This window comes from Clostridioides sp. ZZV14-6154 (genome assembly GCF_020657785.1).
In the GTDB taxonomy this organism is placed as follows: domain Bacteria; phylum Bacillota; class Clostridia; order Peptostreptococcales; family Peptostreptococcaceae; genus Clostridioides.
Genome location: NZ_JAGWCY010000005.1, coordinates 57672 through 115342, shown reverse-complemented (window position 1 = coordinate 115342; position 57671 = coordinate 57672). Strand labels below are relative to the sequence as shown.

Sequence of the window (57671 nt, the reverse complement as noted above, 5' to 3'; positions counted from 1 at the left end):
AAAAGATAATGAGAATAATCTTCATTTAAAGATTTTATCAAAACTGGCACGTTTATTGATGCATGAGAGTTTTAGAAATCAAATTAGAGAGTCAGATGAACAGACAGTTTATAATCTTATAAAAGAAAAGATAGGGGAGGAAGATTAAAGTGAGGATTTTAAAGTTTTTACAAAAACATCTTATGACAGCAACATCATATATGATTCCATTTGTAGTTGCTGGGGGAATATTATTTGCTTTGTCAGTAACATTAAGTGGGCAAGCTGCTGTTCCTGAAACTGGATGGTTAGCTAAACTAAATCAAATTGGTGCTGCAGGTCTAGCTTTGTTTATCCCAATATTAGGTGGATATATAGCATTTAGTATGGCAGATAAACCAGGGCTAGCACCAGGTATGATAGGTGCATATTTAGCAAAAGAAGTAAATGCTGGTTTTATAGGTGGTATTATAGCAGGATTTATAGCAGGATTTGTTGTCTTACAACTAAAGAAAATAAAATTAGCTCCTACAATGAGAACTCTAGGTTCCATATTTATTTATCCTTTGCTTGGTACATTGATTACAGGTGGCATAATTGTATTTTTAATTGGAGAACCTATAGCTTCTTTTATGGCATGGATGACGAACTGGCTAAATGGAATGTCTGGTGTTTCAAAGATTCCTTTAGGGGGTATTTTGGGAGGAATGATAGCTTCTGATATGGGTGGCCCTATAAATAAAGTTGCTGCGACTTTTGCTCAAACACAAGTTGATACACTTCCATACTTAATGGGAGGGGTTGGCGTTGCGATTTGTATACCTCCAATTGGATTAGGGTTAGCAACATTATTATTCCCAAAAAAATTTAGTAAAGAAGAAAGAGATTCAGGAAAAGCATCACTTCTAATGGGGTGTGTTGGAATCACGGAAGGAGCTATTCCATTTGCAACAGCGGACCCTGTTAGAGTAATTCCTTGTATTATGGCTGGTTCAATTATTGGAAACATTATGGCTTTTTTATTAGGATGTTTAAATCATGCTCCTTGGGGAGGCTTGATAGTACTTCCAGTTGTTGATAACAGGTTGGGTTATATAGCATCTGTACTAACTGGAGCAGTTGTTGTCGCAATCTTGATGAAATTAGTAAAGAAAAATGTAAAGGAAGATGAAGAAATTGAAGAAGATATAGATGATTCTATTGAATTGATATTCGAAGAATTATAGATATATGAAATAATAAATTAGCTTATATAAAATTTTAAAAAAAGCATGTAGAACTATAAACTTAAAGGAGATGAAGATATGAAAATTGTAGCAGTAACATCTTGCCCTAGTGGAGTAGCACATACTTATATGTCAGCTGAATCACTTGAATTATCAGCAAAAAAATTTGGAATAGAAATAAAGGTTGAAACTCAAGGAAGTTCTGGAATAGATAATGAGTTGTCACCTAAGGAAATTGAAGAAGCAGCCTGTGTGATATTAACTAACGATGTTGAGATTAGAAATATGGAGCGTTTTAAAGGAAAGAAAGTAGTAAGAATGAGTGTGTCTGACATTATTAAAAAATCTGATGCATTAATTAAGAAAATAAAAGATACTTTTCAATAAAGTTTGATTTATTTTACATATAACATAAAGATGTTTTTATTGAAGATTTTATTAAAAATATCTTTAAAAACATCTTAAAAAATAGAATAAAAGGAGATATAGTAATGAAAAAATTACCAATAAAAACTGTCGTACAACGATTACTAGACTTACAAGAAGAGGGGAAAAGTGCAACACTTTTAGGGATTGGTCCTATGTCACCTAATTTGTTACAAGCGAGTTTTGAATTAGCGAAAGATGATGATTTTCCTTTAATGTTTATTGCCAGTAGAAATCAAGTAGATGCAGATGAGCTAGGTGGAGGCTATGTAAATGGTTGGAATCAAGAAACTTTCACAAGAGATATTAAGAGAATAGCTGATAAAGTTGGATTTGATGGTTTATATTACTTATGCAGAGACCATGGAGGGCCATGGCAAAGAGATAAAGAAAGAAATGACCATTTACCTGTTGACAAAGCTATGGAATTAGGAAAAAAATCTTATTTAGCTGATATTGAGGCAGGTTTTGATTTACTAATGATTGACCCTACAAAAGATCCATTTGAAATGGGGAAAGTGATTCCATTGGATATAGTCTTAGAACGAACTGTAGAATTAATTGAATATTGCGAAAAAGAAAGAAAAAGACTTAATTTTCCAGAGATAGGATATGAAGTTGGGACAGAGGAAACAAATGGAGGATTAACTTCAACTGAGACATATGAAACATTTATAACTAGATTAAAAGTTGAACTTGAAAAGAGAGATTTACCAATGCCAACATTTATAGTTGGTCAGACAGGGACTCTAACTAGAAAAACAGAACAAGTAGGAACTTTTAATTTTAAGAATGCTTATGATTTAGCTCAAATGGCTAAAAAGTATGGAGTTGGTTTAAAAGAACATAATGGAGATTATTTGGATGATGTGACTTTATTAGAGCATATACCATCTCAAATTATTGCGACAAATGTTGCTCCTCAATATGGTACTGAAGAGACTAGAGCATACTTAAAGCTAGCAGAAGTTGAAAGAAAACTAAAGGAAGAAGGATTAATTGAAAAAACTTCAAATATTAGACATGTTCTTCTTGTAGATGCTATTGAATGTGGACGTTGGAGAAAATGGGTAATGGGAGAACAAAAAAGTTTAACTACTGAAGAAATATTTAAGGATGAAGTACTATCTAATGAGATATTAGATATTGCAGGTCACTATACATTCAATAATGATGATGTTAAAAGAGAGATAGAAGTGCTTTATAGTAATTTAAGCAAAAATAACATTGATGGTCAAAGATTTGTTGTAGACCATATTAAGCGTCCTTTACGTGATTATGCAGAATGTTATAATCTAAAGGGTGTAACTACTAGAATTTTAAATAAATAATAGGACTTATAGTGGTAAGTATTGTTATACTAGGTATTTATAGTTATAATTATATTTACCACTATTAAATTTTGGAGGACTAATATTTTGATTAATTTAATTTTTGATGTAGATGATACTTTATACAATCAGTTAACACCTTTTTATATTGCATATGATAAAGTGTTTTCTTCAATAAAGAATGTTTCTGTTAAGGATTTATATATAAGTAGCAGAAAGTATAGTGATGAGGTATTTCATTTGACTGAGAGTGGAGAGATGCCAATTGAAAAAATGCATGTGTATAGAATAATGAAAGCTTTTGAAGAATTAGGAAATGCCATTACAGAAAAAGATGCTCAAAATTTTCAAGATGAGTATATATATCAGCAATCACAAATAACTTTAATACCAGAAATGGAGCAAGTTTTAAATTTTGCTAAAGAAAAAAATATTAATATGGGAATTATAACTAATGGACCATCTTCTCATCAAAGAATGAAATTAAAGCAATTAAATATTGAAAAGTGGGTTGATGAAGAGAATATTTTTATTTCTAGTGAAGTTGGTTTTTCTAAGCCAGATATTAATATTTTTAGATTGGCTGAGAAATTTATGAATTTAGATAAGGCAAATACATATTATGTAGGTGACTCTTACAAAAATGATGTAGTAGGTTCTAAAAAAGCTGGATGGAAGAGTATCTGGATGAATCATAGGAAACATAGGGTAGAGGAGTTGGTTTATAAACCTGACTTTATAATTTTGGATTATCAAGAAATACCATTATTGTACAAAAAATTATTTAAAGATATTTAACTATTAATAAGATATAAATTGATTGGTAAAATAAAATTAAAAACTAGATATTTTGTAAGTCAACAACTATAAAATTGTATATCCATGAATAAGGAAGATGATTTATGATAATCAACTTCCTTTTTTAGTATAGATTTTAATTTAAATATCTTATAGAAGTGAGTATCTTACTGAATTATGAATATTATAATTTAAAAAATATTATGTAAGTTTACTCTAAATTATATAAAATATATTTATTTATCAAAAAATAATAAATAAATGAAAAGTAATTTTGTTAGGTATCAAAAAAAGTAAATAAAGTTCGCGATGGGACGAATAAAAAAAATACAAGGAATATTTTTTTTAAAAAATTTCAAAAAAGAGTTGATAATATATGTATATTAATATAAAATTTAAGATGTATAATTCGTATAATAATGCGAATGATTTAAAGTTTAAAATAACTTATAAACGGAGAGGGGAAGTCTAATGAAAGTAGCAGTAGTTATGGGTTCAAAATCAGATTATCCAAAATTAGAAGAAGGGATAAAACTGCTTGAAAAATACGGAATAGAAGTTGTAGCAAGAGCATTATCTGCTCATAGAACACCAGAACAACTTTCAATATTCCTAAGAGAAATAGAAGATGATACAGATGTAATAATAGCAGCAGCAGGAAAAGCAGCACATCTACCAGGTGTAATAGCTTCACAAACTCTAATTCCAGTAATAGGATTGCCTATTAAATCATCAACTATGGATGGATTAGACTCACTTTTATCAATAGTTCAAATGCCAAAAGGAATACCAGTTGCAACAGTTACAATAGATTTAGGTTTAAATGCAGCTTTATTGGCATTACAAATAATGACTCTAAAATACCCAAAATTAAAAGAAGATTTGAAATCATATAGAGAAGAAATGGCACAAAAGGTGCTAGAAGACGACAAGAATTTAAGGGGGTAACAGAAATGTTATTATATGAAGGAAAAGCAAAACAAGTATATTCTACAGATAATGAAAATGAATATGTTGTTTATTATAAAGATGATGCAACAGCATTTAATGGAGAAAAAAAAGCAGAAATATCTTCAAAAGGTATACTAAATAATAAGATATCAACAATAATCTTTGAAATGTTAAAAGAAAATAATATAAATACACACTTTATAAAAAGTTTATCGGATAGAGAAATGTTAGTTAAGAAAGTAGAAATTTTACCATTAGAAGTGATAGTAAGAAATATCGCTGCTGGTTCTATTTGCAAAAGAGTTGGTCTTGAAGAAGGTGTAGTTTTCGATGAGCCAATCTTTGAAATAAGCTATAAAAATGATGATTATGGTGACCCAATGCTAAATGACGATTATGCAGTGGCAATGAAATTAGCAACTAGAGAAGAATTAAAATTCTTAAGAGAAGAAACTCTAAAAATAAATGAATTGCTAAAAGCATTCTTCTTAAAATTAAACCTAAAGTTAGTTGACTTTAAAATAGAATTTGGTAAAGATTCAGAAGGAAACATAATATTGGCAGATGAAGTATCACCAGACACTTGTAGACTTTGGGATGTAAACACAAATGAAAAATTAGACAAAGACAGATTTAGAAGAGACCTTGGAGACCTTGTAGAAGGTTATACGGAAGTACTTTCGAGAATGAATAATAAATAGGAGGCAAATGTATGTGTGGAGTTTTAGGGATTTACTCTAATAAAGATGTAACTAAAGAACTATATTATTCTTTATATTCTATGCAACACAGAGGGCAGGAAAGCTGTGGTTTAGCTCTTTTAGATGATGGAGAAATTAAGTACAAAAAAGATATGGGATTAGTTGGAGATGTTTTTAAGGAAAGTGAATTATCTAAGTTAAAAGGAAATATAGGTATTGGACATGTTAGATATTCAACAGCTGGAGGAAGTCATGTTTCTAACTGTCAGCCTTTAGTTGGAAGTTGCAGAAAAAGACAATTAGCTATAGCTCATAATGGAAATCTAGTAAATGCAAATTATTTAAAAGATATGCTAGAAGAAGATGGATATATGTTCCAAACTAATTCAGATACAGAAGTAATTTTATATATACTTGCAAGATATTACAAAGGTGATATAGTAGAAAGTTTAAAAGTAACAATGGACTATATCAAAGGTGCATATGCTCTTGTAATAATGAGTCAAGATGAATTGGTTGCAGTTAGAGACCCACATGGATTTAGACCTCTTGTACTTGGTAAAAAGGGTGATGAATATATATTTGCATCAGAAAATTGTGCAATAGACATACTTGGCGGAGAAGTTGTAAGAGATGTAGAGCCAGGAGAAATAATAGTAGTTAAAGATGGTGAATTAAAATCATATTTTTATTCAGAAAATTATAAACCAGTTAAGAAAAGTTGTATATTTGAACACATATACTTTGCAAGAAATGATGCAACTATAGATAATGTAAATGCATATGAATTCAGAATTAAATGTGGGGAAAGATTAGCTCAAGATGAAAATGTAAAAGCAGATGTAGTAGTTCCAGTTCCTGATTCAGGTTGGCCAGGGGCTATTGGTTATGCAAATGCTAGTGGATTAAAAATAAGTGAAGGTCTAGTTAAAAATAGATATGTAGGAAGAACATTTATAAAACCTACACAAGAGGAAAGAGAGATAGCTGTAAAAATAAAATTAAATCCTCTTTCAACAGTAATAAAAGGAAAATCTATAATTTTAGTAGATGATTCAATAGTAAGAGGAACTACATCTAAACAGTTAGTAAAATCTTTAAGAGAAGCGGGAGCAAAAGAAATTCATCTTAGAATAACATCTCCTCCAGTCGCTTACTCTTGTTATTATGGAATAGATACTCCAAATCGCTCTAAGTTAATTGCATCAAGTAACAACGTAGAAGAAATGAGAGAATATATTGGATGTGATAGTTTAAAATTCCTAGATATAGAAGGAATGTTAGATGCAGCAGAGCATAAGTCTACTTTCTGTAAAGCTTGTTTTGATGGAGAATACCCAGTTAAAAAAATTGATAAGGAGGAACTACTTTCATGTTAACATATAAAGAATCAGGTGTAGATATAGATGAAGGAAATAGAGCAGTAGACCTTATAAAAGGGAAAATTAAAGGAACTTATGATGGAAATGTAGTTGGAGATTTAGGAAACTTTAGTGGATTATACAGTTTAAAAGATTTTGTAGGAATGAAAGAACCAGTTTTGCTTGCATCTACAGATGGTGTTGGGACTAAGTTAAAAATAGCTCAAATGATGGACAAGCATGATACTGTTGGAATAGATTTAGTTGCAATGTGTGTAAATGATTTAATATGTCAAGGTGCTAAGCCATTATTTTTCCTTGATTATATAGCTCTTGGAAAATTAGTTCCTGAGCATATAGAAAAAGTAGTTGGCGGAATAGCAGACGGCTGTAAGATGTCTGGTTGTGCACTAATTGGTGGAGAAACTGCTGAAATGCCTGGAATGTATGGAGATGATGATTATGATTTAGCAGGATTCTCTGTAGGTATAGCAGACAAAGAAAAGATTGTTTCTGGAAATGATGTTAAATCAGGAGATGTATTAGTTGGTATATCTTCAAGTGGAGTACACAGTAATGGATTTTCTTTCATAAGAAAGATATTCTTAGAAACTTATGATTATAAGATGGAACAATATGTAGAAGAACTAGGAATGACAGTTGGGGAAGCACTTTTAACACCAACTAAAATATATGTTAAGTTAGCTTTAGATGTATTGGCTAAACATGATATAAAAGCTATAGCTCACATAACTGGTGGAGGGCTTATAGAAAATATAACAAGAGTTATACCTAAAGGATTAGGATTAGATATAAATAAAAAATCTTGGGAGAAACCTCCTATATTCAAAATGATAGAAGGTTTTAATGCTGTAGATGAGAGAGAACTTCATAAGAGTTTTAACATGGGTATTGGACTAGTTTTAATAGTAGATAAAGAAAATGCCAACGATGTTGTAAACTTTATAAATAATAGAGAAAATGACAATGCTTCTTATGTAGATAAAAAGTATAGTGAATTATTAGAAGATAAAGCATATATAATTGGTGAAGTAGTAGATAGTCATGAAGGTGTAGAATTATGCTAAATATAGGAGTTTTAATATCTGGTGGAGGAACAAATTTACAAGCAGTTATAGATGGTACTGAGTCTGGAAAGATAAAAGGTCAGGTTAAGGTAGTTATCTCAAGTAAGCAAGATGCTTATGGTTTAGAGAGAGCTAAAAATCATAACATAAAGGCAATTTGTGAAACTAATGAAGACAAGATAATAGAAATTCTTAAAGAAAATAAAATAGATTTAGTAGTTTTGGCTGGTTATTTAAAAATAATCAGCCCAAAGCTGGTTAATGAGTTTAGAAACAAAATGATAAACATACATCCATCATTAATTCCTTCATTTTGCGGAGCTGGATTCTATGGAGAAAGAGTCCATCAGGGAGTAATAGATTATGGGGCTAAAGTAACTGGTGCTACAGTTCATTTTGTGGATGAAGGTGCTGACACTGGACCAATAATAATGCAAGATGTAGTTAAGGTAAATCAAGATGATGATGCAAAAACACTTGCACAAAGAGTGTTAGAAGTTGAACATAGGATTTTGGAAGAGAGTTTAAGTCTTTTTTGTGAAAATAAATTAAAACTTCAAGGTAGGAGAGTGTTTATAAATGAGTAAGAGAGCTTTAATAAGTGTAACTGACAAAACAGGTGTAGTTGAATTTGCTAAAGAATTAAATAAGCTAGACTATGAAATTATATCTACAGGAAATACTTTTAAGACATTAAAAGAAAATGGAGTTAATGTAATGCAAGTTGAAGATGTTACAAACTTCCCAGAAATATTGGATGGAAGAGTAAAAACATTAAATCCATATATACATGGTGGAATACTTTACAAAAGAGACAAAGAATCTCATGTAGAAACTGTAAATGAACATAAAATACATTCAATAGATTTAGTAGCTGTAAATCTATACGATTTTGAAGGAACTTTAAAAGCTGGAAAAAGCCACGATGAAATGATAGAAAATATAGATATCGGTGGACCATCTATGATACGTTCTGCTGCTAAAAACTATAAAGATGTAATAGTAGTAGTAGATATAAAAGATTATGATTCTATAATAGAAAAATTAAAAACAGACACAATGACATTAGAAGATAGAAAAAAATTATCATATAAAGCTTTCTCAACTACAGGAAGATATGATGCTTTAATATCTAGCTATTTTGCTGGAGAAGTAGGAGATACATATCCTGACATATTAAATTTAACTTTCCAAAAAGAACAAACTTTAAGATATGGAGAAAATCCACATCAAAATGGTTTCTTATATTCACAATCAAATGCAAAAAATCCAATCTTAAATTATGAACAACTAGGTGGTAAAGAACTTTCTTTCAACAACTTAAATGATTTACATGGTTGCTTAGAAGTTATGAGAGAATTTAAAGATAGTGAAGAAGTAGTTTCAGTAGCTATAAAACATGCTAATTCATGTGGTGTAGGATTAGGAAAAGATGCTTTTGAAGCATATACAAAATGTTATGAAGCAGACAAGGTATCAATCTTTGGTGGAATAGTAGGAATAACTTCTACTATAGACAAATCTACAGCAGAGAAATTAAATGAAATATTCTTAGAAATAGTAGTAGCATATGATTTTGAACCAGAGGCATTAGAGATACTTAAACAAAAGAAAAACCTAAGAATCTTAAAATTAGCTAAGATAGAAAATAGTTTACAACCATATGAAATGAAATACTTAGATGGAAATTTATTGATACAAGATAGAAACAATATATTAGCAGAAAAAAGCGAAAATGTAACAAAAGCAAAACCAACAGATGAACAACTTAAAGATATGGAATTTGGTATGAGAGTAGTAAAAAACATGAAATCAAATGCAATTGCAATAGTAAAAAATGGTCAAACTCTAGCTTTAGGTTGTGGACAAACATCAAGAATTTGGGCATTAAAAAATGCTCTTGAAAACAATAAAGATAAAGATTTTACAGGAGCTGTTTTAGCATCAGATGCATTTTTCCCATTTGATGATTGTGTAACATTAGCTCATGAATATGGAATATCAGCAGTAGTTCAGCCAGGTGGCTCTATAAAAGATAAAGATTCAATAGAAGCTTGTGATAAGTATGATATGGTTATGGTATTTACAGGAATAAGACACTTCAAACACTAAGGAGGATATTATGAAGATATTGGTTGTAGGCGGTGGCGGAAGAGAACATGCTATATGCTGGAAATTAAGCAATGAAAAAAATGTAGAAAAAGTTTATTGTGCGCCAGGTAATGCAGGAATCGCAAATGTAGCAGAATGTGTAAATATAGGTGATACTGATGTAGAAGGACTTTTAAAGTTTGCCAAGGATAACAACATAGGTCTAACAATAGTAGGTCCAGAAGTACCACTAGTTATGGGAATAGTAGATGAATTTGAAAAAGAAGGTTTAAGAGTATTTGGACCTAATAAAAAATGTGCTCAACTTGAAGGAAGTAAAGCTTTTTCAAAAGATTTTATGATAAAGCATAACATACCTACTGCAAAATATAAAGAATATACAAACTTAGAAGAAGCTATATCAGAAATAGATAGCTTTGGGTATCCAGTAGTAATAAAAGCGGACGGATTAGCTGCTGGAAAAGGTGTTGTAATACCTGAAAATAGAGAAGATGCTATAGCAACTTTAAAAGAAATGATGTCAGATAAGAAATTTGGAACTGCTGGAGATAAAATAGTAATTGAAGAATTTTTAAAAGGTATAGAAACTTCCATCTTGGCATTTGTAGACAATGATACAATAGTTCCTATGGCAAGTGCAAAAGACCATAAAAAGGTAAACAATTATGAACAAGGACCGAACACAGGTGGAATGGGAACTTTTTCACCTAGTGAAATCTATACAGAAGAATTAGCAAATAAAGTAAAAGAAACAGTACTAGAAAAAACATTGGAAGGATTCAAAAAAGATGGACTTAACTTTAAAGGTATTTTATTTGTTGGTCTTATGATAACTGATGATGGAGAGAAAGTACTTGAATATAATGTAAGATTTGGAGACCCTGAAACACAATCTGTTTTATTTAGATTAGAAACAGATTTACATGAAATAATGGAAGCTATACTTGACAACAAGTTAAAAGACATAGAAATAAATTATAGTGATGATGAAGCTGTATGTGTTATGCTTACATCAGGAGGGTATCCAGACAGTTATGAAAAAGGAAAAGTTATAACTGGTCTTGAAAATTTGGATGATGATATAGTAGTATTCCACAGTGGTACTAAGATGCTTGATGGTAATTTAGTTACTAATGGAGGAAGAGTAATTGGTATAACTGCAAAATCAACTACAGTTAAGGATGCAGCAGAAAAAGTTTATGAAAATATAAAGAAAGTAAACTTTGAAGGGATGCACTATAGAACAGACATAGGAAGATAATTTTTCTAAAATGGAGGATAAGGTATGTTGAATACTGAAAATAAAGACTCAATGGTTAGAAGAGTACTAGTTGAAAAAAGAGAAGGTTTTGACCTTGAGGCTAAAGCTTTAAAAAAGGATTTAGTGGAAAGTTTACACATAAGTAGTATAGAAGATTTAAGAATATTAAATAGATATGATGTAGAAGGAATATCAGAAGATGTTTACGAAAATGCAGCAAAGACAATCTTTTCTGAGCCAAATCTAGATGTAGTATACTATGAGGAAATACCAGAATTAAATGGACAAAGAGTATTTGCAATAGAATTTCTACCTGGTCAATATGACCAAAGGGGTGACTGGGCAGCTCAATGTGTCCAAATAGTAAATCAAGGTATAAGACCTGCTATCAATACAGCAAAGGTTTATATATTATCAGGTAAAATAACTGATGAAGAATTTAGCAAAATAAAAGATTACTGCATAAATCCAGTGGATAGTAGAGAAGCATCTTTAGAAAAACCAGAAACATTAAAAATGGAAACTGAGATACCAACATCAGTTGAAATATTAGATGGATTTATAGATTTAAATGAAGATGGATTAAAATCATTTGTAAGTGACAAAGGGTTAGCAATGACTTTAGGAGACTTACAACATGTTCAAAAATACTTTAAAGATACAGAAAAGAGAAACCCAACTATAACAGAAATAAAAGTTTTAGATACTTATTGGTCTGATCATTGTAGACATACTACTTTTATGACTGAAATAGAAAATGTAAAAATAGAAGATGGTAAGTTTAATGATATAGTAAAAGAAGCGTATCAAATGTATCTTAACTCAAGAGACAATGTATATGTAAACAGACACAAAGATATATGCTTAATGGATATAGCTACAGTTGCAGTAAAAGAATTAAAGAAAAATGGTAAGTTAAATGATTTAGACGAAAGTGAAGAAATAAATGCATGTAGTATAAATGTAGATGTTGAAGTTGATGGAAAGATGGAAAAATATTTAGTAATGTTTAAAAATGAAACTCATAACCATCCAACTGAAATAGAGCCATTTGGTGGAGCAGCTACTTGTTTAGGTGGAGCTATAAGAGACCCATTATCAGGAAGAAGCTATGTTTATCAAGCAATGCGTGTTACAGGAAGTGCTGACCCAAGAACAACTTTAGAGGACACTTTACCTGGAAAGCTTATGCAAAGAAAAATAACTACAGAAGCAGCTCATGGATATAGCTCATATGGTAACCAAATAGGTCTTACAACTGGACAAGTTGCAGAAGTATATGACGAAAACTTTGTTGCAAAGAGAATGGAAATAGGTGCGGTTATAGCAGCAGCACCAAAAGAAAATGTAGTAAGAGAAAGACCTGAAGCAGGAGATGTAATAGTTCTTCTTGGAGGAAAAACAGGAAGAGATGGCTGTGGAGGTGCAACTGGTTCATCTAAAGAACATAGTGAAGAGTCAATATTAACTTGTAGTGCGGAAGTTCAAAAAGGTGATGCTCCTAACGAAAGAAAAATACAAAGATTCTTTAGAAATAAAGAAGTTGCTCAAATGATAAAAAGATGTAATGACTTTGGAGCAGGTGGAGTTTGTGTTGCTATAGGTGAGATTGCTGATAGTTTAGATATAAATTTAGACTTAGTTCCTAAAAAATACGATGGACTTGATGGAACAGAACTTTCAATATCAGAATCACAAGAGCGTATGGCAGTAGCTATAAAAAAAGAAAATAAAGATAAATTTATACAATTAGCTGTAGAAGAAAACTTAGAAGCTACACATGTAGCTACAGTAACTGACACAGGATATTTAAGAATGTTCTGGAATGGAAAGGCAATTGTTGATATAAATAGAGAGTTTTTGGATACAAATGGAGTAAAACAAACTACTGATGTTCATGTTGCTAAAGTAGATGAAGAAAATACATTCTTTGCTTCTAATGAAATAGTAAAAGATGTTAAATCTGCAAGTATGAAAGATAAATTTACAAAAGTATTATCAGACCTTAACGTTTGTTCTCAAAAAGGATTAGTAGAGATGTTTGATAATACAATTGGTGGTAATACAGTACTTATGCCATTTGGTGGAAAGTACCAAGCTACTCCAACTCAAGGTATGGTTGCTAAGATACCAGTTCTTGGTGGAGAGACTAATACTTCTACAATAATGACTTATGGATATAATCCAAAAGTAGGAAAATGGAGTCCATTCCATGGAGCTTTATATGCAGTAGTAGAATCTGTATGTAAATTAGTTGCTATTGGAGGAAATTACAGCACAACAAGACTTACATTCCAAGAATACTTTGAAAAACTTGGTAACAATCCAGAAAAATGGGGTAAACCATTCTCAGCACTTTTAGGAGCATTTTATGCACAAAGTAAGTTTGAGATACCTGCTATAGGTGGGAAAGACAGTATGTCTGGTACATTTAAGGACATTGAAGTTCCACCAACATTAGTTTCATTTGCTGTTGATACAGTAGACGCTAAGAAAGTAGTATCTCCAGAATTTAAAAAAGCAGATTCAAAAGTAGTAATGTTATGTGTAAATAAATCAGAAAATGATGTTATAGACTTTGAAGAATTAAAGAAAAACTTAGATAAAGTAAGAGAACTTATACATGGAAATAAAGTTTTATCAACATATGCATTAGGATTTGCAGGTGTGGGAGAAGCAATAAGTAAAATGGCTTTTGGTAACAAAATAGGATTTAAGTTTAGTGAAGAAGCTGAAAAAGTATGTACAGATGATAAATTATTTGAAGCTAGTTATGGAAATATAGTACTTGAATTAGCAAATGATGATTTGAGCATGTTAGATGAATATAATTACATAGTGCTTGGAAGTACAGTTAAAGATGCTAGTATATTCATTAAAGGCGAAGAACTTTTATTAGATGAATTATATAAAGCGCATTGTAGTACTTTAGAGCCTATATTCCCAACTAAAACAGAAGAAGTAAAATCAAAAATAGAGACTATAAGCTATATATCACAAGGAGAGGCTAAAAAATCATCATTAAGTATAGCTACTCCAAGAGTATTTATACCAGCATTCCCTGGAACAAACTGTGAATACGATTCTGCAAGAGCATTTGAAAGAGCAGGGGCTAATGCAAATATAAGAGTATTTAAGAATTTAACTTATAAAGACATAGAAGATTCTATAGATACAATAGTGAATGAAATAAAATCTTCTCAAATAATAATGTTACCAGGAGGATTTAGTGCTGGTGATGAGCCAGATGGTTCTGGTAAATTTATAGCTACTGTATTTAGAAACCCTAGAGTTCAAGAAGCTATAAATGAGTTTTTAACTCAAAAAGATGGTCTAATGTTAGGTATCTGTAATGGATTCCAAGTGTTAATTAAGTTAGGTTTAGTTCCATATGGAGAAATAAGAGTTCCAAGTGAAAGTGCACCAACACTTACTTACAATAATATTGGCCGTCATCAAGCTAAGATTGCTAGAACTAGAATTTCATCTAATAAATCTCCTTGGTTAGCTCAAACTAATGTTGGAGATATTCACAATATAGCAATTTCTCATGGAGAAGGTAAATTTGTTGCTAGTGAAGATGTTATGAGAGAATTAATTGCTAATGGACAAGTAGCAACTCAGTATGTTGATTTTAATAATGAAGCTACTTATGATATTGAGTTTAATCCAAATGGTTCATTCTATGCTGTTGAAGGTATAACTAGTGCTGATGGTAGAGTGTTTGGTAAAATGGGACATTCTGAGAGAATTGGTGGGGAAGTATTTAAGAATATCATAGGTGAAAAAGACCAAAAGATATTTGAATCTGGAGTTAAGTATTTTAGATAGGATTCTGATAATTAATTGGTAATTAAAACATATATTTTAAATATTTAGACTTAGAGAGATGTAATAATATGATGATAATCATTTGATATTACATCTCTTTTTTACTTACATAAAAATATATTCTACGCAAGTCAAAATATAAGCTATGTTATAATTAATTATTAAGAGGAATTGAATATTTACTGGAGGATGAAAATAATTAATGAAAATATTAATAACAGGGTCTAATGGCCAATTAGGAAAAGAATTGGTCAACCAATTAAAATCAATCAATCAAAGTATGAATCAACCAAAATATACTATATTAGCTACAACAAGAGATGATTTGGATATATCTAATCAAATTAATGTAGATGATTTTATTTTATATAACAAACCTGATGTAGTTATAAACTGTGCAGCATACACGAAGGTTGATGTATGTGAAGATAATATAGAAATTGCATATAAAATAAACGCATTAGGAGCAAGAAGTCTAGCAATCGCATCAGAAAGAGTTAATGCTAAACTTGTTCATATATCAACTGACTATGTATTCAATGGTTTTTCTAAATATCCATATAGAGAAGATAATAAAACTGAACCTAATTCTGTGTATGGAAAAAGTAAACTTATGGGAGAAAAATTTGTGGAACAATTCTCACATAAGTACTTTATATTGAGAACAGCATGGCTATATGGTGATGGGAATAATTTTGTAAAGACTATGATAAAACTTTCTTTAGAAAACAAAGAAGTTAATGTGGTTAATGACCAGTTTGGAAGTCCAACAAGTACAGTAGACTTAGCAAAGGTTATAATAAGAATCATGGAGACAGAGAATTATGGAGTTTATCATGCCACATGTGAAGGGCAATGCAGTTGGTATGATTTTGCTAAAAAGATATTTGAATTAAAAAATATAGATATAAAAGTAAATCCAATTAAAAGTAGTGATTTTAAAAGTAAGGTTCAAAGGCCACAATACTCTGTACTAGATAATTTTATGTTAAAATTAATAGGATTAAATTCGTTTAGAGTATGGGAAGAGTCTATTGAAGAGTATCTAAAAGTATATGACATAGATAGGAAATAAATATACTGATTGTAGAAAATAAAATAAGATATTACATAAAATATAAATATTTCTTTTATTTATCCGATAATCATAATATGACAAAAACAATTTTAAGGATGGAATAAATATGAAGGGAATTATTTTAGCAGGAGGGTCTGGAACAAGACTATATCCTATAACAAAATGTATATCAAAACAAACACTTCCAATATATGATAAACCAATGATATATTATCCTATGTCAGTTCTTATGTTGGCAGGGATACAAGATATACTAATAATATCCACACCAAGAGATATAACAGCATTTGAGGAATTATTTGGAGATGGAAGTTCATTAGGACTTAAAATAACATATGCAACTCAGGAGAAACCAAATGGGATTGCAGAAGCATTTATAATAGGAGAAGAATTTATAGGAAATGATAGTGTATCTCTTGTATTAGGTGATAATATATTTTATGGGTATGGATTTAGTGAAAGATTAGAGAATGCAGTTAAAAGAACTGGAGCAACTATATTTGGATATCATGTTAGTAATCCAAATGCGTTTGGTGTTGTAGAATTTGATAAAGATTTTAATGTTTTATCAATAGAAGAAAAACCTAAAATACCTAAATCTAATTATGCTATACCAGGGTTATACTTTTATGACAATGATGTTGTAGAAATAGCAAAGCTTGTTGAACCATCAGATAGAGGTGAATTAGAAATAACTTCGATAAATAATGAATATTTAAGAAGAGGAAAATTAAAGGTAGAACTTCTAGGAAGAGGTATGGCTTGGCTTGATACTGGTACACATAAAGGTCTATTAGATGCTTCTAACTATGTCGAAGTGGTTCAAACAAGACAAGGATTGTACATAGCATGTTTAGAAGAGATTGCATATACAAAAGGATACATAAGTAGAGAACAATTAATGAAATTAGCCAAACCACTGATAAAAACTGAGTATGGTCAATATCTATTAAATTTGGCTAGTGAAGATATGTAATTATGGTAAATAAAATTTATTATAAATTTTATTAAGGGAGTTTGTTATAATGGGAAAATTTAATTTTATAAAGACAAAAATAGACGGATTATATATAGTCGAACCAAATGCGTTTTGTGATGAAAGAGGATATTTTATGGAAAGTTACAATAAGAAGGATTTTATGGAGCAGGGTCTTGATATGTGTTTTATTCAAGATAATGAGTCTAGCTCGAGAAAAGGTGTTTTAAGAGGAATGCATTTTCAAACTAAATATCCTCAAGGAAAATTAGTCAGAGTTACAGAGGGAGAAGTTTTCGATGTTGCAGTTGACCTAAGAAAAGATTCACAAACATTTGGAGCGTGGGAAGGAATAATACTGTCTGATAAAAATAAAAAGCAATTTTATATTCCAGAAGGATTTGCACATGGATTTTTAGTTTTATCAGAAAAAGCAGTATTTAGTTATAAGTGTACAAATTATTATTACCCAGAATTTGAGAGTGGTTTTATATGGAATGATAAGCAAATATCGATTGAGTGGCCTTTACAAGGAATTGAAGAACTATTCCTATCAGCAAAGGACAAAAAACAAAAAAGTTTTAAAGATATTTGTATAGAACGTTAATAAAATTTATTAGAATTAACATTTAGGAGAAAAATATGAAAAAAATACTAATAACTGGAGGAGCAGGATTTATTGGAAGTAATTTTGTACATTATATGCTTAATAAGTATGTAGATTATTTTATTGTTAATCTAGACTTGTTGACTTATGCTGGTAACTTGGAAACATTAAGAGAAATACAAGACAAGCCCAATTATAAATTTGTTAAGGGAGATATTTCAGATAGAGAACAGGTATATAATTTATTTGAAGAAGAAAAATTTGATATGGTTGTTAACTTTGCTGCTGAATCTCATGTGGATCGGTCAGTTGAAAATCCACAATTATTTATCCAAACAAATATTATAGGAACTCAAGTGCTTCTAGATGCATCTATGAAATATGGAGTAAAAAGGTATCATCAGATTTCTACAGATGAAGTCTATGGTGATTTACCAATTGATAGAAAGGATTTATTTTTTACAGAACAATCTACTATCAATCCAAGTTCTCCTTATTCAGCCTCTAAAGCATCAGCAGATTTATTGGTGAACTCTTACTATAGAACATATGGCTTGCCAACAACCATATCTAGATGTTCAAATAATTATGGACCATATCATTTCCCTGAAAAATTAATACCTATTATGATTTTAAATGCCTTAGAAGATAAAGATTTGCCAGTGTATGGTAATGGAGAAAATGTAAGAGATTGGTTACATGTATACGACCATTGTACTGCTATAGATTTAATAATACATAAAGGTAATATAGGTGAGGTTTATAATATAGGTGGTCATAATGAAAGAAGTAATATAGAAGTAGTAAAAACTATATTAAATCTTTTAGGTAAATCTGAGGATTTAATATCCTATGTAAATGATAGACCTGGTCATGATTTAAGATATGCTATTGATCCATCTAAAATAGAGAATGAGTTAGGTTGGAAGGCAAAATATGATTTTGATTCAGGTATAAAAGAAACAGTTAAATGGTATATAGAGCATGAATATTGGTGGAAATCTGTTCTATCAGTTTAGATTGGATGTTTATAAAATTTAGAAAGGGGAGTTTTATATTGAATGAGATAAGTTCATTAATTAATATATTGGCATTGACTCAATTATCTGGTAGCAACACTACAAATCAGTGTAACTGTACATATAATAATTCATCTGGATTTGATATGATTATGATGACATTGTTAAAAGCATTGTCACAAAATAATCAACAGACTTCTAATGGATATAATTTATTGTCTAATTCTGAAAATTTATTTAACGAGCTTGATAATGTAGTAAATAATACAGCTAGTAGGTTTATAGACGTTGATACAAAAGATAAAAATGTAAAGTCAAGAATTGAAAATGCTGTAGAGCAAGCATCAAAAAAATATAATGTGGATGCGAATCTTATAAAAGCAATAATTAAAGTTGAATCGGATTTTAATCCAAATACTGTATCTTCTGCTGGTGCGAAGGGTCTTATGCAACTTATGCCAGAAAATTGCAGAGATTTGGGTGTTACAGACCCTTTTAATATAGAGCAAAATATAGATGCTGGAACTAGACACATTAAGGAATATATTGATATGTTTGGAGGGAGCATAGAAATGGGATTAATGGCATATAATGGTGGTCCTGGAAGGATGAAAAGTAGAGGGGTAGAATCAATTTCTGACTTGTATAAAATGCCAAAAGAAACACAAAATTATATTCCTAAGGTTATGAAATATTATAGAGGGTAGGCTTTATTATGGGTATAAATATAGATAAACTAAACATAAGTCCAAGTAGAAATATAGAGGTTAAGAAACTGAAAGAAAATAATAAATTTTATGATAACTTAAACTCTGTAAAACAATCTTCTTCAATAGAAGATATAAAACGAAATCTGGAAAGTGTAAAAAAGGCAGGGGAAAGGCTTGTACTTACTCAAAACTATGGCGATATTAGTATATATAAAAATGCAGTAAAAGAATACCTAAAATCTGTTGTAGATAACATGTATTCACTTGATAAAAATAGTAGCTTTTGGGAGCATCAGTATTATAAGAATGTAAAGATTGTTGACAATAAACTTGAGGATATGACTAGTAAGTTACTTAGTGAAGAAAAAGAAAACATAGATATTGTTTCTACTGTTGATATGATACAAGGCTTGTTGATAGATATGTATAGATAAGGTTATACAAGGAGAAAAATTTTATGAATAGCAAAAAAGAGGATATATATGAATTGAATTTTGGGCAACTAATAGAAGAAAAGACTGGTGTTATAGAAGAAAATCAAAATGTTTTTAATGCAAAAGTAAACGTAGCTGTTTCTATAGGAAACACAACAGAAACAATAAAAAATATATTAGATTTAAAAGAAGGCTCTATAATAAAACTAAATAAGAATGTGGATGAAAAATTAGATATATATGCAAATGATAGATTGTTTGCTTATGGAGAAAGCATTATTACAAATGAGAAATTATCTGTAAGATTATCTAAAATAGAAGATTCAGATATAAATTAGCATTTTAAATAGTATCCCTTTAGGCTATTCTGTATGAGTTTAGCTAAGGGGATATTTTTATAAAAAATTTAAAATATGTTTAAATCATATAAATGTTTTTGTTTTCTGAGCGATAACTAAATTATAAGTATGTAATTTTGGAGGTGAAACTATGGATATTAAAAATGTAAGTTCAAATATTGTAGTGAATAATTATTTAAAGAATACATCAGGTGTAAAAAAAGTGGAAGAAGTTCAAAAAACTAGTAAAACAGACAAGATAGAGCTATCTAAATTTGCAAAGGAAATGGCAAGTGTATCAAATATGAGTGATGAGACTATTAGAAATAAAAAAATCGATGAAATAAAAAATGCATTGGAAAATGGAACTTACAAAATAAAACCAGAAGAAATTGCGAAAAAAATGATAGAGGATATGCGAGGATAAAGTCATGATTACAGACTTAAAAGTTATAATATATGAAGAAAAAAAGATACTTAATAATATGATGGAATTATTAAAAGAACAATTTGATTATATAGTTGTAAAAGATATAGAAAATTTAAATAGGTTAAATACTGAGCTAGAAGATATTAGTAGAGAACTTGCATCTATAGAGATAAAGAGAAGACAACTTTTTAATGATGATATTTCAATGAGTGAAGTTGTTGAAAATAGTAATGATGAATATTTAAAAGAAATATATACAGACTTAAAGCACATTATTGCTTTAGCTAAAAATCAACAAGAATCAAATGATTCTCTGATAAAGAAAGAACTTATTTTTACGAAAAAAATGATTAATTTTATAAAACCAGCTGATAAACAAACTACAACTTATAATTCTTATGGAAATATTAGAAAATAAATATTGGGAGGAGAAATATGGCAGGATTATTTTCCATTTTAAATACAGCTAATTCAGGAATGAATGCGCATCAAAAAGCAATACAGACAATTTCTCATAATATAAGTAATCTAGATACAGAAGGTTATTCTAGGCAAAGGACAGAATTTGCAACAAATAGTCCAATGTATATGCCTAGTTTGAACAATGCAATTGGAAGAGGTCAATTAGGTACAGGTGTGCATGTAACAAATGTAACAAGAGCTAGAAATAGTTTTTATGATTACCAATTTAGAGCAGAAGCTCATAAATATGGTAATACAGTTTCAAAGTATGACTATTATAATACTATAGAAACTATAATAAATGAACCATCAGATTATGGTATATCTGCAGGTATAGACGACTTTTTTAAAGGATGGGAATCATTAGCAAAAGATATCAATAGTGATAGTAAAAAAAGTCTGGTGGTAGAAAATGCATCAAATCTAGCAACTTTAATAAGTGAGAGTTATAAGAAACTTGATAAGTTAAAAGGAGATATAGATGATAATATAGACTCTGAGATAAAACAGATAAATGACATGTTAAAAAGTCTTGAAGATTTGAATAAATCTATTGATGTTATATCTGGTTCTGGCTCTACTCCAAATGATTTGCTTGATGAAAGAGATAGAATATCAGATGACTTAAGTTTTAAATTAGACCTTGAAAATGGTGATGTTAAAAGTATGCTTGCAGATGGAAAATTAGAACTTAATGAATTAAAAAATGCAGATGGAACTTGGAAAACAGGTGTATCAGGAACCTTACAAGGCTTGTTTGAAATGCATGGTAAGATTGATACATATAAAAGCGATTTAAAAGACGTATCTGATGGATTAGCTAAACAAATAAATGATGTTTATAATACATCTGCTGGAATAACAGTAACAGATTTTTTTATAACGTCAAATGTAGCTGGTGAAGATATCATAAAGGTAAATCCAGCTATAAAGAGTAACCCAAATGAATTAAAGCTTACTGCTGATGAGGCTTCAAAGATTGCTAAGCTAAAAGATGAAAAAATAGATATTGGGGCAGTTGGTGGAAAAGTAAGTACAATAAGTGACCACTATAAAGCTTTTGCAGAAGTAGTAGGTTTAGATTCTAAAAAGGTGAATCAAGATGAAGTGAATCAACGTAAAATTATAAATAATATTGATAGCTCACGAATGAGTGTTTCTGGTGTATCTTTGGATGAAGAAATGACAGAGCTTATAAAAGTACAACGTTCCTATCAAGCTAGTGCAAAAGTTATGTCAACAGCTGTGCAACTGTTGGATGTTGTAATAAATGGAATAATTTAATAGAAGGGGGAATTTATAATGAGAGTTAGTACAGGTATGATGTCTAGCAGTTATCTAAACTCGCTACAAGATAATCTACAAAGATTAGATAAGGTTAATAGACAAGTTAATACAACAAAAGAAATAAACAAACTATCCGATAATCCATATAAAGCAATAAAAATATTGAACTCAAAAAGTGAAATAAAAACTATGGAGACTTATGTTGAGAATTGTAAAGATACAGCAAGTTGGTTAGAGACTACTGATACTTCATTAGATCAGCTTGGAAAGTTGTTGTCAGATATAAAGAAAAATTTAGTAGCAAGTGGTGATGGTGCATATTCAGAGGATGAACTAAAGACTCTTAGCAACTCAACTAATGAAAAAATGAAAGAAATTGCAAATGCTTTAAATGCAACACATGAAGGAAAATACATATTTTCAGGTTCAAATACAGGTGTACCTCCTGTTGAATGTATAGATAATGCTGATGGTTCAGTGAGTTTAAAGTTTAATTCTAGTCTAAATCTTAATAAATTAAATGACTCTTTGAGTATGGATATAGCTCAAGGAATAAGTGTAGATTATAATGTTAAATTGAGTAGTCTTGGATTTGACCCAACACAGGCTGACCCCTTTAAAGAGTTAAATAATATATCAAAAAAATTAGCAAATCCAGATGCTGATGCTATAAAAGAGCTGACAACAACTTGTTTAGGTGACATGGAACAACTAATAGAAAATACAGTAAATGTTAGGTCTATATATGGTACAAAAGCAAATACAGTAGAGGCTATGAAGGAAAAAAATGATGATAGTTTGATACAATTGAAGGATATTTTATCGCAAAATGAAGAGATAGATTATGGAGAAAAGCTTGTTCAATTAAAGGCAGCAGAATTAACTTATCAAGCTTCTCTACAAACAGGAGGAAAGTTATTTAATGTATCTATATTAGATTACATATAGTAAAATAACGCATATATGATGAAAGTTACATTGAAAAAAGGTATACTAGGATTTGAAAATCTAAGAGAATATGAACTTTTAGATATAGAAAATAATGATATTTTAAAAGAGTTTAATTCTACTGAGGAAGATTGTATAGGATTTATTGTTGTATCACCATTTGAAATTATTAAAGAATATGAGATAGTCTTAAATCAGGATACAATTGAAAAACTAGAAGTGAAATCTCCAAATGATATTATGTTATTGAACATAATCACTCTTGGACAGACGCTTGAAGAATCAACTGTGAACATGAAAGCTCCTATAGTAATAAATGTAAGAAATAATTTTGGAATGCAAATAATTTTACAGGATGAGAAATATTCAATAAGGCATCCATTACTGAGAGGTGATGGTGGATGCTAGTCATTTCAAGGAAAAAAGATGAAGCAGTACTTATAGGAGAGAACATAGAAGTCAAAGTTGTAGGAGTAGATGGAAATAATGTCAAACTAGCCATATCAGCTCCTAACAATATAAATATACTAAGAAAAGAAATATATGAGAAAGTAAAGAGTGAAAATATAAAGGCTACAAATAAAAATATAAAAATTTTAAAATCATTAAAATAAAATTCTTGGAGGAAGTAATATATGTATGGAGAAAACCCTTATAGTTCTTATAAGCAAAATGCTGTTTTTATGGCATCAAAAGAACAATTGTTGCTTATGCTTGTTGATGGGGCAGTAAAATATACAAAAATAGCCAGAAGAGCTATTGTAGATAAAAATACACAAAGAGCACATAGAGAGCTTATAAGAGTACAGGATATATTTACAGAATTAATGGTTACATTGGACCAAAATGCAGGACAATGGGCAAAAGATATGTACAAAGTTTATGATTTTGTAAGATATGAACTTTCAAGAGCCAATATTAGAAAAGACATTCAGATAATAGATAATGTGTTACCTGTAATAGAGCAAATTAAAGATACATGGCATGAAGCTGATAAAAAAAGTAAAGAAGAAAGAAGTAGGTATAAATAATGGATTTAAATTTAGATAAACTAAATGAGTTATCAAAAGAAGAACTACTATTAATGCTTGTAGATGCTACAGTAGAATATACTAATATATCAAGAGTAGCACTTTTAAATAAGGATTATTTGAAAGCACATAGTGAACTTGTGAGAGTTCAAAATATATTTACAGAATTAATGACTACATTAGACCAAAATGTAGGACAATGGGCAAAGGATATGTATAAGGTTTATGAATTTATAAAAGCTGAATTAATAAGAGCTGATGTAAATAAAGATATTAAAATAATTGATGACATATTGCCAATAGTAGAACAGATTAGAGATACATGGCATGAAGTTTATAGTAAATTAGAAGTATAATTATGGATGGGGGGATAAATATATGTCAAGTATAAGTCCTATAAGAGTTACAGGCCTTTCAGGAAATTTTGATATGGAAGGTATAATAGAAGCTAGTATGATTAGAGATAAGGAAAAAGTTGATAAAGCAAAACAGGCTCAACAAATCGTTAAATGGAAACAAGAAATATATAGAAATGTTATACAAGAATCAAGAGATCTTTATGCTAAGTATCTAAATATAGATTCTCCTAACAGTATAATAAATAAAAACTCATATTCTGCTACAAGAATAAATAGTTCTGATGAAAGTATTATAGTAGCAAAAGGCTCAGCTGGTGCAAATAAAATAAATTACCAATTTGCAGTTTCTCAAATGGCTGAACCAGCAAAAGTGACTATTAAATTAAACGCAAGTACTCCTCTTGTTCAACAGTTTCCACCAAATGCTAATGGAGCTAGTTCTTTAACTATAGGAGACGTAAATATACCAATATCTGAACAAGATACTACAAGTACTATTGTAAGTAAGATAAACTCACTTTGTGCAGATAATGATATAAAGGCTTCTTATAGTGAGATGACAGGTGAACTGATTATTTCAAGAAAACAGACTGGTTCGTCATCAAACATTGATTTAAAAGTAAGTGGAAATGACAATTTAGCTCAGCAAATAGCTAATGATAATGGTATCACATTTGCAACTGATGCTGGTGGGAATAAAGTGGCAAGTGTATATGGAAAAAATCTAGAAGCTGATGTAACTGATGAACATGGAAGAGTAACACATATAAGTAAAGAACAGAATTCATTTAATATAGATAATATTGACTATAATGTAAATTCAAAAGGAACTGCAAAGCTGACTTCTGTTACTGATACTGAAGAAGCCACTAAAAATATGAAGGCATTTGTGGATGATTATAATAAATTGATGGACAAGGTCTATAGTTTAGTTACTACCAAAAAACCAAAAGATTATCCGCCTCTTACAGATGACCAAAAAGAAGATATGACAACTGAAGAAATAGAAAAATGGGAAAAGAAAGCTAAAGAAGGTATACTTAGAAATGATGATGAGTTAAGAGCTTTTGTTGAAGATATTAGGTCTGCATTTTTTGGAGATGGAAAAAATATTACTACTTTAAGAAAACTAGGAATCAATGAAAGTGAAAATTACAACAAAAAAGGTCAAATATCATTTGATGCAGATGCTTTTTCAAAGGCTCTTATAGATGATAGTGATAAAGTATACAAGACACTAGCGGGTTATTCTTCAAATTATGATGATAAAGGAATGTTTGAAAGGCTGAAAGATATTGTATATGATTATACTGGAAGTTCAGTTTCTAAATTGACTAAAAAAGCAGGTATAGAGAAAACTGCTTCTGCTAGTGAAAATGTATATTCAAAACAAATTGCAGAACAGGAAAGAAATATAAATAGACTAGTTGACAAAATGAATGATAAAGAGAAAAGACTTTATGCTAAATATTCAGCTTTGGAGTCTTTATTAAATCAATATAATTCTCAAATGAACTATTTCTCACAAGCACAAGGTAATTAGTTATGGATAAATTAGAAGAAAAAATAAATTTATATAAAGATATATCTTTACAGATTATAAAATTGATTGAAAAAGAGGAGTATAAAAATATAAGTAATAGATTAAATGATAGACACAATATTATAAACAGTATAAGTGAAGTGGATAAAAATGATTTCATACAACTTTATAATGATATGGAATTAATTGCAATTGATGATAGAATAAGAAACTCTTTACAAGAACAATTGTCAGAAGTAAAAAAAGAGTTACATGAGTACAAGCTTACTAAGCAAGTAAACACAATGTATTATAGCTTAAATAGAGAAAAAGTAAATATTTTTAATAAAAAAGTATAAAGTTATAGGTTAACTTGTCCGATTATATAAATGAAGAATTAATATAAAAAGTTAAAAGTAGAAATGACAAGGATGTCAACTATACTAAGGAGGGTAAAATAATGAGAGTTAATACAAATGTAAGTGCTTTAATAGCAAACAATCAAATGGGAAGAAACGTAAGTGCACAAAGTAAATCTATGGAGAAGTTATCTTCTGGAGTTAGAATAAAGAGAGCTGCTGATGATGCTGCAGGACTTGCAATATCTGAGAAAATGAGAGCTCAAATAAAAGGTCTAGACCAAGCAGGAAGAAACGTTCAAGATGGTATATCTGTTGTACAAACAGCAGAGGGTGCATTAGAAGAAACTGGAAACATATTACAAAGAATGAGAACTTTATCATTACAATCTTCAAATGAAACTAATACTGTTGAAGAAAGACAAAAGATAGCAGATGAGTTATCACAATTAAAAGACGAAGTTGAAAGAATATCAAGTGCAATAGAGTTTAATGGTAAGAAGTTACTTGATGGAAGTTCAACAGAGATAAGATTACAAGTTGGAGCTAATTATGGAACAAACGTTTCAGGTACAACTAATAACAACAATGAAATAAAAGTTGCATTAGTAAATACTGCAAGTATAATGAGCAAAGCTGGAATAACAAGTTCTACAATAGCAAGTATGAATGTGGATGGAGCTTCTGGAACAGATGCAGCTAAACAAATGGTATCTAGCTTAGATGTAGCTCTTAAAGATCTAAATACATCAAGAGCAAAATTAGGGGCACAACAAAACAGACTAGAATCAACTCAAAACAACTTAAATAATACTGTAGAAAATGTTACAGCAGCTGAATCAAGAATAAGAGATACAGATGTTGCTTCAGAGATGGTTAACTTATCTAAAATGAATATATTAGTTCAAGCATCACAATCAATGCTTGCTCAAGCTAATCAACAGCCACAAGGAGTTTTACAATTATTAGGATAAAATAATTTTGTATATTGGATAGAGAAGAAGAGTAGGGCTTTGCTTTACTCTTTTCTTTTTTAGAAAATATAGCTTTGAAAGGAAAATATATATGTTACTTAGTATAGTTATGATTGTCAAAAATGAAGAAAAGATACTTGAAAAAACTTTAAAATCATTAACCAAATTAAGAGATTCTATAGATAGTGAACTTATAATAATTGATACAGGTTCTACAGATGATACTATAAAAATATCTAGAAAATACACAGAGAATGTATATTTTCATAATTGGAATAATGATTTTTCTAGTATGAGAAACATATCAATATCCTATGCCAAGGGTGAATGGTTGCTTATATTAGATGCAGATGAAATATTAATTGATTCTTCAACTATTGTAAGATTTTTTAAAGATGGACTTGATAAAAAATTTAACTCTGCCTCTATACAATTAAAAAATCTTTACTCATATGATAAAAAATCATATGGATATTGTTCAGTACTGAGACTTTTTAAAAATGTTGATTTTAAATACCATGGTAAAGTGCATGAACAACCAATGTACAAAAATCCTATATTTAATAATGTTGCGGACTTTGAACATTATGGATATTTGTTTGAAGATGAAGAAATAAGGTTAAACAAAGTAAAAAGAAACGAAAAATTATTATTTGAAGAGTTAAAAGAGAATGAGAGCTCTCCATATATAAATTATCAATTAGGAAAAAATTTTATTATATTAGGAAAATATCAAGAGGCTTTAGATTATCTTGAGAAGTCTTATGAATTATACTCTAAACTAGAATCGGCACCTGGTTACTTGATAACAAGCCTTGTAAAAACATATTTATATTTAGGAAAACATAAGAAGTGTGAAAAATTATGTTTAAAGTATATTAAAAAAGACATGAATAATATTGATATATATTATTATATTGCACAAGCACAAGTGGATTTAGGTAAATATGAGAATAGTATAGATTCGTATAAAAGATATCTTTATTTATTAGATAATTATGAAATAAGTACACAAGCAAATAGTTTATTTTCTGATACTGATACTGTAGGGCTTAGAGATGAAGCTGTTATCACACTGATAAAGGTCTATTATAAACTTGAAAAATATGAGTCTCTAGTTTCAGAATACAATAATATTGAAGATATAGAAAAAAAGAAGAATGTGTATTTTAGCTTATTTATGTCCTTATATAAATTGAATAGATTTGAAGATATAAAAAACTATTATAAGGAAATTTCAAATTCTAAAGTTGAAAGAAATAGTTTTTATAGAAACATAGAAGAATTTATAAATAATATAAAAGATGATGAAAAAGAGGCTGTATATAAAAGCTTTTGTGATATTGAAGGTAATTATGGACTTTTAAATCAGATAAGAACAAATAAACATGTATCTGTAGATACATGCAAAGAAATACTAAATGAAGAGAAAGAAATAATTTATGCATGTATTATAAAAATAGCTTTTGAAGAAAAAATTGATTTACTAGATATTTTTTATGATATGGAATATGTTTGGATAGAGAAATATCTAAAATATCTTTTAGCATTGGAAAGAAGTTTTAATTTAGAATTATATAAGTACATAATTAGTCGTCCAAACACATCAGAAATAGAAAAGATAAGAGTATATAAAGTTATATCGAAAGTAGTTTTAGAAAATACTAGTTTAAGTGATGAAAAGTATAAGGATATTTTTTATCTTTATATAATGTACTCTTATAAATACATAAAATACATATATAGTAATCTAAGTGATTTTGAATTAATAAAGTTTGTGTGTAATGATTTAGATAAATTTACTATAGAATTTAAGAATCTACTTGATACTAAGAATAAAATAAATGATGCTAATGAAAAATTAGAATATATAAATAATATGAGTAAATTACTAAATGAATATCCTTTTTATAACAAAATAATAAAAATACTTATAAATGAATTAGAAGAAAATATAAAAGAAAGTCAAGAATTTAAAGAATTAAAAGATAGCTTTATTATTAGTATAGAAAATATGATTGAAAATGGCAAAATAAATGATGCGAAATTATTGGTAGAAGACTATTCAAAAACATTTGTAGATGATGTCAAAATTTTAAATATAAAAGGGATTTTATATATGCTTGAAAATAAACTTGAGAAAGCTGATTTTATGTTAAAAAAGGCGTTATCATTAGATGTAGAAAATGAAGATACCATATATAATATAGAATACCTAAAAAATTTAAAAATAGGAGACTTAGAGAATGAGCATACCAATAACAGTTAATGAAAAATCTAAAAATACAATAAAAGATTGGCAATATACATGTGCAAATGAAGATATAAAATTTACAAGCATAATAATATTGACATATAATCAAATAGAATATACCAAATTATGTATTGAAAGTATTAGAAAATTTACCCCAAAGAATAAATATGAAATAATAATAATTGACAATAACTCTTCTGATGGAACAGTGGATTGGCTAAAGGAACAATCGGATATAAAATCTGTATATAATAATAAAAACTTAGGGTTTCCAAAAGGGTGCAACCAAGGTATTGAGTTAGCTAAGGGTGAAAACATATTATTATTAAATAATGATGTAATAGTTACTCCTAATTGGCTTTATAATTTGAACAAAGCTTTATGGTCACAAGATAATATAGGAGCTGTGGGTCCAATAACAAATGCATGCTCATATTATCAACAAATTGATGTGGATTACAAATCAATTGAGGATATGTTTATATTTGCTCAAGAAATAAATAAATCTAACATCAATTCATGGAAATATAGAGTTAAATTAGTTGGTTTTTGTATGTTAATAAAGAAATCTGTAGTAGATAATGTAGGTGTTTTAGATGAGCTATTTACACCTGGAAATTTTGAAGATGATGATTTATCTTTTAGAATGTTAGAAGAAGGATACAAATTATTATTATGCCAGGATACTTTTATACACCATTTTGGAAGTGTATCTTTTAAAGAAAATCGTAATAAATACACAGATATAATGGATATTAATAGAAGAAAATTTGAGACTAAATGGGGCTTTAATCCAGAATACAGTGGAATGATACGAACTGACTTAATTTCTGAAATAGATTGTAATGTAGAGAAAAATATTAATGTTTTAGAAATAGGTTGTGGTGTAGGAGCTACTCTTTTAGAAATAAAAAATATATATAAAAATTCATCCATATATGGAATAGAAATAAGTGAGTCAGCAGGTAAATTAGCAAAAAATACTGGAGAGGTACTGATAGCAGATATAGAAAAAGTACAATTAGATTATAATAAAAATTTCTTCGATTATATAATATTGGGAGATGTACTTGAACATTTAGTTAATCCATGGAAGATAGTCAATGACCTAAAGAGATATCTAAAGAAGGATGGTTATTTGATATCAAGTATACCAAATATTATGCATGTATCCGTTTTAAGAAACATTGTACAAGGTAATTTTACATATACTGATTCAGGAATTTTGGATAGGACTCACTTAAGATTTTTTACATTAAATGAGATAATAAGAATGTTTAATGATAGTAATTACACAATAGATAGTGTTTGTGCTACTAGAATGAGGATTTCAGAGGATGACAATAGATTCATCGATACAATGTGTAAAGAAAGCCATGAAAATATGAGAGAACAATATGAGTGTTATCAATATATAGTAAAAGCTTCTAATTGTGTAGATACTAGAAGATATTCTAGCGTTAGTATGGTTAATTTAAAATATGCTTTAATGAGAATTGATAATGAGTTAGATGTGGATGATAATTTAAGTTATATATTTGATAATTATAATATAACTGAACAATGTTTTATTGATGATATTGAATATTTAGTTGATATGTTTTCAATAAATAAGACAACTATACTAAATAGATTGGGTGCTGAGGCATTTAATAGAGGTCTGGGTGATTTTAGTATAAGTATGTTTATGATGGCTTTAAATATAGATAGAGATAATATTGACACAATATACAATATAACTACTGTATTGTGTGATTTAAAAGAATTTGAAATTGCTTATGACTTAATTAAGAATAGTAGTGAGAAAGTACAGAGTGAAAGTGATATACAAGATATACTTTATTTTATTGAAGGAAGAAAGAAATATGAATAATGAAAAGATATGTTTTATAACCTGTGTAAATGATGAAAGACTTTATGAGGAATGCCTTGTATATATAAATAGTCTAGATATTCCAAAAGATTTTAGTATAGAAACAATTGCTTTGAGAGGAGCTAATTCAATTGCATCTGCTTATAATAAAGCTATGAGAGAAGTAGATGCTAAATATAAGGTATATTTACATCAAGATACATTTATAATTAATAAAAACTTTATATATGATATTTTAGATATATTTAATAAAAATATTGATGTAGGAATGATTGGTGTAGCTGGAGTGAAAGACATACCTGTAAGTGGAGTTTGGTGGGATTCTGATAATAAAGTGGGAAAAGTATATGATAGTCATACAGGTAGAATGGATATTTATGAATTTAATAGCTTTGAAGGAGATTTTGATACAGTCATGGCTATAGATGGATTAATTATGATTACTCAGTATGATATATTATGGCGAGAAGATAAATTTGATGGATGGCATTTTTATGATTTGTCACAAAGTATGGAATTCAATCAAAATAACTATAAAGTTATTATACCAAAGCAAGATAAACCTTGGTGTATGCATGATTCTGGGATAGCAAATATAAGTAATGGCTATGATGAATATAGGATAAAATTTGTAAAAGAGTACATAGAACTTGATTTACATAGAGAAAATTTTTATGAATTTGATAAGAATAAAGCAAGTAACATACTTAAGAGTAATAAGTATGTAGTGGATTGTATGAAAGATGAACTTGAGAGAGAATTAAAACTAAAGAATTATAGAACTGTTTTAGACATTGTTTCTAAAGTTGCTCGTTTTTCTGTTTTTAATCACACTGGTTTGTATTCCTGTGAAAAATGTGAAAAGGCATTATTAGAATGTGCCAATAATTTACCAAAAGTAAATAATATAAAATTATTTAAGAAAAAAGATTTCAAAAGAAAGAGAGTATTACATGTTTTAAGTGAAGTATACTCAACAGGTGGTCATACAAAAGTAGTTAAAAATTGGATCAATAGTGATAAAGATTCTGTTCATTCAATTGTAACTACATGGCAATCAAAGACATTGCCAGATTGGTTATTAAAATCAGTAAATGATAGTGGTGGTGAAATTATATCTTTGGATTCAATTTCAGATGACTATTTAGAAAGGGCTGTAGCTTTAAGAACAATAGCTTACGATTGGGCTGATATAGTTATTTTATATATTCATATGTGGGACACAATACCTGTTCTAGCTTTTGGAATTGATGGGAAAATACCTATTTTATATGTTAACCATTATGATAGTGCTTTTTGGCTAGGTGCAAGTATTGCGGATGTTGTTATTGATTTTAGTGAAGTTAGTCAATTAGTTACATTGAATAAAAGAGGTATAGAGAAGTCTGAAATATTACCAATTCCACTAAAAGAAAAAGAATTGTTTTCAAAATCTGAAATTAGAAAGCAGTATGATTTGGATGATGATGTAACAATAATTTTAACTATTGCTAGTGAAAGAAAGTATAATAGTGTAAATGATATTAATTATTTTAAAATTGCTAAAATGATAATCGAAAATACGGATGACACGATTATTATTGTTGTAGGAGTTGATACAAATAATATCTATTGGAAAACATTAAATAGTGTTACAAATGATAGAGTTTTATGCTTTGGAACTATGGAAGAGATAGATGATTTTTATAAAATCTCAGATATATATCTAGAATCTTTTATGGTAGGAAGTCATATTTCAAAATTAGATGCAATTTTATATGATTTAATTCCTGTTAAATTCAAAAACGAAGTTTCACCAATTTTTACAAATATGTGGGATTTTATAGATAAGTTTGATTATAATAATATCAAAGAGGTTATAGATATGATAAAAAGATATAACACTAATGAATTTGATAGGAATGAGCTAAAAGAAAAACAATCAGAAATAAAACATTTTGTTATAGATAAACACTGTGTTGAAATAAAAAGTTATATAGACAAAATATATAATGAAGCTAATTATCATAAGGTTAAGTATAATTTACATAAAAATGATGAAATTGAAAACTATCAATTATTTGTAGCCTTATATGGTCATATAGTAGAAAATAAAAAGAGTTATAGGTGATAAAATGTACAATATCTGTATCAAACAATTTGAAAATTTTTTTCAGGAGGATTGGGATTATTTTGTAGAAAATAAATCTATAAATGGGACATTCCTTCAAACTCGAAATTTCATTAATTATCATAAAGAAGACAAATTTTCTGACCATTCACTAATGATATATAAAGGTAAAGAGATAATAGCAGTTGTACCTGCATGTGAAGTTTATGAAAATGATGAAAAAATATTTTTTTCTCATTTAGGTAGCACCTTTGGTGGTATTTTAATAGGTCATGATTTCAATGATATAAAGCATGTAAAAGCTATTACAAGTACAGTAGAATTATATTTACAAGAAGAAAATTTTAATAAAGTATTTCTAAAAAATGCATCGAGAATATTTTGGAAAGAGGATGCTTCATTGTTAGAGTATTTTCTATTTAAGAATGGTTATATGTTTTATGATGAATTAAGTATGTTTTTAGAACTAAATAAGTATAAAGAAGATATATTAAGTAACTTTAGTTATAGTAAAAGAAGAGATTTTAAATATTCTTTAAAGAACAATCTTATTTTTAAGAGAGTGTATGATGATAAAGATGTAATCTCTTTTTTTGAATTATTATCTAACTGTTTAGATAGAAAAGGGGCTAAATTGATACATTCAATAGAAGAACTATTGGACTTTAAAAATAATAGATTAAAAGACATTGTAGAATTTTATGCAGTATATATTGGTGATATTATGATTTGTGGTAGTATGGTATTTAACTTTCAAGGAAGAGTTTACCATACTCAATACTTAGCATCAAATTCAGCATATAATAAATATTATCCAATGATATTTTTAAACTATAATCTGATTAAAAATGCCTCAGATAGAAACTTTAAATATTTTTCATTTGGAATTAGTACTCTAAATAGAGGAAAATATTTAGATGAAGGTTTGGCTATATTTAAAGAAGGTTTTGGTTCAAGTGCTGTTTGCAATAGGACATATTATAAAAATATAAATAAGTAATACTTATACTTTATAGAATTTCTTGATTGTAGTAAATCTATAGTATTTTAACTTTTACAGAAAAATAATTAACTTATAAAGAAGGTTTGTATATGAAAAGATTAATGATTTTAGGCTCAATTAAGTATTTTGAGAATATTGTTATGTCAGCTAAAAAAGAAGGAATATACACAATTGTTTGTGATAATAGAATTGATACTCCTGCAAAAGAAGTTTGTGATGAAGCAATAGATGTTGATGTATTTGATTTTGATAAAATAAAAAATATAGCCATAGATAAAAAGATAGATGGAATTTTGACTGGATTTACAGATTCTTTAATGAAACCATATGTTTATATTGCAAATGAATTAAATTTACCATGTGTGATTTCTTGCAATCAACTTGAGTCTGTAACTAATAAGGCTGTTATGAAAAAATATTTTAAAAACAATGGAATACCTACAACTGATTATTGTATTCTTGAAAGTTTAAAAGATTTAGAAAAAATACAAGGGTTAAATTTTCCGCTTGTAATAAAACCTGTTGATGGTTATGGTTCAAGAGGTGTATATTTTGTATCAAATGTGGAGGAGTTAATAGAAAAATTTGAATATTCTAGGGAAATCTCACAAAATGGACAAGTAATAATTGAGGAATTTTATGAAAGTGAGGAAATACAAGGACTAGCTTGGGTTTACAATGGAGAGTCACATGTATTTTATATCGGAGATAGAGAGCTTGTAAATATACATGTAGGGAGAGCTGGAAAACCAGACAGATTACTATATCCATCAAAGTATTGTTTTCAGTATGAAGAAGAAATAAAGTCGATATATCAAAAGATAACAGAGGCTTTTAATATAAAGAATGGACCATTTTATGTTCAGATGCTAGTGGGTGCAGATGGAATAAAGGTGTCTGAAGTTATGCCAAGATTACCTGGAGGATGTGATTATTTGGCAATTTCACATATAACAGATCTAGATATAGGAAGGCTATTTGCAAATTTTAGTGTGAATAATGACATCGATTTTAATGAAATAAAAAAATATAATATGCATTTATCAAAGTGTGTATACGCATTACCAATATACATAAGACCTGGAACAATAAAGAAGATAAATAATATAGATAAAATAGAAAACTTAGATTATGTAACTCAAATTTTGTTGCTTGTAAAAGAGGGAGATACAATAGAGTTATATGAAGACGAGAGGCAAGATTGTGGAAGGATTTATGGAATAGCAAATAATATATTTGATGCCAATATAAAGAAAAAATATATTCATGAAATGATAGAAATACTTGATGAGAATAATGAGAATATGATAGAAAATTTTTAAATAAGGGAGCATGGTATGTATGAAGTTAATAACTCATGAGCAAATTATGTCATTAAATATCTCTCAAAGGCAAGGATATGAGTGGATAAAAGAATCATTTCTGACAAAAAAAGATTGTCAATTACCACCAAAAATAAGTATGGTAGAACAAGGGCATGTATTTTACAATGTAATGCCATCTTTAAATCATAATCATATGATTGGTGGAATAAAAATGGTTACAAGATTGCCAGGAAGAAATCCAAGTTTAAATTCAGATATATTTCTATATGATATGAACAATGCTAAACTAAAAGCCATTTTAGATGGTAATTATATTACAGCCTTTAGAACTGCTGCTGTGGTTGCTTTAGCGATTGATACTTTTGCTAAAAAAGACTTTAATACTATTGCTATTATGGGGCTAGGAGTAACTGCTTCTTCTATAATGAATATGCTTTTATATACCCTTAAAAATAGGAATATAAATATAAAGTTGTTTAGATATAAAGACCAGGCAGAGTTGTTTGTACAAAAATATAAGGATAATGACCAGTTTAGTTTTAATATATGTGATACACATAAAGAACTTATTGTAGATTCAGATGTGGTAATTTCAACTGTTACATATACAGATGAATATCTTTCAGAATTTGAATGGTTTAAAAAAGGTGCATTACTATTACCTGTACATGTTATGGGTTTTGGAAATGTAGATTATTTATTTGATAAAGTATATTTAGATGATTATAATCATTTGAAACATCTAGAAAATATAGATAAATACAAGTATTCATGTGAGTTTCATGATGTTTTAAGTAAACAATCACAAGGAAGAGAAAATGATGATGAAAGAATAGTATCTTACAATATAGGTTTATCAATACATGATATATTATTTGCAAGTAAAATCTATGAACTATGTGAAACTCTGAATTGTGAGGATATAGACTTAAAAGAACCAAAGGAAAAATATTGGATGTAGTATATTTTTTTATTAACAAGAATTTATTGTAAATTAAAATATGAAGTAATATCTTATTAAAAAGTTATTATAAACAGGGTAGGGAGATTTATGGAAAAGTACAATTTAATTAAGTTTGAATCTATTGGAAGTGAGGACGTAGGAAGTTTAATTGCATTAGAATCAAATAAGGTTATACCTTTTGATATAAAGAGAGTGTATTACATATATGGGGTACCACATGGTGTAAAGAGAGGTTTTCATGCTCATAAAACTTTAGAGCAAGTGTTAGTTTGCCTAAATGGAAGTGTTAAGATAAAATGTTATGATGGTGTTAGAGATACAACCATTGTTCTAAACAAAAATGATGTGGGACTGTATATAGGACCTGGGGTATGGCGTGAAATGTTTGATTTTGATGAGAAAACTGTTTTAATTTCAATAGCTTCTGAACATTATAATGAAGATGAGTATATCAGAGATTATGAAGAGTTTTTAAAATATATAGATATTATCTAGTTACTATGCAGACAGATATTTTCTTAATTAAATAAATTTAGCATAGCTACATAGATAATAGATAGGTAAGGATGTAACTTTATGTTAGTTAAGTTTAATAATTTATTAGAACAATTTAAAATCCATAAAGAAGAATATGAAAAAAAGGTTATGGATGTAATGGAAAGTGGATATTATATCCTTGGAAATGAAGTAAAGTACTTTGAAGAAGAATTTGCTAGATATGTAGGTAGCAAATATTGTGTAGGTTTAGCTAGTGGTTTAGATTCACTGATAATTGCATTTAGAGCATTAGGGATAGGTAAAGGCGATGAAGTAATAGTGCAATCAAATACATATATTGCTAGTGTTATGGGAATTAGTATAAATGGAGCAAATCCAGTATTTGTAGAACCAAATGAGTATTATAATATAGATTCATCTAAGATAGAAAAAAAGATAAACAGTAAGACAAAAGCTATATTAGTAGTACATTTATATGGTCAGGCAAGTAAAATGAAAGAGATACAAGAATTATGTAAAAAATATAATTTGTATTTAATTGAAGATTGTGCTCAATCTCATGGAGCTAAATATGATGGAAAAATGACAGGGACATTTGGAGACGTAGGATGTTTTAGCTTTTATCCAAGTAAAAATTTAGGTGCATTTGGAGATGCAGGTGCTATAGTAACGAGTAATAAAGAAATAGCTGATAAAGTGAAAGTGCTTAGAAATTATGGTTCGGAAAAGAGATATCATAATAAATTTGTTGGATATAATTCAAGATTGGATGAAATTCAGGCAGGTTTGTTAAGAGTAAAACTTAAATATATTAATGAAATTGAAAATGAAAAGTCAAAAATCGTACATAGATATCTTAATGAAATTAACAATTCAAAAGTTATACTTCCAAAAATAGAAAAGAACTGTACACATGTATGGCATTTATTTGTTTTACAAGTTGAAAAACGAGAGACATTTATGGAATACTTAAAGAAAAATGGTATAGAGTCTATAATACATTATCCTATACCGCCTCATCTATCTGAAGCATATGCTTATTTGGGATATAAAAAGGGTAGTTTTAATATAGCTGAAAATTATTCAAATAAAGTTGTTAGTATACCTTTATTTGTCGGCATGAAAGATGAAGAAGTTAGTTATGTAATTAAAATTATAAATGAATATTAAATTAATTGTAATAATACCATAAATAAATTTTTTATGTATAGTTTATTTAAGATTCGTTAATTGATATTTTTAGATACTGATAGATTACATAAATAAAATTGAAATATATGGAAAAATATAGAATGAAGATGAGATTTGTCTTATATTTTTCTAAAATAAAAATATTTTCAGACAATTTATTATAAAATTGTAGAATATAGTATTTATAATCTGTATAATTAATAATAACTAAGTTTTTAAAATAAAATATTTAAGTATACATAAAAAAAATATTTAAAAAAATTGTTATTTATTGTATACTTAAATTAAAACTAAATAGGCAAAACTAGATAAATCTAGTGACGCAAAGCTATAGGGGCTAAGGTTTGTATATACGAACTATGTCAGCCAGTTGCCAAAAAGAATACTAAGTATACTGTATACGCAGAATTAGTCGAAAATGACTGCCTTTTTGGCAGTCATTTTGTTGCTAAAGTTCACTTTATTACAGTAGAAAATACAAATGATAACATATTTTACCAACTATAAGTAAAAATAAAGATAGACTATCTAGAAAAGTCGCTATTTTACAAAAAAGAGCAACTTTACGAAGAAATATTTAAATACATATTAAAATTTTTTTTTATTTTCATTGAGGTTAATTAAAAAAAGATTTGTTTTCTTACTAAAAAATAAATCGTTATATTAAATATAATAGAAATGTAATAAATTTAGATGGGTAAAGAAGTCATTTTTTGTAATATAGTAACTTCAATTTTAATCACTAAATATAGTAGATAAATATATTTTGAGGAGGAGTGAGTATGAATACATATGACATTATAAAAATGGGATTAGATGCAACTAATTTAAGAAGTCAGGCAATAGCAAATAATATAGCAAATATAAATACTGAAGGCTATAAGAAACACTATGTAACTTTTGAAGAAACATTAAATGATGCCATGCCTAAAATAGAAGAAAAAACAGACAATTCTAAAGGTTTAAGAGTGGATGGCAATAATGTGGATATAGAAGAAGAAAAAGTAAATCAAGCAATGACAACATTACAATATAATGCTTTGATAGGTTTTGCAAATGGCAAAATAGCAATGACAAAATCAATAATAAGTGGGAGGTAATTAGAAGATGAGTGTGTTCAGTGGGATGAGAATCTCTGCTAGTGGATTAACAGCAGAAAGTTTAAAAATGGATATCATATCATCAAATGTAGCTAATATAAATGCTACAAGAGGTCCAAATGGAGAAGCATATAGAAGAAAAATTGTATCATTTGAAGAAAATTATGATAATAAATTAGGTATGTTAGGAGTAAAAGTCACATCTGTTGAAGATGACAAATCACCTCTTAAAGAAGTATACGACCCATCTCACCCAGATGCAAAGCCAAATGGATATGTAGAATATCCAAACGTAAATATATTAGTTGAGATGACAGACTTAATAACTGCTTCACGAGCATATGAGTCTAATATAGATACATTAAATGCTCAGAAGTCTATGATAGCAAAAGCACTGGAAATAGGAAAGTAGGGATAAATTATGCCAATTACACAGATTAACAACCTAGTGCAAGGAGCACAGTTAGAGAACTTAATTGGAGAAACTAAACCATTAAATACTAATAATAAAGAAGAAAAAAAGAATTTTGAAGATGTAATAAAAGATACTATTGATAAAGTTAATTTTCAACAAGTGACAGCAGATGATATGAAAGAAAAATTTATAAAAGGCGAAGATGTTTCTATGCATGAAGTTATGTTAATAGGTCAAGAAGCACAACTATCTATGCAATATCTAATAGAAGTTAGAAATAAGATTCATGATGCATATCAAGAAATGAATAAAGTACAAATTTAGTCTTTTGAACAGGAGTAATAATCAATGATAGCCAGTTTTAAAAATAAGATTAAGGAGCAAGTTGCTAAATCTAGGACAAAAATAGGTTCTCTAAAAAAGGGGACTAAGATAGCATTAGGTATAGGGATTGTTGCTATATGTTTAGCGCTAGTATTTACAGCAATATCTGCAAGCAAAAATAAGTATGCAGTCTTATTTTCAGAGCTAGATGTTCAAGATGCTGCAGATATATCAGCAGAATTAGAGTCTAGAAAGATAGATACCAAGGTAAAAGGAAGTACAATTTATGTTCCTAGAACAGAAGTTGATAAGTTGAGGTTAGAGTTAGCTCCAAGCTTGACAAGTGGTTCTAAAGGATTTGCACTTATGGATGATAGTTCATCAATAGGGCTTACTGATGAAGAGTTTCAAATTAAGAAGCAACGAATGATGCAAGGAGAAATAGAAAAAACAATCAAGAGTTTTCCTCAGGTGGAAGATAGTAGAGTACATATAACATTTGGTGAATCTTCTGTATTTGAGAAGGAGGCTGTTCCAGGAAGTGCAGCAGTTTATTTGATGCTAAAGCCAGGAACAACTTTAGAGAAAAATCAAATAAAATCTGTTATGGCACTTGTATCAGGAAGTGTTACAAATATACCAGAGAAAAATGTTCAAGTTATTGATAACAAAATGAACTTATTATCTGAAGGCATCTTAGACGATGAAGAAGTTGATGAAAACAATCAACCGATAAATGGTGCTATTAGTATTGATAAAAATAAGGCATCTGAGCAGGCACTGGATAAACAATTAGAAAAATCTATTTTAGACATGTTAGAACCAATATTTGGTACAGGAAAGGTAAAAGCTACAGTAAATGCTGATTTGAGTTTTGATACAGCTGAAAAAACTGAAATAAAAATTGACCCTGATAAAGTTGCTATAAAGGAAACAAGGTCAAAAAATTCATCTAAATCTGCGACAAATAATGTCCAAGGTGTAGATGCTAATATGAATAACCAAGGAAATAAAAATGGTACTAATACAGAAGATAGTTTGGATGAGAGTTTTGAATATGAAACAGGTAAGATTGAAACTCATACTATAGTTGCGCCTGGAGAACTTAAAAGATTGACAGCTTCTGTTGCTATAGATGGAAAAATAGCTAAAGGTGTTCAAGCTGATGTGGAAGATATTGTTAATAATGCTATAGGCATGGATGGAGCTAGGGGAGATACTCTTAGCGTTGTTTCAATGGTATTTGACCCTAAGGGTAAGGCAGAAGCTAAACAAGAAATGGAAGATATTAAAAAAGAAGGATTCAAAAACAATATAATAAAAGCGGTTGTTGGAGTAGTAGCAGTTGTTGCAGTAGGTGTTATTGGATACTTAATATATAAAAAGAGAAGTGAACAAGAAGACATGGATTATGAAGATGAAGTTTATAGTACTAATTCTATTGATAAGAAAGACAATCCTCTGTTAGGGGATGACCCAGAATTGACATTAGAGGAAGCTGTTAAAATGTATGCAGAAGAAAAACCAGACCAAGTCACAGAGATAATAAAAACTTGGTTAAATGAGTAAGGGGGATAGAAAGTGTCCGCGGAAATTACAAATGTTAATGCGTTTGATTTAAGTGATATAAGTGAAAATGATAAGAAAGAGAAGGTAGAAGGTGAAGGTTTAAAAAAAGCCGCTGTACTGTTAATGACATTAGGTCCAACTGTGGCTAGTGATATAATAAAAAGTCTACCAGATAAACAAGTTCAAAAAATAGGTTTGGAAATTGCAAATATTTCTTCAATAGCTTCAAAAGAAAGAAGAGAAATATTAAAAGAGTTTGTAGAAATAAATAAAGCGAAAGATTATGTTATAGAAGGCGGGCTTGAATATGCCAAAGAATTGTTAAGTAATGCCTTGGGAAATGCCAAAGCAAGTAAATTACTTGAGGGTATATCAATAGATACAAGTACAAAACCTTTTAAACATATTATAAAACTAGATGTAAAGAAGATATTAGAAATACTTAGAAATGAAAGTGCACAGACTATAGCCATTTTACTTGCACATATGGAACCTGAAAATGGCGCAGAAGTTTTAGCTTATTTAGATTTTGATTTACAAAATGAGGTAGCTATGAGAATAAGTTCAATGGGTTCAATATCTCCAGAAGTTATAAGTGTAATTGAAACTTCATTAGAGAATAAAATGCATTCAATAAGTGGTGAAGATTTTAAAGATTATGGAGGAATAGCTACTCTAGTTCAAATATTGCTTAATTCTGATAGAAAAACAGAAAAGAATATTTTGAATACTATTGAAGAAAAAGACCCAGCTTTAGCAGCTCAAATTAAATCTAATATATTTGTATTTGAAGATATTGTCAAGTTAGATGATATAAGCATACAGAAAGTACTGAAAGAAGTAACTATGAAGGATTTAGTATATGCTTTAAAAGGTGTGGATGATGAAATATCAGATGCTATATATAGAAATCAATCCTCTAGGGCAGCAGAAGCACTTAAAGAAGAGATGGAAATGGTTGGTGTCATAAAGGTTACTCAGGTTGAAGGTGCTCAACAAAAAATAGTGAGTATTGTAAGAAAACTTGAAAGAGAAGGTGCCATAACTATTGTAAGGAATTTTGGTGATGACTTTGTTGAATAATAAAATTATCAAAAGTGAAAAAGCATCATATAAAGGAGTACTAGACTTATCTATAATAGATAAAGCTAGAGTGGGAGAATCAAATATAAACGAAGATAATGATTGTAGATTTAGAGATGAAGTAATAAAAGAAGCTATAGAATCTGCTGAGATAAAAAAGAATGAGATATTGGAAGAAGCAAAAATAAATGCACAAAATATAGAAAAGCAAGCATATGAAAAAGGATATAGTCAAGGTCAGAAAAATGGATATGAGGATGGATATAAAGAGTCATATAATGAGTATACCCAAAAAGCTAAAGATGAAGCAGATTCTATAAGAAATCAGGCAAATTTAATCTTATTACAAGCTAATGAGAAAATGACTGAGTACATAAAGGAAAAAAATAAAGAGATTATAAGACTTGCTATTAATATGGCTAGTTCTGTTCTAAAAAAGCACTTTGAAGATGAAGAATCTATGAGTGATTTGTTAAAGCAAATTATTCAAGATTATGAAGGAAGTATTTCATTCATAGTAAGATGTAATTCTTTCTATAAAGATAATATAGAGAAAGAGTTTGAATTATTTAAAGAAGAAACATCATTAAAATCAAGTGTATTTGTTATTGCAGATGATAGCATAGATAAAGGAAATGCTATTATACAAAAGGAAAATGGAAGAATAATAGTTGGTATTGATTGTGCTATGGAAAAACTAAAAGAAGAATTGCTTGGTGAATAAAGTATGTATAAAACTGATATATCTATAGATTTTGACAAAATAAATAAGAAAATAGAAAATTTAGAACTTACTATATCAGAAGGTAGAGTTAAGAAAATAATAGGGCTTACTGTAGAAGTTGAAGGGATAAAAGCTTTTGTTGGAGAGCTATGTGTTATATACAATCAAGTCAACAAAACAGTGAATTGTGAAGTAGTAGGTTTTAAAGATAAAGAAGTAATATTAATGGCATTAGGAGAGTTAACATTAATAGCACCTGGTTGTAAAGTTATTTCTAAGGGGATACCTTTAAGTGTTATGTGTAGCGATAATTTACTAGGTAAAGTACTTGATGGTCTTGGAAATCCTATAGATAACTCAGAAGTTGTTTTAGGAGACAGATACAACTTGAATAATGAACCTCCTGACCCAATGAAGAGAAAAAAGATACGCAATATAATGGAAACAGGTGTAAGAGCAATAGATGCATTTACTACTTGTGGTGAAGGACAGAGAATAGGAATATTTGCAGGAAGTGGAGTAGGTAAGAGTACAACTCTAGGCATGATTGCTAGAAATGCAAAAGCAGATGTAAATGTAATTGCCCTTGTTGGAGAAAGAGGAAGAGAAGTATTAGATTTTATTGATAAAGACTTAGGTGAAGAGGGAATGAAAAAATCTGTTGTTGTATGTGCGACATCAGATAAAGCACCATTAGTTAGACTTAAAGGTGCCCTTACAGCCACTGCAATAGCCGAATACTTTAGAGATCAAGGGAAAAAAGTAATACTTATGATGGATTCTGTGACTAGATTTGCTATGGCGCAAAGAGAAGTTGGAATAGCCATAGGAGAGCCACCAGCACAAAAAGGATATACACCATCTGTATTTGCCATTTTACCAAAACTCATGGAGAGAACAGGGACATCAGATAAAGGCTCTATCACTGCATTTTATACAGTATTAGTTGATGGAGATGACTTTAATGAGCCAATAGCAGATACTACAAGAGGGATACTGGATGGTCATATAGTTCTATCTAGAGATTTGGCAAATAAGAACCATTATCCTTCCATAGATGTCTTGAATAGTTTAAGTAGACTTATGAATGAGATTGCTTCAAAAGAAGATATAAAAATAGCATCATTTGCAAGAGATATGCTCTCTGAATATAGAGAAGCAGAAGATTTGATAAATATAGGTGCATATGCTTCAGGTACCAATAAAAAAATAGATGAAGCAATCTATTATCATGAGCATATTATCAATTTTTTAAAACAAGGTATAAATGAAAAGAGCTCTTTTAACGAAACTATAAGTAGCTTGAAAAGAATATTTGAATAAATAACTTAAAAAAATATTTGAAGAGGTTGTGATGGAATTGGATAAAAACTTTAAGTTTAGATTACAGAAAGTTTTAGACTTAAAAATGAAAGATGAAGAAAAAATAAAAATGGAGTTTGCTAAAATTCAACAAAAAAAAATAGATATAGAGAATAATTTAGAAAACTTAGAAAGTAATTATAATAAATATGCTATAAGTAAAGATAACGATAGTATTCAAAATCAAAAAATAACTATTAACTATTTGTTGGCTCTAAATAACTCTATAATGGATTTATCAGAGGAACTGGATAAGTCGACAAATGAACTTGAAAAAGCTAGAAAACAGCTTATAGACAAACAGATAGAAAGAAAATCATTAGAAAAACTAAAAGAGAAAAAGTATGGACAGTATTATAGAGAAGAAAATTTAAAGGAACAAAAAACTAATGATGAGTTTGCAAGTATGAGTTATTTGAGAAATAGACAAGTTCTATAAGAATAGTAGGAAGTGAGGATATTATTGTATGAAGATACAAGCAGATTCTTATAATGTTATTAAAGATATTGTGGATAAAAAAAGTTCATCTAAGAATAAAGATGTAAAAAAGAATAAATTTGAAGATAATTTGTATAAGGTAACAGACAATAAACCAGTTAAAGATAGAAAAGAAACAAGCAATCAAAATGTTAGCTCAGATAAACCAGAAGATAGTGATAATGAGTGTCATTTAGATGAAGATAAAAGTAATCACTTAGAAGATAAAAGTACATATGAAAAAGATTGCAGTAAGATTAATGAGATTTTACAACAATTACTAAATATTTTAAAAAATAATGATAAAAAAGATAAAGATATAAATTCTATATTAAATGATATAGAAAAGCTAAATGTATCAGATGAATTGAAACAAGAACTTAAACTTAATAAAAATATGTTGAATAAGATTGCAAACCAAAATGCAGAATTAAATAAAGCTAATGCGAATAAATCTGATGAAGCGCAAAATTTAGACATGATGAAGTTAAGAGAACTTTTAGAAAATAATGCTAAAGGAAACTTTGAAGTAATTAGTAAAACTACAGAGGATGATAATAAAAGCATAGATTTATACAACTTTGATAGTAATAGAATGGACAATCTTAACTCAAATAAGCAAAGAGATGATAGTTCTGATATTTTGGAAAAACTAGCAGGGGTTAATGGAAATAAAAACGGAAATTTGGGTCAGGTAATAAATAAAAGCATGGATATAAACGAAACTAAAAGCGATAATGTTAATTTAAAACATATAGAATCAAACGTCATGGATGATTCGATTAAGGCTATTAAACATATGAAAACAAATGATATACAAGAGTTAACAATTAAATTAAGACCAAAAGAATTGGGAGATATGAACATACAATTATTGAAAGATAATGAGAGTATGAAAGCTGTTGTAACTGTTTTTAATAAAGACGTATTTGACTCTATAAATAAAAATATAACAGATTTAAAGCAACATCTTGAACTTACGAATGTAAATATAAAAGATGTATCAGTGCAAATGCATAGTGATAATAGAAATACATCAGATACTTTTGATAAAGCATTTGAACAACAGAACAGACAAAATAACCAAGAAAATATGAATAAGCAGGATACAAATAATAAGCGTAACAATATAGTCATAGAAGATGAGATTAAAGAAAATCTTATTGATGATGATAGAGTAGATTTATTAGCGTAATAAGGGGGTAATACTGTATGTATGGAGTGGCAACAGCTTTAGCAGGGGCTCAAGGAAACTATAGGTCAAATAACTTGAGCCAACTTGAAAGAAATATTAATGATATTGCGAATAAACAAGTTAGAAGTAAAGGAAATCAGACAGTAACAGACAACGGAACTCCAATTATAGGGCAGGGTGACGATGCTGATAAAGACTTGTTTATGAAAATACTTGTAGCACAAATGGGTAATCAAGACCCAATGAATCCACAAGACCCAACAGAGTATGTATCACAATTAGCTCAGTTTGCAACTTTAGAAAAGATGTCAGCTATGAACGACAAGCTAGATATACTCTTAGCTTTAAGTAACTCTACTCTAATAAACTCTGCTTTGAGTATGGCAACGTCATTAATTGGTAAGGAAGTAGAAGTATCTGGAGAAGAGAAGGAAGATGAAAACATTGTAGGTGTAGTAAAGTCCACATATATAAAAGATGGAGAGGTACACTTAGAACTGAAAGTAGATGGTAGTGATAAAACTGTAGATGTTAAATATGAAAAATTACTTAAAATAGGAGAAGTAGATACAACTTCAGGAGAAGAAAATAACCCTCCAGAGCAAGAATCTCCAGAACAAGAATAATATTAAATTAGAAAAGAGGTAAATTCATGATAAAAGCAATGTATTCAGGTGTAAGTGGAATGAAAGCAAATCAAACTAAACTAGATGTAATAGGTAACAATGTAGCAAATGCTGGGACTACTGCTTTTAAGAAAAGTTCAGCTAGAATAACAGATTCATTTTATCAAACTGTACTATATGCAAGTGCTCCAACAGCTGCGTTAGGGGGAACAAACTTAGGACAAGTAGGTGTAGGTAGTAAGATATCAAGTATAAATAAAGATATGACACAAGGAAATGTACAGCCAACTAATAGACCATCAGATTTGATGATAGATGGCGATGGGTATCTTCCAGTAGTGAGACAAGGTACAGTTATGTATACAAGAGATGGTTCTTTTAACTTAGATACAGGATTTAAAGCAGCAGCTGGACCTTTGCAAAATATCAAAGGTGGAAGACTTGTAAATGGTGATGGGTATATGTTACAAGGCGAGGTTTATAAGGGTACGTATGATGCTACTACTGGTGAATTTACTAAAAATGCTACTGCAGAAGGAAAAGAACCTATTGTAATACCACTTCAAAGCGTAAGTCCTAAAGATGGAACAGTCCAAAATGTACTAGAGTACAATATATCAAAGGATGGTACTGTAGAATTTTTATTAAGTGATGGTCAAAGAACACAGTTTGTATATCCTATACCTGATGGTAAAAAAGTAGGAGATGCATCTGGTTTAAATATTAATGATGGTAAGATTCAAAAAGTACAAACATATGCATTCCAAAATCCAGCAGGACTAGACGCAGAAGGAGGAAACCTATACAAGCCATCAGCAAACTCAGGAGACCCACAAGTAGCAGGAGCTACAGGAACAATAATACAAGGAGCAATAGAAGCTTCCAATGTAGATATAGCAGAAGAATTTACAGAAATGATAATAGCAAGTAGGTCTTTCCAAGCAAACAGTAAAATAATATCTACATCAGATGAGATACTTCAAGAAATAATAAGTCTTAAGAGATAGTAGGTACATAGTATGATAAGAGTAACGGATTTAAACGGAAGAAGCTACATATTAAACTCAGACCTTATAGTAAGAATTGACTCAGTGCCGGAAAGTAGAATATTACTTACAACAGGAGAAAAAAATCTTGTAAAAGAGTCTGTAGACGAGATAGTAGATAAAGTAATAAAGTATAAAAGGAAAATAAATGTAGGTTATATTAGGAGCGAAAAGTAATGAAAAAAACAGATTCACTGACATTCATTGGACTAATATTATCTACAGTATTAGTTTTATTTGGAGCAGTAAAAGGAAGTAGTACAGGATTAAAAAGTTTTTTTGACTTTTCATCAATATTAATAACAGTATTTGGGTCATTTGGAGCATTGATGATTACATTTACTATTGATGACATGAAACTTATAAAAAATGCACTACAATACTCATTTAAAACAACGAGTATATCAAGATTAGACTTATTGAATCAGTTTAAAGCACTTTCCAAAAAAGCGAGAAGAGAAGGCCTTTTGTCAATAGAAAGTGATGTAATGAAAATACAAGACCCATTTATGAAAAAAGGATTAGAGCTATGTATTGATGGTCTGGAAGTCAATGAAATAAGGTCTATATTAGAATTAGAGATAGATTCTGTTGAAGATACAAATAACAGATATTCAAAGATATTTAAAACTTGGGGAACATTTGCACCTGCATTTGGAATGTTGGGGACTCTAATAGGTCTTATACAAATGTTATCTGACCTTACATCACCAGATTTGATTGCTTCTGGTATGGGAAAAGCATTAATCACAACATTTTATGGTTCTCTACTTGCAAATATTGCTTTAAATCCAATTGCATATAACATAGATGAAAAAACGGAAAAAGAAGTTTACATAAAAGAAATGATGCTGGAAGGTATAATAAGTATACAATCTGGCGAAAGCAGTATAGTAGTTGAAGAACGATTAGCAACATATCTTTCAAGAAGTGAAAGACTAGAGTTCTTGAAATCTAATAAAAATACAGAAAGAGTAATTAGTAATGGCGCGTAAAAAAAATAAAAAAAAAGATGAGATAAACCCAGATGCATGGTTGGCCACTTATGCAGACACAATAACTCTAATTCTTACTTTTTTCGTATTGCTATATGCAACATCAGTTGTAGACATGGAAAAATTTAAAAATATATCGAATGCATTAAAAGGTCAGTTTTCTGGAGTAAGTATGTTTAACACAGGTTCAAGTACAAGTGCGAAGTCTCCAATAGATAGTGTTTTAGTGGATAAAAATGATAAGTCAGATTTAGAACAAGATTTAAAAGATAAGGTTAATAATTCTAACTTACAAAATAGTGTAACAGTTAAGGATGATAGTAGAGGGATTTTATTAGAGTTAGATGACTCAATCTTATTTGACTCTGGGATTTCGGAGTTAAAAGTTGATAGTAAAGCTACTCTAAATAAAGTATATGACATGATAAAAATGATGAAAAATAAGATAGTTATAGAAGGTCATACTGATAATGTACCTGTAAAATCAAGTACACATGAGTCCAATTGGGATTTATCTTCTAGTAGAGCAGTAAGTGTTGTAAGATACTTTGTAGAAGAAAAGGGCATGGACCCTAAACTATTTTCAGCAACAGGATGTGGAGAGTATCAACCTTTAGTTTCAAATGATACAGCAAAAGGAAGAGCTGAAAATAGAAGAGTTAATATACTTATAACTATCGACTAGGAGGAAGAGTTTTGTTCAAAAATAAAAAAATTATTCTAATTATTTTGATACTGATTGTTTTCTCAGCAGGAGCAGGGTTTTTTATATTAGGTAAAGGTGGAAATGGACAAATTGATAAGATTATAGGTTTGTTTATTCCAACAGGAAAAGGTAAAGATGAAATAAAAACAGAAAATCTTGATTTAGAAGAAATGGTATTGAAGCTAGCTGATGAAGGTGTAAGATATTTAAAGGTGTCAATAACTGTGTCTTATGATGCTTCATATAAAGATATAGAAAAAAATACACCTCTAATTAGAGATAATATCATAAATTGCCTTATGGCAAAAAGAGCAGATGATTTTGCTGCTGAAAACCTAAATAATATAAAAGATGAAATAAAAAATACTTTAAATACAAATTTAGGTGGAAATGTAATACAAAACATATATTTCACAAATATAGTAGTACAATAAAAGGATGGTAAGACATGATACTTTATTTATTAAAGATATTAATATGTATTCCAATAATTTTAATATTGATAGTCTTATCTTTAAAAATTAGCCAGGGAACTTTATTAAAAAAATACAATGACAAATATGTAAAAATACTAGACATTGTAAGTATAAATAAAAACAATAGCATAATAATTTTAAAAATAGGTGAAGAAGGATGTATTATTGCATCTTCTTCAGCTAGTATGAATAAGATAAAAGATTTGACCAAAGAAGAAATATCAAAAATAGAAGATGACATTAAAGAAAGAAATTTTAAAATCCAAGACTTTAAAATGGAAAAAATCAAAGCAAAATATGATTTCAGTAGATATATTGGAAAATTTACAAAAAAGGAAGATAAGTAAATGGAACTATTATCAAAATTACCTTTGGCTGACGTACCATATACAAGTTCAATGCAATTGTTTTTATTTCTAACTGCATTAATGTTTTTACCATTTGTAATGTTCATGATGACAAGCTTTGTTAGAATAGTCATAAGTTTATCATTTTTGAAATCAGCATTAGGAGCACAACAAGCAATTCCAAGTCAAGTTTTGGTAGGGCTTGCAATAGTATTGACAATATTTATAATGAGACCAGTATTAAATGAAATAAACGAAAAGGCATTACAACCATATATTAAAGAAGAAATCACTATGGAAAAAGCTATGAAGGAAGCAGAAGTACCTATTAAAGAGTTTTTATTAAAGCAAACTAGACAAACTGACTTAGATTTATTTGTAGAACAGGCAGGGTTAAAAGAAAAAAAATTAACTCGTGAAAATATACCCTTATCTGTTGTAGTTCCAGCTTTTGCGATAAGTGAGTTAAAAACTGCTTTTCAAATAGGTTTTTTAATATACATACCATTTTTGATAATAGACCTTGTTGTGGCAAGTGTTTTGATGTCTATGGGAATGTTTATGTTGCCTCCAGTCATGATATCATTACCATTTAAGTTGTTATTATTTGTAATGGTAGATGGATGGAACTTGATAGTAAAAACATTGATATTGGGATTTGGATAGGAGAAAAATAGTATGAGTGAATTTATGATAATGAGTGTTCTTAAAAATGGCATGTTTACAGGAGCTATGATTGCAGCTCCAGTACTAATTGTTTCTCTTGTAGTTGGACTTTTAATAAGTGTGTTTCAAGCTACAACTCAAATCCAGGAGCAAACATTGACTTTTGTACCAAAACTAATAGCAATTCTTTTAGTAGTAGCTATTGGTGGAAGCTGGATGTTACATACTCTTATTAATTTTACTTCTGAGATATTCAATATGATATCTCTTATAACTAAGTAGGTAGGGTGCATATGATTTTTGTATTTATTAGAATAGTAGCCTTCTTCGGAACATTGAGAATACTATTTCCAGCTGGTACACCTGCTTTATTTAAGTCACTTTTTGCAATCATTATATCAATATTGATTTCAAGTACTATGCAAATTGAATATGCAACAAATGTAGATAATATTGTAATGTTTACGTTATATGGTATAAATGAGACGATAACAGGGATTATTCTCGGATATATAACTAATCTATGTTTTTATAGTATCAGAATGGCAGGTTCTATGATGGACCAACAGATGGGATTATCAATGATTAATATGTTTGACCCAAACTCAATGGCTCAAACAACTTTAATTGATAATCTTATGAACTGGACAGCAATAATGATATTTTTTAGCATGGATGGGCATCATGTTTTAATTCGAGGTATAAGGTATAGTTTTGAGTTAATTCCAATAGGAAAATCATTTGTAGATAATAATATAGATTATATAATAAACATATTTGTGCAGTGCTTTATAACTGGATTCAAAATAGCAATACCTATTGTACTTTGTCTGCTTATGGCAGATTTTATATTAGGTCTTATATCAAGAAGTGTACCTCAACTAAACGTAATGATAGTTGGTATGCCATTAAAAATATTGGTTGGTATAGCACTATTTATCATATCAATACCTTTAATTGTCAACCAAATAAGTCACTTATTGAGTCAGATACCAAAGATGTATGAGGGAACTTTTGCACTAGCCCCCATGTTTTTTATGGGTTCAGCAGATAAAACAGAAGAAGCCACTCCAAAGAAAAAGGGAGAACAAAGAAAAAAAGGTAATATAGCAAAAAGTAGAGAATTACCCGTTGCAATGACTCTATTTGCATTCACTTTATTAGTCCCTACATTATTTTCATATGTAGTGGATACACTTAAATCTTCACTTAATCATTTTTTAAGTGTGAATTTTTATATGGACATAAATTATTCAAATCTAGAAAACTTAGTTATAGTGGGATTAATGGATTTTTTTAAGATATTTTTGCCAATAGCTATTCCATTCTTGGTTTTAGGTATAGTAGCTAACCTGTTTCAAGTGGGAATATTGTTTACTGGGGAAACTTTGAAACCAAATCTATCAAAATTAAATCCAGTTAGTGGATTCAAAAATATGTTTTCCATGAGAAGTTTATCAACTTTAATAAAGGATGTAGCGATTATATCTGTCTTAGCATACATAGGATATAAATTCTTTCAAGATAATTATTTAGATATCTTAAAGCTAGGTAATATATATCTTCCAACTTTAATGTATACAATTAAAGACTTAGTATATTCTATATTAAGTAAAATTTGCATAGCTATGATAGTTATAGCAGCTGCAGACTATTTTTATCAAAGATATAGTCATAAAAAGCAACTTAGAATGACAAAACAAGAAATAAAAGATGAATATAAAAACTCAGAAGGGGACCCAGAAATAAAAGCTAAAATAAAACAAAAACAAAGACAAATCTCATCTCAAAGGACTATGCAAGCAGTACCAAGCGCTACTGTAATAGTAACCAATCCAACTCACTTATCTATAGCAGTGAGATATGAAAAAGGAAAGGACCAAGCTCCAGTAGTAGTGGCAAAAGGTGCAGACTATTTAGCTTTTAAAATAAGGGAAATCGCAAAGGGAAATGATATCCCAATAATAGAAAATAAACCTATCGCTAGGTTGTTATATAAGCAAGTAGAAATAGACCAAGAAATTCCAGAGGACATGTATCAAGCTTTTGCAGAGATATTAGTAGCAGTATATAAAATCAAAAATAGATACAAAGTCCCAAAAAGGTAGGATAAGTAATGAATAAGTTTAATCTAAAGGAACATATGGACGTAATAGTGGCTTTTGGTGTCGTAGGAATTGTTCTTATGATGATAGTGCCATTACCTACATTTATATTAGATATTTTACTGGCAATTAACATAAGTTTATCTGTGCTAATTTTATTAATGACATTATTTACAACAAATGTACTTGATTTATCTATATTTCCAACAGTGTTACTTGTTACAACACTATTTAGATTGGGATTAAATCTTTCATCAACTAGATTGATTTTAACTCAAGGATATGCAGGTGAAGTTATAGAGGCATTTGGAAGTTTTGTTGTAGGTGGAAATTACGTAGTAGGGATAATTATATTCCTAATTATATTAATTGTTCAATTTGTCGTTATAACTAATGGTTCTGGAAGAGTATCTGAAGTAACAGCTAGATTTACGTTAGATGCCATGCCAGGGAAGCAGATGAGTATAGATGCAGATTTAAATGCAGGAGTTATAGATGACAAAACTGCTAGAAAAAGAAGAAAAGAACTCCAACAAGAAGCTGATTTTTATGGTTCTATGGATGGTGCAAATAAGTTTGTAAAAGGAGATGCTATAGCAGGTCTTATAGTAACAGCAATAAACATAATAGGAGGAATTGTAATAGGAGCTGTAATGCTAAACATGACTCTTATGGGTGCAGCTCAGACTTATGTAAGACTTACTATAGGTGATGGACTTGTAAGCCAGATACCAGCTCTACTAATATCTACATCAGCTGGTATAATCGTAACAAGAGCTTCTACTGATGAAAACTTTGGTGACTTAGTAGGTAAGCAATTAACAGCAATACCAAAAGCAATAATGATGACTGGATGTGTTTTAATTGTACTTGGTATGATGCCTGGATTACCTAAACCAGCGTTTTTTTCACTGGGAATAGGTGCAATAGCAGCAGGTTACTTCTTAGGAAGAGAAAAGAAGGATACCTTAGAAGATTTAGATTTTGAAAAACCTGATATGGTAAATCCAGACAAAAACGAAGTAGAAGATGTAACAAACTTAATAAATGTAGAAGCTATAGAAGTAGAAATTGGATATGGCTTAATATCTCTAGCTGATGAATCAGCAGGAGGAGATTTACTTCAGAGAATAGCATCAATAAGAAGACAATGTGCCATAGACATGGGGATCGTTGTACAACCTATAAGAATAAGAGATAATTTACAATTAAATCCGAACCAATACAATATAAAGATAAAAGGTAATGTAGTTGGTGGATATGAGATAATGCCTAATATGGTTTTATGTATGGACCCTATGAATCAAGGTTTTAATATATTTGGAATAAAGACAATTGAGCCTACTTTTGGAATAGAGGCACTTTGGATAGAAAGTGATAAGGTAGAAGATGCAGAGTTAAAAGGTTATACAGTTGTAGATTCATCCACAATACTTATAACCCATTTACTAGATATAATAAAATCCAATGCACATGAATTACTGGGAAGACAAGAAGTTAAGACTATTATAGATGCAGCAAGAGAAAATTATAGTGCTGTAGTTGATGAATTGATACCAGATTTAATGACACTTGGTGAGGTTCAAAAAGTACTTAAAAATCTGTTGAGAGAAAAAGTAAATATAAAGGATAGGGTTACAATACTTGAAACACTTGCAGACCAGTCTCGAAATACAAAAGACATAGAGCTTCTTACTGAATATGTGAGAATATCTTTAGCTAGAAGTATTTGTACGAATTTGGTGGATGAAGATAAGTCAATTGTAGTGGCTACATTATCTCCAGAAACTGAGGAATTAGTATCCAATAATTTACAAAGGTCTGTAAATGGAACTTATCCAGCCGTTGACCCAGAAAATACAAACAAAATATTTGAGAGTATACAAGATGTAATAGGTAATGTATATTTCAATCATAATATACCAGTAATAGTAGTATCACCAAAGATAAGAGCACCATTTAGAAAACTAGTTGAGATTGTATATCCTAATTTGACGGTACTATCATTAAATGAAATACCTAATGATGTTAAAATCAAAGCAGAAGGTGTGGTGAGCATATATGATGACGAAAAAGTATACAGCTGATACAATTCAGGATGCTATGAATCTAGCCAAAATGGAATTGGGTGACAATATTACATTAATAGATAAAAAAGAAGTAAGAAAGTCTGGAATACGAGGTATTTTTTCAAAGAGAGATATCGAATTAACTGTCGGATGGGAAAAGAGAGATAATGTAGAACAAAATGACTTGAAACGAGAGGTAGAACAATTAAAGTCAATTATAAGTAATATGGGGTTTGATAATAAGAATGACAATGATATAGATAAAATATGTAAGAACCTACTAAATCTAGAGTTAAATGAAGAAATTGTAGAGTCCATAAGAACTGACTTACAAGAAATGAAGTTCAATGGAATTGATACAAGTAAAAATTTAGTGGAAAGTCTAAAGAAAAAGATTAAAATAGAAAATCCAACGATAAATGGGAAAATCGCTCTAGTTGGACCACCAGGAGTAGGTAAGACAACTACAATAGCAAAGTTAGCTGCAAAATTAGTATTTGAGGAAAATAAAAAAGTAGGTGTAATAACTATAGATACCTATAGAATTGGTGCTGTAGAGCAGTTAAAGATATATACTGACATAATGAATATTCCTTTTAAAGGAGTAATAAGCCCTGATGAGATGGAGTTGGCACTTGATGAGATGAAAGATTGTGATGTTGTATTAATAGATACCACAGGTAGAGGATATAAAAATTCTATGCAAATACTAGAAATCAAAAATCTCATAGATAAAGCTGAAACTGATAATATACACTTAGTTTTGAATTGCACAACAAGAGAAAATGATACAAAAGCAATTATAGATTCATATAGAAACGTGAACTTTAAAAGCTTAATAATTACAAAGCTAGATGAAACAATCACATATGGTTCCATCTTTAACATAGTGAATTATGCACAAAAACCAATATCATATATTACAATAGGGCAAAATGTTCCTGATGATATTATAAAACCTAATGAAGATAAGATTATAAGATTACTATTAGGAGTTGAAAGTATATGATTGACCAAGCTCAAATCTTGAGAAAAATGGCAATAGAAAAAAAAGGACTTGATGAATTTATAGTAGATAATGGGAATGCACCTAAGATAATTACAATAGCTTCTGGGAAAGGTGGTGTTGGAAAGAGTAATCTTGCTACAAATTTGTCTATCTGCTTGACTAGGCTTAATAAAAAAGTTCTTATATTAGATGCAGATATAGGAATGTCAAATATAGATATAATAATGGGTGTAAATGTAAAAGGTACGATAATTGATGTAATTAATGGAGAAAAAAATATAGAAGATATAATTTCACAAACTAAATATGGTGTGAATATAATTTCTGGAGGTTCTGCACTTAATCATATAGAAGATTTTACAGAAGCTCAAAGAAATAAGTTTATACATAGCATAGAACAGATTCATGATGTCGATTTTATAATAATTGATACAGGAGCTGGTATGAGTAAAAGTCTATTGTCATTTATATATTGTAGTACTGAATTTTTCTTAATAACAACTCCAGAGCCAACATCATTGACTGATGCATATAGCTTACTAAAGGCTATAAGTAATTT

The 57671-nt window shown here is 29.2% G+C and carries 61 protein-coding genes and 1 riboswitch (2 of these 62 cut by a window edge); all 61 genes read left to right on the top strand.

All coding sequences use genetic code 11. From position 1 onward, the window contains the following. Positions 1–148 carry the 3' portion of a fructose PTS transporter subunit IIA gene (locus KGF45_RS12395; RefSeq protein ID WP_227827809.1) on the top strand. Its footprint begins 305 nt before the window's first position, so only the last 148 of its 453 coding nucleotides appear in the window; its start codon lies off the left edge, out of view; the stop codon is at positions 146–148. Between the two features lies 1 nt (position 149). Continuing rightward, positions 150–1205 carry a PTS fructose transporter subunit EIIC gene (locus KGF45_RS12390; RefSeq protein WP_227827808.1) on the top strand — a complete coding sequence of 352 codons (1056 nt, stop codon included), beginning with the start codon at positions 150–152 and terminating at the stop codon, positions 1203–1205. Positions 1206–1283: 78 nt separating this feature from the next. Beyond that, positions 1284–1592: a PTS fructose-like transporter subunit IIB gene (locus tag KGF45_RS12385; RefSeq protein ID WP_227827807.1), complete on the top strand. Its 309-nt coding sequence runs from the start codon at positions 1284–1286 to the stop codon at positions 1590–1592. Between the two features lie 104 nt (positions 1593–1696). After that, entirely contained in the window at positions 1697–2962 is a 1266-nt protein-coding gene (locus tag KGF45_RS12380; RefSeq protein WP_227827806.1) for a class II D-tagatose-bisphosphate aldolase non-catalytic subunit, read from the top strand. Between the two features lie 87 nt (positions 2963–3049). Beyond that, a complete protein-coding gene (locus KGF45_RS12375; protein ID WP_227827805.1) occupies positions 3050–3760 on the top strand; it encodes an HAD family hydrolase in 711 nt (236 codons plus the stop codon). A gap of 471 nt (positions 3761–4231) precedes the next feature. Next, complete coding sequence (gene purE, locus KGF45_RS12370) at positions 4232–4708, top strand: 5-(carboxyamino)imidazole ribonucleotide mutase (RefSeq protein ID WP_227827804.1); 477 nt, start codon at positions 4232–4234, stop codon at positions 4706–4708. A gap of 5 nt (positions 4709–4713) precedes the next feature. Continuing rightward, positions 4714–5412 carry a phosphoribosylaminoimidazolesuccinocarboxamide synthase gene (gene purC / locus KGF45_RS12365; protein ID WP_227452069.1) on the top strand — a complete coding sequence of 233 codons (699 nt, stop codon included), beginning with the start codon at positions 4714–4716 and terminating at the stop codon, positions 5410–5412. 11 nt (positions 5413–5423) lie between these two features. Next, the gene (gene purF / locus KGF45_RS12360; protein WP_227827803.1) at positions 5424–6791 is read left to right on the top strand and encodes an amidophosphoribosyltransferase; all 1368 of its coding nucleotides are present in this window, start codon (positions 5424–5426) and stop codon (positions 6789–6791) included. Further along, a complete protein-coding gene (purM, locus tag KGF45_RS12355) occupies positions 6785–7861 on the top strand; it encodes a phosphoribosylformylglycinamidine cyclo-ligase (RefSeq protein ID WP_227839325.1) in 1077 nt (358 codons plus the stop codon). Before purF ends, purM begins: the two co-directional genes overlap by 7 nt. Next, positions 7855–8448 carry a phosphoribosylglycinamide formyltransferase gene (purN, locus tag KGF45_RS12350; RefSeq protein WP_227842650.1) on the top strand — a complete coding sequence of 198 codons (594 nt, stop codon included), beginning with the start codon at positions 7855–7857 and terminating at the stop codon, positions 8446–8448. The genes purM and purN overlap by 7 nt, the downstream gene beginning before the upstream one ends. Continuing rightward, positions 8441–9973, top strand: coding sequence for a bifunctional phosphoribosylaminoimidazolecarboxamide formyltransferase/IMP cyclohydrolase (purH, locus tag KGF45_RS12345; RefSeq protein ID WP_227842649.1), 1533 nt, complete (start codon positions 8441–8443; stop codon positions 9971–9973). The genes purN and purH overlap by 8 nt, the downstream gene beginning before the upstream one ends. A gap of 10 nt (positions 9974–9983) precedes the next feature. Then, positions 9984–11234 (top strand): phosphoribosylamine--glycine ligase, encoded by a 1251-nt coding sequence (gene purD / locus KGF45_RS12340; protein WP_227827800.1) that lies wholly within the window; start codon positions 9984–9986, stop codon positions 11232–11234. 24 nt (positions 11235–11258) lie between these two features. Then, positions 11259–15065 carry a phosphoribosylformylglycinamidine synthase gene (locus KGF45_RS12335; protein WP_227842648.1) on the top strand — a complete coding sequence of 1269 codons (3807 nt, stop codon included), beginning with the start codon at positions 11259–11261 and terminating at the stop codon, positions 15063–15065. Between the two features lie 202 nt (positions 15066–15267). Next, on the top strand, positions 15268–16140 hold the full coding sequence (gene rfbD, locus KGF45_RS12330; RefSeq protein WP_227827798.1) for a dTDP-4-dehydrorhamnose reductase: 873 nt from the start codon (positions 15268–15270) through the stop codon (positions 16138–16140). 109 nt (positions 16141–16249) lie between these two features. After that, the gene (gene rfbA, locus KGF45_RS12325) at positions 16250–17119 is read left to right on the top strand and encodes a glucose-1-phosphate thymidylyltransferase RfbA (protein WP_227839321.1); all 870 of its coding nucleotides are present in this window, start codon (positions 16250–16252) and stop codon (positions 17117–17119) included. A 49-nt stretch (positions 17120–17168) separates the two neighbouring features. Continuing rightward, a complete protein-coding gene (gene rfbC, locus KGF45_RS12320; protein WP_227842647.1) occupies positions 17169–17726 on the top strand; it encodes a dTDP-4-dehydrorhamnose 3,5-epimerase in 558 nt (185 codons plus the stop codon). Positions 17727–17761: 35 nt separating this feature from the next. After that, on the top strand, positions 17762–18745 hold the full coding sequence (gene rfbB, locus KGF45_RS12315; RefSeq protein WP_227842646.1) for a dTDP-glucose 4,6-dehydratase: 984 nt from the start codon (positions 17762–17764) through the stop codon (positions 18743–18745). 38 nt (positions 18746–18783) lie between these two features. Continuing rightward, positions 18784–19452: a lytic transglycosylase domain-containing protein gene (locus tag KGF45_RS12310; protein WP_227842645.1), complete on the top strand. Its 669-nt coding sequence runs from the start codon at positions 18784–18786 to the stop codon at positions 19450–19452. 8 nt (positions 19453–19460) lie between these two features. Beyond that, positions 19461–19889 carry a YaaR family protein gene (locus KGF45_RS12305; RefSeq protein ID WP_227842644.1) on the top strand — a complete coding sequence of 143 codons (429 nt, stop codon included), beginning with the start codon at positions 19461–19463 and terminating at the stop codon, positions 19887–19889. A gap of 23 nt (positions 19890–19912) precedes the next feature. Then, the gene (locus KGF45_RS12300) at positions 19913–20227 is read left to right on the top strand and encodes a FliM/FliN family flagellar motor switch protein (protein ID WP_227834892.1); all 315 of its coding nucleotides are present in this window, start codon (positions 19913–19915) and stop codon (positions 20225–20227) included. 151 nt (positions 20228–20378) lie between these two features. Beyond that, positions 20379–20654, top strand: a complete 276-nt coding sequence (gene flgM / locus KGF45_RS12295; RefSeq protein ID WP_227839316.1) for a flagellar biosynthesis anti-sigma factor FlgM — start codon at positions 20379–20381, stop codon at positions 20652–20654. Positions 20655–20658: 4 nt separating this feature from the next. Continuing rightward, positions 20659–21075 carry a flagellar protein FlgN gene (locus KGF45_RS12290; RefSeq protein WP_227842643.1) on the top strand — a complete coding sequence of 139 codons (417 nt, stop codon included), beginning with the start codon at positions 20659–20661 and terminating at the stop codon, positions 21073–21075. 17 nt (positions 21076–21092) lie between these two features. Then, positions 21093–22403, top strand: a complete 1311-nt coding sequence (flgK, locus tag KGF45_RS12285; protein WP_227842642.1) for a flagellar hook-associated protein FlgK — start codon at positions 21093–21095, stop codon at positions 22401–22403. An 18-nt stretch (positions 22404–22421) separates the two neighbouring features. Continuing rightward, positions 22422–23354, top strand: a complete 933-nt coding sequence (locus KGF45_RS12280; protein WP_227839313.1) for a flagellar hook-associated protein 3 — start codon at positions 22422–22424, stop codon at positions 23352–23354. 15 nt (positions 23355–23369) lie between these two features. Further along, entirely contained in the window at positions 23370–23762 is a 393-nt protein-coding gene (gene fliW / locus KGF45_RS12275; protein WP_227839312.1) for a flagellar assembly protein FliW, read from the top strand. After that, on the top strand, positions 23756–23968 hold the full coding sequence (gene csrA, locus KGF45_RS12270; RefSeq protein ID WP_095892764.1) for a carbon storage regulator CsrA: 213 nt from the start codon (positions 23756–23758) through the stop codon (positions 23966–23968). The genes fliW and csrA overlap by 7 nt, the downstream gene beginning before the upstream one ends. A 21-nt stretch (positions 23969–23989) precedes the next feature. After that, the gene (fliS, locus tag KGF45_RS12265; RefSeq protein WP_227839311.1) at positions 23990–24385 is read left to right on the top strand and encodes a flagellar export chaperone FliS; all 396 of its coding nucleotides are present in this window, start codon (positions 23990–23992) and stop codon (positions 24383–24385) included. Further along, complete coding sequence (gene fliS, locus KGF45_RS12260) at positions 24385–24741, top strand: flagellar export chaperone FliS (RefSeq protein ID WP_227839310.1); 357 nt, start codon at positions 24385–24387, stop codon at positions 24739–24741. Before fliS (KGF45_RS12265) ends, fliS (KGF45_RS12260) begins: the two co-directional genes overlap by 1 nt. A 22-nt stretch (positions 24742–24763) precedes the next feature. Then, a complete protein-coding gene (fliD, locus tag KGF45_RS12255; protein ID WP_227842641.1) occupies positions 24764–26287 on the top strand; it encodes a flagellar filament capping protein FliD in 1524 nt (507 codons plus the stop codon). A 2-nt stretch (positions 26288–26289) separates the two neighbouring features. Next, positions 26290–26625: a flagellar protein FliT gene (locus KGF45_RS12250; protein ID WP_227842640.1), complete on the top strand. Its 336-nt coding sequence runs from the start codon at positions 26290–26292 to the stop codon at positions 26623–26625. 101 nt (positions 26626–26726) lie between these two features. Continuing rightward, positions 26727–27599, top strand: a complete 873-nt coding sequence (locus tag KGF45_RS12245; protein ID WP_227842639.1) for a flagellin — start codon at positions 26727–26729, stop codon at positions 27597–27599. Positions 27600–27690: 91 nt separating this feature from the next. Then, on the top strand, positions 27691–29868 hold the full coding sequence (locus KGF45_RS12240; protein WP_227842638.1) for a glycosyltransferase: 2178 nt from the start codon (positions 27691–27693) through the stop codon (positions 29866–29868). Continuing rightward, complete coding sequence (locus tag KGF45_RS12235) at positions 29846–31726, top strand: bifunctional glycosyltransferase family 2 protein/class I SAM-dependent methyltransferase (RefSeq protein ID WP_227839305.1); 1881 nt, start codon at positions 29846–29848, stop codon at positions 31724–31726. Before KGF45_RS12240 ends, KGF45_RS12235 begins: the two co-directional genes overlap by 23 nt. After that, positions 31719–33836: a glycosyltransferase family protein gene (locus KGF45_RS12230; RefSeq protein ID WP_227842637.1), complete on the top strand. Its 2118-nt coding sequence runs from the start codon at positions 31719–31721 to the stop codon at positions 33834–33836. Before KGF45_RS12235 ends, KGF45_RS12230 begins: the two co-directional genes overlap by 8 nt. Positions 33837–33840: 4 nt before the next feature. Further along, entirely contained in the window at positions 33841–34836 is a 996-nt protein-coding gene (locus KGF45_RS12225; RefSeq protein WP_227839303.1) for a peptidoglycan bridge formation glycyltransferase FemA/FemB family protein, read from the top strand. A 92-nt stretch (positions 34837–34928) separates the two neighbouring features. Beyond that, entirely contained in the window at positions 34929–36161 is a 1233-nt protein-coding gene (locus KGF45_RS12220) for an ATP-grasp domain-containing protein (protein ID WP_227842636.1), read from the top strand. Between the two features lie 19 nt (positions 36162–36180). Then, a complete protein-coding gene (locus tag KGF45_RS12215) occupies positions 36181–37125 on the top strand; it encodes an ornithine cyclodeaminase (RefSeq protein ID WP_227842635.1) in 945 nt (314 codons plus the stop codon). 90 nt (positions 37126–37215) lie between these two features. Beyond that, complete coding sequence (locus KGF45_RS12210) at positions 37216–37623, top strand: sugar 3,4-ketoisomerase (RefSeq protein WP_227839300.1); 408 nt, start codon at positions 37216–37218, stop codon at positions 37621–37623. 81 nt (positions 37624–37704) lie between these two features. Then, complete coding sequence (locus KGF45_RS12205) at positions 37705–38796, top strand: DegT/DnrJ/EryC1/StrS family aminotransferase (protein ID WP_227839299.1); 1092 nt, start codon at positions 37705–37707, stop codon at positions 38794–38796. 308 nt (positions 38797–39104) lie between these two features. Beyond that, positions 39105–39195: riboswitch (cyclic di-GMP riboswitch) on the top strand. Positions 39196–39599: 404 nt separating this feature from the next. Then, positions 39600–39917 (top strand): flagellar basal body rod protein FlgB, encoded by a 318-nt coding sequence (gene flgB / locus KGF45_RS12200; RefSeq protein ID WP_227434666.1) that lies wholly within the window; start codon positions 39600–39602, stop codon positions 39915–39917. A 7-nt stretch (positions 39918–39924) separates the two neighbouring features. After that, positions 39925–40329, top strand: coding sequence for a flagellar basal body rod protein FlgC (flgC, locus tag KGF45_RS12195; RefSeq protein WP_227839298.1), 405 nt, complete (start codon positions 39925–39927; stop codon positions 40327–40329). Positions 40330–40338: 9 nt separating this feature from the next. Beyond that, positions 40339–40656, top strand: a complete 318-nt coding sequence (fliE, locus tag KGF45_RS12190; protein WP_227827776.1) for a flagellar hook-basal body complex protein FliE — start codon at positions 40339–40341, stop codon at positions 40654–40656. A 24-nt stretch (positions 40657–40680) separates the two neighbouring features. After that, positions 40681–42225: a flagellar basal-body MS-ring/collar protein FliF gene (gene fliF / locus KGF45_RS12185; RefSeq protein ID WP_227827775.1), complete on the top strand. Its 1545-nt coding sequence runs from the start codon at positions 40681–40683 to the stop codon at positions 42223–42225. 12 nt (positions 42226–42237) lie between these two features. Beyond that, positions 42238–43308, top strand: coding sequence for a flagellar motor switch protein FliG (fliG, locus tag KGF45_RS12180; protein WP_227827774.1), 1071 nt, complete (start codon positions 42238–42240; stop codon positions 43306–43308). Next, positions 43292–44032, top strand: coding sequence for a FliH/SctL family protein (locus KGF45_RS12175; RefSeq protein WP_227842693.1), 741 nt, complete (start codon positions 43292–43294; stop codon positions 44030–44032). The genes fliG and KGF45_RS12175 overlap by 17 nt, the downstream gene beginning before the upstream one ends. Positions 44033–44035: 3 nt before the next feature. Next, a complete protein-coding gene (fliI, locus tag KGF45_RS12170) occupies positions 44036–45355 on the top strand; it encodes a flagellar protein export ATPase FliI (protein ID WP_227827772.1) in 1320 nt (439 codons plus the stop codon). Between the two features lie 31 nt (positions 45356–45386). After that, on the top strand, positions 45387–45833 hold the full coding sequence (fliJ, locus tag KGF45_RS12165; protein ID WP_227827771.1) for a flagellar export protein FliJ: 447 nt from the start codon (positions 45387–45389) through the stop codon (positions 45831–45833). A gap of 28 nt (positions 45834–45861) precedes the next feature. Then, positions 45862–47067, top strand: coding sequence for a flagellar hook-length control protein FliK (locus KGF45_RS12160; protein ID WP_227842634.1), 1206 nt, complete (start codon positions 45862–45864; stop codon positions 47065–47067). A 17-nt stretch (positions 47068–47084) separates the two neighbouring features. Further along, complete coding sequence (locus tag KGF45_RS12155; RefSeq protein WP_227827769.1) at positions 47085–47693, top strand: flagellar hook assembly protein FlgD; 609 nt, start codon at positions 47085–47087, stop codon at positions 47691–47693. Between the two features lie 26 nt (positions 47694–47719). After that, on the top strand, positions 47720–48700 hold the full coding sequence (locus KGF45_RS12150; protein ID WP_227827768.1) for a flagellar hook-basal body complex protein: 981 nt from the start codon (positions 47720–47722) through the stop codon (positions 48698–48700). A 12-nt stretch (positions 48701–48712) separates the two neighbouring features. Next, a complete protein-coding gene (locus tag KGF45_RS12145) occupies positions 48713–48916 on the top strand; it encodes a flagellar FlbD family protein (RefSeq protein ID WP_054268815.1) in 204 nt (67 codons plus the stop codon). Then, complete coding sequence (locus tag KGF45_RS12140) at positions 48916–49734, top strand: motility protein A (protein WP_227827767.1); 819 nt, start codon at positions 48916–48918, stop codon at positions 49732–49734. The genes KGF45_RS12145 and KGF45_RS12140 overlap by 1 nt, the downstream gene beginning before the upstream one ends. Further along, positions 49724–50419 carry an OmpA family protein gene (locus KGF45_RS12135; protein ID WP_227839292.1) on the top strand — a complete coding sequence of 232 codons (696 nt, stop codon included), beginning with the start codon at positions 49724–49726 and terminating at the stop codon, positions 50417–50419. The genes KGF45_RS12140 and KGF45_RS12135 overlap by 11 nt, the downstream gene beginning before the upstream one ends. An 11-nt stretch (positions 50420–50430) precedes the next feature. After that, the gene (fliL, locus tag KGF45_RS12130; RefSeq protein WP_227827765.1) at positions 50431–50874 is read left to right on the top strand and encodes a flagellar basal body-associated protein FliL; all 444 of its coding nucleotides are present in this window, start codon (positions 50431–50433) and stop codon (positions 50872–50874) included. A 14-nt stretch (positions 50875–50888) separates the two neighbouring features. Continuing rightward, on the top strand, positions 50889–51263 hold the full coding sequence (locus KGF45_RS12125; RefSeq protein ID WP_227827764.1) for a flagellar biosynthetic protein FliO: 375 nt from the start codon (positions 50889–50891) through the stop codon (positions 51261–51263). Further along, positions 51264–51929 (top strand): flagellar type III secretion system pore protein FliP, encoded by a 666-nt coding sequence (fliP, locus tag KGF45_RS12120; protein ID WP_227827763.1) that lies wholly within the window; start codon positions 51264–51266, stop codon positions 51927–51929. Between the two features lie 12 nt (positions 51930–51941). Next, entirely contained in the window at positions 51942–52211 is a 270-nt protein-coding gene (gene fliQ / locus KGF45_RS12115; protein WP_227827762.1) for a flagellar biosynthesis protein FliQ, read from the top strand. Between the two features lie 11 nt (positions 52212–52222). Further along, entirely contained in the window at positions 52223–54037 is a 1815-nt protein-coding gene (locus KGF45_RS12110) for a fused FliR family export protein/FlhB family type III secretion system protein (protein ID WP_227839289.1), read from the top strand. Between the two features lie 8 nt (positions 54038–54045). After that, a complete protein-coding gene (flhA, locus tag KGF45_RS12105) occupies positions 54046–56121 on the top strand; it encodes a flagellar biosynthesis protein FlhA (protein WP_227842633.1) in 2076 nt (691 codons plus the stop codon). Further along, complete coding sequence (flhF, locus tag KGF45_RS12100; protein ID WP_227842632.1) at positions 56099–57112, top strand: flagellar biosynthesis protein FlhF; 1014 nt, start codon at positions 56099–56101, stop codon at positions 57110–57112. The genes flhA and flhF overlap by 23 nt, the downstream gene beginning before the upstream one ends. After that, on the top strand, positions 57109–57671 hold the 5' portion of the coding sequence (locus tag KGF45_RS12095) for a MinD/ParA family protein (protein ID WP_227827758.1). 316 nt of this gene lie beyond the right edge of the window; the window shows 563 of its 879 coding nt (coding positions 1–563); its start codon is at positions 57109–57111; its stop codon lies off the right edge, out of view. The genes flhF and KGF45_RS12095 overlap by 4 nt, the downstream gene beginning before the upstream one ends.

Coding starts and splice junctions, on each gene's coding strand:
- KGF45_RS12385 (WP_227827807.1), top strand. CDS start 1,284: ATGAAAATTGTAGCAGTAACATCTTGCCCTAGTGGAGTAGCACATACT.
- KGF45_RS12380 (WP_227827806.1), top strand. CDS start 1,697: ATGAAAAAATTACCAATAAAAACTGTCGTACAACGATTACTAGACTTA.
- purE (WP_227827804.1), top strand. CDS start 4,232: ATGAAAGTAGCAGTAGTTATGGGTTCAAAATCAGATTATCCAAAATTA.
- purC (WP_227452069.1), top strand. CDS start 4,714: ATGTTATTATATGAAGGAAAAGCAAAACAAGTATATTCTACAGATAAT.
- purF (WP_227827803.1), top strand. CDS start 5,424: ATGTGTGGAGTTTTAGGGATTTACTCTAATAAAGATGTAACTAAAGAA.
- purM (WP_227839325.1), top strand. CDS start 6,785: ATGTTAACATATAAAGAATCAGGTGTAGATATAGATGAAGGAAATAGA.
- purN (WP_227842650.1), top strand. CDS start 7,855: ATGCTAAATATAGGAGTTTTAATATCTGGTGGAGGAACAAATTTACAA.
- purH (WP_227842649.1), top strand. CDS start 8,441: ATGAGTAAGAGAGCTTTAATAAGTGTAACTGACAAAACAGGTGTAGTT.
- purD (WP_227827800.1), top strand. CDS start 9,984: ATGAAGATATTGGTTGTAGGCGGTGGCGGAAGAGAACATGCTATATGC.
- KGF45_RS12335 (WP_227842648.1), top strand. CDS start 11,259: ATGTTGAATACTGAAAATAAAGACTCAATGGTTAGAAGAGTACTAGTT.
- rfbD (WP_227827798.1), top strand. CDS start 15,268: ATGAAAATATTAATAACAGGGTCTAATGGCCAATTAGGAAAAGAATTG.
- rfbA (WP_227839321.1), top strand. CDS start 16,250: ATGAAGGGAATTATTTTAGCAGGAGGGTCTGGAACAAGACTATATCCT.
- rfbC (WP_227842647.1), top strand. CDS start 17,169: ATGGGAAAATTTAATTTTATAAAGACAAAAATAGACGGATTATATATA.
- rfbB (WP_227842646.1), top strand. CDS start 17,762: ATGAAAAAAATACTAATAACTGGAGGAGCAGGATTTATTGGAAGTAAT.
- KGF45_RS12305 (WP_227842644.1), top strand. CDS start 19,461: ATGGGTATAAATATAGATAAACTAAACATAAGTCCAAGTAGAAATATA.
- KGF45_RS12300 (WP_227834892.1), top strand. CDS start 19,913: ATGAATAGCAAAAAAGAGGATATATATGAATTGAATTTTGGGCAACTA.
- flgM (WP_227839316.1), top strand. CDS start 20,379: ATGGATATTAAAAATGTAAGTTCAAATATTGTAGTGAATAATTATTTA.
- KGF45_RS12290 (WP_227842643.1), top strand. CDS start 20,659: ATGATTACAGACTTAAAAGTTATAATATATGAAGAAAAAAAGATACTT.
- flgK (WP_227842642.1), top strand. CDS start 21,093: ATGGCAGGATTATTTTCCATTTTAAATACAGCTAATTCAGGAATGAAT.
- KGF45_RS12280 (WP_227839313.1), top strand. CDS start 22,422: ATGAGAGTTAGTACAGGTATGATGTCTAGCAGTTATCTAAACTCGCTA.
- fliW (WP_227839312.1), top strand. CDS start 23,370: ATGATGAAAGTTACATTGAAAAAAGGTATACTAGGATTTGAAAATCTA.
- csrA (WP_095892764.1), top strand. CDS start 23,756: ATGCTAGTCATTTCAAGGAAAAAAGATGAAGCAGTACTTATAGGAGAG.
- fliS (WP_227839311.1), top strand. CDS start 23,990: ATGTATGGAGAAAACCCTTATAGTTCTTATAAGCAAAATGCTGTTTTT.
- fliS (WP_227839310.1), top strand. CDS start 24,385: ATGGATTTAAATTTAGATAAACTAAATGAGTTATCAAAAGAAGAACTA.
- fliD (WP_227842641.1), top strand. CDS start 24,764: ATGTCAAGTATAAGTCCTATAAGAGTTACAGGCCTTTCAGGAAATTTT.
- KGF45_RS12250 (WP_227842640.1), top strand. CDS start 26,290: ATGGATAAATTAGAAGAAAAAATAAATTTATATAAAGATATATCTTTA.
- KGF45_RS12245 (WP_227842639.1), top strand. CDS start 26,727: ATGAGAGTTAATACAAATGTAAGTGCTTTAATAGCAAACAATCAAATG.
- KGF45_RS12240 (WP_227842638.1), top strand. CDS start 27,691: ATGTTACTTAGTATAGTTATGATTGTCAAAAATGAAGAAAAGATACTT.
- KGF45_RS12235 (WP_227839305.1), top strand. CDS start 29,846: ATGAGCATACCAATAACAGTTAATGAAAAATCTAAAAATACAATAAAA.
- KGF45_RS12230 (WP_227842637.1), top strand. CDS start 31,719: ATGAATAATGAAAAGATATGTTTTATAACCTGTGTAAATGATGAAAGA.
- KGF45_RS12225 (WP_227839303.1), top strand. CDS start 33,841: ATGTACAATATCTGTATCAAACAATTTGAAAATTTTTTTCAGGAGGAT.
- KGF45_RS12220 (WP_227842636.1), top strand. CDS start 34,929: ATGAAAAGATTAATGATTTTAGGCTCAATTAAGTATTTTGAGAATATT.
- KGF45_RS12215 (WP_227842635.1), top strand. CDS start 36,181: ATGAAGTTAATAACTCATGAGCAAATTATGTCATTAAATATCTCTCAA.
- KGF45_RS12210 (WP_227839300.1), top strand. CDS start 37,216: ATGGAAAAGTACAATTTAATTAAGTTTGAATCTATTGGAAGTGAGGAC.
- KGF45_RS12205 (WP_227839299.1), top strand. CDS start 37,705: ATGTTAGTTAAGTTTAATAATTTATTAGAACAATTTAAAATCCATAAA.
- flgB (WP_227434666.1), top strand. CDS start 39,600: ATGAATACATATGACATTATAAAAATGGGATTAGATGCAACTAATTTA.
- flgC (WP_227839298.1), top strand. CDS start 39,925: ATGAGTGTGTTCAGTGGGATGAGAATCTCTGCTAGTGGATTAACAGCA.
- fliE (WP_227827776.1), top strand. CDS start 40,339: ATGCCAATTACACAGATTAACAACCTAGTGCAAGGAGCACAGTTAGAG.
- fliF (WP_227827775.1), top strand. CDS start 40,681: ATGATAGCCAGTTTTAAAAATAAGATTAAGGAGCAAGTTGCTAAATCT.
- KGF45_RS12175 (WP_227842693.1), top strand. CDS start 43,292: ATGACTTTGTTGAATAATAAAATTATCAAAAGTGAAAAAGCATCATAT.
- fliI (WP_227827772.1), top strand. CDS start 44,036: ATGTATAAAACTGATATATCTATAGATTTTGACAAAATAAATAAGAAA.
- fliJ (WP_227827771.1), top strand. CDS start 45,387: ATGGAATTGGATAAAAACTTTAAGTTTAGATTACAGAAAGTTTTAGAC.
- KGF45_RS12160 (WP_227842634.1), top strand. CDS start 45,862: ATGAAGATACAAGCAGATTCTTATAATGTTATTAAAGATATTGTGGAT.
- KGF45_RS12155 (WP_227827769.1), top strand. CDS start 47,085: ATGTATGGAGTGGCAACAGCTTTAGCAGGGGCTCAAGGAAACTATAGG.
- KGF45_RS12150 (WP_227827768.1), top strand. CDS start 47,720: ATGATAAAAGCAATGTATTCAGGTGTAAGTGGAATGAAAGCAAATCAA.
- KGF45_RS12145 (WP_054268815.1), top strand. CDS start 48,713: ATGATAAGAGTAACGGATTTAAACGGAAGAAGCTACATATTAAACTCA.
- KGF45_RS12140 (WP_227827767.1), top strand. CDS start 48,916: ATGAAAAAAACAGATTCACTGACATTCATTGGACTAATATTATCTACA.
- KGF45_RS12135 (WP_227839292.1), top strand. CDS start 49,724: ATGGCGCGTAAAAAAAATAAAAAAAAAGATGAGATAAACCCAGATGCA.
- KGF45_RS12125 (WP_227827764.1), top strand. CDS start 50,889: ATGATACTTTATTTATTAAAGATATTAATATGTATTCCAATAATTTTA.
- fliP (WP_227827763.1), top strand. CDS start 51,264: ATGGAACTATTATCAAAATTACCTTTGGCTGACGTACCATATACAAGT.
- fliQ (WP_227827762.1), top strand. CDS start 51,942: ATGAGTGAATTTATGATAATGAGTGTTCTTAAAAATGGCATGTTTACA.
- KGF45_RS12110 (WP_227839289.1), top strand. CDS start 52,223: ATGATTTTTGTATTTATTAGAATAGTAGCCTTCTTCGGAACATTGAGA.
- flhA (WP_227842633.1), top strand. CDS start 54,046: ATGAATAAGTTTAATCTAAAGGAACATATGGACGTAATAGTGGCTTTT.
- flhF (WP_227842632.1), top strand. CDS start 56,099: ATGACGAAAAAGTATACAGCTGATACAATTCAGGATGCTATGAATCTA.